60 protein-coding genes, 2 pseudogenes, 2 riboswitches and 1 other annotated feature (1 of these 65 running past the window's edge) are annotated in these 57,671 nt (G+C 34.5%); of the genes and pseudogenes, 16 read left to right on the forward strand and 46 right to left on the reverse strand.

The features are described 5' to 3' along the window. Positions 1-137 precede the first annotated feature (137 nt). A complete protein-coding gene (locus tag ACFQZ1_RS15145; RefSeq protein ID WP_377883010.1) occupies positions 138-869 on the reverse strand; it encodes a hypothetical protein in 732 nt (243 codons plus the stop codon). Positions 870-2,489: 1,620 nt separating this feature from the next. Between ACFQZ1_RS15145 and ACFQZ1_RS15150 the strand changes: the two genes are divergently transcribed. Continuing rightward, a complete protein-coding gene (locus tag ACFQZ1_RS15150; protein WP_377883012.1) occupies positions 2,490-2,630 on the forward strand; it encodes a DUF4021 domain-containing protein in 141 nt (46 codons plus the stop codon). Positions 2,631-2,905: 275 nt separating this feature from the next. Here the strand turns inward: ACFQZ1_RS15150 and ACFQZ1_RS15155 are convergent, their stop codons facing one another. From ACFQZ1_RS15155 to ACFQZ1_RS15215, 13 genes and pseudogenes are all read right to left on the reverse strand, one after another. Beyond that, positions 2,906-3,154 carry a hypothetical protein gene (locus ACFQZ1_RS15155; protein WP_377883013.1) on the reverse strand — a complete coding sequence of 83 codons (249 nt, stop codon included), beginning with the start codon at positions 3,152-3,154 and terminating at the stop codon, positions 2,906-2,908. A gap of 285 nt (positions 3,155-3,439) precedes the next feature. After that, positions 3,440-3,705 (reverse strand): annotated as a pseudogene (locus ACFQZ1_RS15160) (2-methylcitrate dehydratase); the annotation flags it as partial. Between the two features lie 154 nt (positions 3,706-3,859). Beyond that, positions 3,860-4,108, reverse strand: coding sequence for a DUF1064 domain-containing protein (locus tag ACFQZ1_RS15165; protein ID WP_377883014.1), 249 nt, complete (start codon positions 4,106-4,108; stop codon positions 3,860-3,862). Between the two features lie 234 nt (positions 4,109-4,342). Beyond that, positions 4,343-4,561: a hypothetical protein gene (locus ACFQZ1_RS15170; RefSeq protein WP_377883015.1), complete on the reverse strand. Its 219-nt coding sequence runs from the start codon at positions 4,559-4,561 to the stop codon at positions 4,343-4,345. A gap of 399 nt (positions 4,562-4,960) precedes the next feature. Continuing rightward, positions 4,961-5,503, reverse strand: coding sequence for a signal peptidase I (gene lepB, locus ACFQZ1_RS15175; protein ID WP_377883016.1), 543 nt, complete (start codon positions 5,501-5,503; stop codon positions 4,961-4,963). A 13-nt stretch (positions 5,504-5,516) separates the two neighbouring features. Further along, on the reverse strand, positions 5,517-6,164 hold the full coding sequence (locus ACFQZ1_RS15180; RefSeq protein WP_377883017.1) for a copper homeostasis protein CutC: 648 nt from the start codon (positions 6,162-6,164) through the stop codon (positions 5,517-5,519). Positions 6,165-6,224: 60 nt separating this feature from the next. Further along, positions 6,225-7,379 (reverse strand): acyl-CoA dehydrogenase family protein, encoded by a 1,155-nt coding sequence (locus tag ACFQZ1_RS15185; protein WP_377883018.1) that lies wholly within the window; start codon positions 7,377-7,379, stop codon positions 6,225-6,227. Positions 7,380-7,610: 231 nt separating this feature from the next. Next, a complete protein-coding gene (locus tag ACFQZ1_RS15190; RefSeq protein ID WP_377883019.1) occupies positions 7,611-8,237 on the reverse strand; it encodes a YdcF family protein in 627 nt (208 codons plus the stop codon). Positions 8,238-8,716: 479 nt separating this feature from the next. Next, positions 8,717-9,940, reverse strand: a complete 1,224-nt coding sequence (locus tag ACFQZ1_RS15195) for an MFS transporter (RefSeq protein ID WP_377883020.1) — start codon at positions 9,938-9,940, stop codon at positions 8,717-8,719. A 395-nt stretch (positions 9,941-10,335) separates the two neighbouring features. Further along, positions 10,336-10,473 (reverse strand): annotated as a pseudogene (locus ACFQZ1_RS15200) (tyrosine-type recombinase/integrase); the annotation flags it as partial. Positions 10,474-10,650: 177 nt separating this feature from the next. Further along, positions 10,651-11,148: a GNAT family N-acetyltransferase gene (locus ACFQZ1_RS15205; RefSeq protein WP_377883021.1), complete on the reverse strand. Its 498-nt coding sequence runs from the start codon at positions 11,146-11,148 to the stop codon at positions 10,651-10,653. 10 nt (positions 11,149-11,158) lie between these two features. Then, positions 11,159-11,743: a GNAT family N-acetyltransferase gene (locus tag ACFQZ1_RS15210; protein WP_377883023.1), complete on the reverse strand. Its 585-nt coding sequence runs from the start codon at positions 11,741-11,743 to the stop codon at positions 11,159-11,161. Positions 11,744-11,848: 105 nt separating this feature from the next. Further along, positions 11,849-13,054, reverse strand: a complete 1,206-nt coding sequence (locus ACFQZ1_RS15215) for a M20 family metallopeptidase (RefSeq protein ID WP_377883024.1) — start codon at positions 13,052-13,054, stop codon at positions 11,849-11,851. Positions 13,055-13,147: 93 nt separating this feature from the next. Further along, positions 13,148-13,252: riboswitch (SAM riboswitch) on the reverse strand. 204 nt (positions 13,253-13,456) lie between these two features. On the opposite strand from ACFQZ1_RS15215, the gene ACFQZ1_RS15220 reads away from it, so the two are divergent. Both ACFQZ1_RS15220 and ACFQZ1_RS15225 read left to right on the forward strand, forming a co-directional pair. Beyond that, entirely contained in the window at positions 13,457-13,813 is a 357-nt protein-coding gene (locus tag ACFQZ1_RS15220) for a DUF3914 domain-containing protein (protein ID WP_377883025.1), read from the forward strand. A gap of 954 nt (positions 13,814-14,767) precedes the next feature. Next, positions 14,768-14,971 carry a hypothetical protein gene (locus ACFQZ1_RS15225; protein ID WP_377883026.1) on the forward strand — a complete coding sequence of 68 codons (204 nt, stop codon included), beginning with the start codon at positions 14,768-14,770 and terminating at the stop codon, positions 14,969-14,971. A gap of 211 nt (positions 14,972-15,182) precedes the next feature. Here ACFQZ1_RS15225 and ACFQZ1_RS15230 read toward each other — a convergent pair whose 3' ends face one another. Both ACFQZ1_RS15230 and ACFQZ1_RS15235 read right to left on the reverse strand, forming a co-directional pair. After that, positions 15,183-15,359: a hypothetical protein gene (locus ACFQZ1_RS15230; protein WP_377883027.1), complete on the reverse strand. Its 177-nt coding sequence runs from the start codon at positions 15,357-15,359 to the stop codon at positions 15,183-15,185. Between the two features lie 317 nt (positions 15,360-15,676). Beyond that, positions 15,677-17,998 (reverse strand): AAA domain-containing protein, encoded by a 2,322-nt coding sequence (locus tag ACFQZ1_RS15235; RefSeq protein ID WP_377883028.1) that lies wholly within the window; start codon positions 17,996-17,998, stop codon positions 15,677-15,679. A gap of 139 nt (positions 17,999-18,137) precedes the next feature. Here ACFQZ1_RS15235 and ACFQZ1_RS15240 point away from each other — a divergent pair, with 139 nt between their 5' ends. Continuing rightward, the gene (locus ACFQZ1_RS15240) at positions 18,138-18,599 is read left to right on the forward strand and encodes a GNAT family N-acetyltransferase (protein ID WP_377883029.1); all 462 of its coding nucleotides are present in this window, start codon (positions 18,138-18,140) and stop codon (positions 18,597-18,599) included. Between the two features lie 229 nt (positions 18,600-18,828). On the opposite strand, the gene ACFQZ1_RS15245 is transcribed toward ACFQZ1_RS15240, so the two are convergent. From ACFQZ1_RS15245 to phaZ, 10 genes are all read right to left on the reverse strand, one after another. Further along, positions 18,829-20,208, reverse strand: coding sequence for a sensor histidine kinase (locus ACFQZ1_RS15245; protein WP_377883030.1), 1,380 nt, complete (start codon positions 20,206-20,208; stop codon positions 18,829-18,831). 1 nt (position 20,209) lies between these two features. Then, the gene (locus ACFQZ1_RS15250; RefSeq protein ID WP_098310774.1) at positions 20,210-20,881 is read right to left on the reverse strand and encodes a response regulator transcription factor; all 672 of its coding nucleotides are present in this window, start codon (positions 20,879-20,881) and stop codon (positions 20,210-20,212) included. Positions 20,882-20,978: 97 nt separating this feature from the next. After that, on the reverse strand, positions 20,979-22,226 hold the full coding sequence (locus ACFQZ1_RS15255) for a DUF1015 domain-containing protein (RefSeq protein ID WP_377883031.1): 1,248 nt from the start codon (positions 22,224-22,226) through the stop codon (positions 20,979-20,981). A gap of 162 nt (positions 22,227-22,388) precedes the next feature. Beyond that, a complete protein-coding gene (locus tag ACFQZ1_RS15260) occupies positions 22,389-23,561 on the reverse strand; it encodes a phosphoglycerate dehydrogenase (RefSeq protein WP_377883032.1) in 1,173 nt (390 codons plus the stop codon). A gap of 12 nt (positions 23,562-23,573) precedes the next feature. After that, the gene (gene serC, locus ACFQZ1_RS15265; RefSeq protein WP_377883033.1) at positions 23,574-24,656 is read right to left on the reverse strand and encodes a 3-phosphoserine/phosphohydroxythreonine transaminase; all 1,083 of its coding nucleotides are present in this window, start codon (positions 24,654-24,656) and stop codon (positions 23,574-23,576) included. 486 nt (positions 24,657-25,142) lie between these two features. Further along, the gene (locus tag ACFQZ1_RS15270; RefSeq protein WP_377883034.1) at positions 25,143-25,334 is read right to left on the reverse strand and encodes a DUF378 domain-containing protein; all 192 of its coding nucleotides are present in this window, start codon (positions 25,332-25,334) and stop codon (positions 25,143-25,145) included. A gap of 137 nt (positions 25,335-25,471) precedes the next feature. Beyond that, on the reverse strand, positions 25,472-25,672 hold the full coding sequence (locus ACFQZ1_RS15275; RefSeq protein ID WP_377883035.1) for an NETI motif-containing protein: 201 nt from the start codon (positions 25,670-25,672) through the stop codon (positions 25,472-25,474). Between the two features lie 4 nt (positions 25,673-25,676). Continuing rightward, positions 25,677-26,852 carry an MFS transporter gene (locus tag ACFQZ1_RS15280; protein ID WP_377883036.1) on the reverse strand — a complete coding sequence of 392 codons (1,176 nt, stop codon included), beginning with the start codon at positions 26,850-26,852 and terminating at the stop codon, positions 25,677-25,679. 110 nt (positions 26,853-26,962) lie between these two features. Continuing rightward, the gene (locus ACFQZ1_RS15285; RefSeq protein WP_377883037.1) at positions 26,963-27,133 is read right to left on the reverse strand and encodes a hypothetical protein; all 171 of its coding nucleotides are present in this window, start codon (positions 27,131-27,133) and stop codon (positions 26,963-26,965) included. A gap of 86 nt (positions 27,134-27,219) precedes the next feature. Further along, complete coding sequence (phaZ, locus tag ACFQZ1_RS15290) at positions 27,220-28,116, reverse strand: intracellular short-chain-length polyhydroxyalkanoate depolymerase (RefSeq protein ID WP_377883038.1); 897 nt, start codon at positions 28,114-28,116, stop codon at positions 27,220-27,222. 198 nt (positions 28,117-28,314) lie between these two features. On the opposite strand from phaZ, the gene ACFQZ1_RS15295 reads away from it, so the two are divergent. From ACFQZ1_RS15295 to ACFQZ1_RS15305, 3 genes are all read left to right on the forward strand, one after another. After that, entirely contained in the window at positions 28,315-28,731 is a 417-nt protein-coding gene (locus tag ACFQZ1_RS15295) for a MarR family winged helix-turn-helix transcriptional regulator (protein ID WP_377883039.1), read from the forward strand. Positions 28,732-28,748: 17 nt separating this feature from the next. After that, positions 28,749-29,948: an MFS transporter gene (locus ACFQZ1_RS15300; RefSeq protein ID WP_377883040.1), complete on the forward strand. Its 1,200-nt coding sequence runs from the start codon at positions 28,749-28,751 to the stop codon at positions 29,946-29,948. A 93-nt stretch (positions 29,949-30,041) separates the two neighbouring features. Next, complete coding sequence (locus ACFQZ1_RS15305; protein ID WP_377883041.1) at positions 30,042-31,298, forward strand: serine hydrolase domain-containing protein; 1,257 nt, start codon at positions 30,042-30,044, stop codon at positions 31,296-31,298. 34 nt (positions 31,299-31,332) lie between these two features. Here the strand turns inward: ACFQZ1_RS15305 and ACFQZ1_RS15310 are convergent, their stop codons facing one another. From ACFQZ1_RS15310 to ACFQZ1_RS15320, 3 genes are all read right to left on the reverse strand, one after another. Beyond that, the gene (locus ACFQZ1_RS15310) at positions 31,333-31,701 is read right to left on the reverse strand and encodes a group-specific protein (RefSeq protein WP_377883042.1); all 369 of its coding nucleotides are present in this window, start codon (positions 31,699-31,701) and stop codon (positions 31,333-31,335) included. Next, the gene (locus tag ACFQZ1_RS15315) at positions 31,698-32,273 is read right to left on the reverse strand and encodes an NAD(P)H-dependent oxidoreductase (RefSeq protein ID WP_377883044.1); all 576 of its coding nucleotides are present in this window, start codon (positions 32,271-32,273) and stop codon (positions 31,698-31,700) included. The genes ACFQZ1_RS15310 and ACFQZ1_RS15315 overlap by 4 nt, the downstream gene beginning before the upstream one ends. Positions 32,274-32,565: 292 nt before the next feature. Then, on the reverse strand, positions 32,566-32,865 hold the full coding sequence (locus tag ACFQZ1_RS15320) for a hypothetical protein (RefSeq protein ID WP_377883045.1): 300 nt from the start codon (positions 32,863-32,865) through the stop codon (positions 32,566-32,568). Between the two features lie 68 nt (positions 32,866-32,933). After that, positions 32,934-33,032: riboswitch (SAM riboswitch) on the reverse strand. 147 nt (positions 33,033-33,179) lie between these two features. On the opposite strand from ACFQZ1_RS15320, the gene ACFQZ1_RS15325 reads away from it, so the two are divergent. After that, a complete protein-coding gene (locus ACFQZ1_RS15325) occupies positions 33,180-33,371 on the forward strand; it encodes a hypothetical protein (protein ID WP_377883046.1) in 192 nt (63 codons plus the stop codon). A gap of 204 nt (positions 33,372-33,575) precedes the next feature. Here ACFQZ1_RS15325 and ACFQZ1_RS15330 read toward each other — a convergent pair whose 3' ends face one another. The 7 genes from ACFQZ1_RS15330 to rraA form a co-directional block, all read right to left on the reverse strand. Then, complete coding sequence (locus ACFQZ1_RS15330) at positions 33,576-34,028, reverse strand: AraC family transcriptional regulator (protein WP_377883048.1); 453 nt, start codon at positions 34,026-34,028, stop codon at positions 33,576-33,578. Between the two features lie 348 nt (positions 34,029-34,376). After that, on the reverse strand, positions 34,377-35,063 hold the full coding sequence (locus ACFQZ1_RS15335; protein WP_377883049.1) for an ECF transporter S component: 687 nt from the start codon (positions 35,061-35,063) through the stop codon (positions 34,377-34,379). Further along, a complete protein-coding gene (locus ACFQZ1_RS15340) occupies positions 35,039-36,691 on the reverse strand; it encodes an ABC transporter ATP-binding protein (RefSeq protein ID WP_377883050.1) in 1,653 nt (550 codons plus the stop codon). The genes ACFQZ1_RS15335 and ACFQZ1_RS15340 overlap by 25 nt, the downstream gene beginning before the upstream one ends. Beyond that, entirely contained in the window at positions 36,670-37,548 is an 879-nt protein-coding gene (locus tag ACFQZ1_RS15345; RefSeq protein WP_377883052.1) for an energy-coupling factor transporter transmembrane component T, read from the reverse strand. The genes ACFQZ1_RS15340 and ACFQZ1_RS15345 overlap by 22 nt, the downstream gene beginning before the upstream one ends. A 6-nt stretch (positions 37,549-37,554) precedes the next feature. Continuing rightward, complete coding sequence (locus tag ACFQZ1_RS15350; protein ID WP_377883053.1) at positions 37,555-38,334, reverse strand: DUF4430 domain-containing protein; 780 nt, start codon at positions 38,332-38,334, stop codon at positions 37,555-37,557. 55 nt (positions 38,335-38,389) lie between these two features. After that, positions 38,390-40,072: a DUF4430 domain-containing protein gene (locus tag ACFQZ1_RS15355; protein ID WP_377883054.1), complete on the reverse strand. Its 1,683-nt coding sequence runs from the start codon at positions 40,070-40,072 to the stop codon at positions 38,390-38,392. A gap of 464 nt (positions 40,073-40,536) precedes the next feature. Continuing rightward, positions 40,537-41,022, reverse strand: coding sequence for a ribonuclease E activity regulator RraA (gene rraA / locus ACFQZ1_RS15360; protein ID WP_377883055.1), 486 nt, complete (start codon positions 41,020-41,022; stop codon positions 40,537-40,539). A 121-nt stretch (positions 41,023-41,143) separates the two neighbouring features. On the opposite strand from rraA, the gene ybaK reads away from it, so the two are divergent. Together ybaK and ACFQZ1_RS15370 are read left to right on the forward strand one after the other, a co-directional pair. Further along, positions 41,144-41,617 carry a Cys-tRNA(Pro) deacylase gene (ybaK, locus tag ACFQZ1_RS15365; protein ID WP_377883056.1) on the forward strand — a complete coding sequence of 158 codons (474 nt, stop codon included), beginning with the start codon at positions 41,144-41,146 and terminating at the stop codon, positions 41,615-41,617. A gap of 276 nt (positions 41,618-41,893) precedes the next feature. After that, positions 41,894-43,192, forward strand: a complete 1,299-nt coding sequence (locus ACFQZ1_RS15370) for a histidine--tRNA ligase (protein ID WP_377883057.1) — start codon at positions 41,894-41,896, stop codon at positions 43,190-43,192. 230 nt (positions 43,193-43,422) lie between these two features. Here the strand turns inward: ACFQZ1_RS15370 and ACFQZ1_RS15375 are convergent, their stop codons facing one another. From ACFQZ1_RS15375 to ACFQZ1_RS15410, 8 genes are all read right to left on the reverse strand, one after another. After that, entirely contained in the window at positions 43,423-44,031 is a 609-nt protein-coding gene (locus ACFQZ1_RS15375) for a hypothetical protein (protein ID WP_377883058.1), read from the reverse strand. Positions 44,032-44,125: 94 nt separating this feature from the next. Further along, positions 44,126-44,884, reverse strand: a complete 759-nt coding sequence (locus ACFQZ1_RS15380; protein WP_377883059.1) for an SDR family oxidoreductase — start codon at positions 44,882-44,884, stop codon at positions 44,126-44,128. Positions 44,885-44,941: 57 nt separating this feature from the next. Then, the gene (locus ACFQZ1_RS15385) at positions 44,942-46,597 is read right to left on the reverse strand and encodes a putative ABC transporter permease subunit (RefSeq protein ID WP_377883060.1); all 1,656 of its coding nucleotides are present in this window, start codon (positions 46,595-46,597) and stop codon (positions 44,942-44,944) included. Continuing rightward, positions 46,590-47,315: an ABC transporter ATP-binding protein gene (locus tag ACFQZ1_RS15390; protein ID WP_377883269.1), complete on the reverse strand. Its 726-nt coding sequence runs from the start codon at positions 47,313-47,315 to the stop codon at positions 46,590-46,592. The genes ACFQZ1_RS15385 and ACFQZ1_RS15390 overlap by 8 nt, the downstream gene beginning before the upstream one ends. A 186-nt stretch (positions 47,316-47,501) precedes the next feature. Next, positions 47,502-47,696: a hypothetical protein gene (locus ACFQZ1_RS15395; protein ID WP_377883061.1), complete on the reverse strand. Its 195-nt coding sequence runs from the start codon at positions 47,694-47,696 to the stop codon at positions 47,502-47,504. Positions 47,697-47,920: 224 nt separating this feature from the next. Continuing rightward, positions 47,921-48,016: a hypothetical protein gene (locus ACFQZ1_RS15400; RefSeq protein WP_377883062.1), complete on the reverse strand. Its 96-nt coding sequence runs from the start codon at positions 48,014-48,016 to the stop codon at positions 47,921-47,923. Positions 48,017-48,021: 5 nt separating this feature from the next. Beyond that, a complete protein-coding gene (locus ACFQZ1_RS15405; RefSeq protein WP_377883063.1) occupies positions 48,022-48,861 on the reverse strand; it encodes a hypothetical protein in 840 nt (279 codons plus the stop codon). A 130-nt stretch (positions 48,862-48,991) separates the two neighbouring features. Then, entirely contained in the window at positions 48,992-49,744 is a 753-nt protein-coding gene (locus ACFQZ1_RS15410; RefSeq protein WP_377883064.1) for a GNAT family N-acetyltransferase, read from the reverse strand. A gap of 367 nt (positions 49,745-50,111) precedes the next feature. Between ACFQZ1_RS15410 and ACFQZ1_RS15415 the strand changes: the two genes are divergently transcribed. The 3 genes from ACFQZ1_RS15415 to ACFQZ1_RS15425 are packed head-to-tail and all read left to right on the forward strand — an operon-like array spanning position 50,112 to position 52,237. Then, the gene (locus ACFQZ1_RS15415) at positions 50,112-50,951 is read left to right on the forward strand and encodes a DUF2785 domain-containing protein (RefSeq protein WP_377883065.1); all 840 of its coding nucleotides are present in this window, start codon (positions 50,112-50,114) and stop codon (positions 50,949-50,951) included. A 16-nt stretch (positions 50,952-50,967) separates the two neighbouring features. Beyond that, the gene (locus ACFQZ1_RS15420) at positions 50,968-51,735 is read left to right on the forward strand and encodes a GNAT family N-acetyltransferase (RefSeq protein ID WP_377883066.1); all 768 of its coding nucleotides are present in this window, start codon (positions 50,968-50,970) and stop codon (positions 51,733-51,735) included. 25 nt (positions 51,736-51,760) lie between these two features. Further along, positions 51,761-52,237, forward strand: coding sequence for an NUDIX hydrolase (locus ACFQZ1_RS15425; protein ID WP_377883067.1), 477 nt, complete (start codon positions 51,761-51,763; stop codon positions 52,235-52,237). A gap of 50 nt (positions 52,238-52,287) precedes the next feature. On the opposite strand, the gene iscB is transcribed toward ACFQZ1_RS15425, so the two are convergent. Then, entirely contained in the window at positions 52,288-53,535 is a 1,248-nt protein-coding gene (gene iscB / locus ACFQZ1_RS15430) for an RNA-guided endonuclease IscB (RefSeq protein WP_377883068.1), read from the reverse strand. A 436-nt stretch (positions 53,536-53,971) separates the two neighbouring features. Here iscB and ACFQZ1_RS15435 point away from each other — a divergent pair, with 436 nt between their 5' ends. Further along, positions 53,972-54,439 carry a GNAT family N-acetyltransferase gene (locus ACFQZ1_RS15435; RefSeq protein ID WP_377883069.1) on the forward strand — a complete coding sequence of 156 codons (468 nt, stop codon included), beginning with the start codon at positions 53,972-53,974 and terminating at the stop codon, positions 54,437-54,439. Between the two features lie 206 nt (positions 54,440-54,645). Here ACFQZ1_RS15435 and ACFQZ1_RS15440 read toward each other — a convergent pair whose 3' ends face one another. Further along, on the reverse strand, positions 54,646-55,632 hold the full coding sequence (locus ACFQZ1_RS15440; RefSeq protein ID WP_377883071.1) for a tryptophan--tRNA ligase: 987 nt from the start codon (positions 55,630-55,632) through the stop codon (positions 54,646-54,648). A gap of 41 nt (positions 55,633-55,673) precedes the next feature. Next, positions 55,674-55,886, reverse strand: a binding site (T-box leader). Between the two features lie 140 nt (positions 55,887-56,026). On the opposite strand from ACFQZ1_RS15440, the gene ACFQZ1_RS15445 reads away from it, so the two are divergent. Together ACFQZ1_RS15445 and ACFQZ1_RS15450 are read left to right on the forward strand one after the other, a co-directional pair. Continuing rightward, positions 56,027-57,181, forward strand: a complete 1,155-nt coding sequence (locus ACFQZ1_RS15445) for a 1-deoxy-D-xylulose-5-phosphate reductoisomerase (RefSeq protein ID WP_377883073.1) — start codon at positions 56,027-56,029, stop codon at positions 57,179-57,181. A 63-nt stretch (positions 57,182-57,244) separates the two neighbouring features. After that, positions 57,245-57,671, forward strand: partial view of a GNAT family N-acetyltransferase gene (locus tag ACFQZ1_RS15450; protein WP_377883075.1) — the 5' portion only. Its footprint extends 23 nt past the window's final position; the window shows 427 of its 450 coding nt (coding positions 1-427); its start codon is at positions 57,245-57,247; its stop codon lies off the right edge, out of view.

The following is a 57,671-nucleotide window of genomic DNA, read 5'->3' on the forward strand; positions in this document are numbered from 1 at the left end:
TTTTCCTAACGTATTTTCAAGTAATCCCAAGTGCAGTTGCTATTAATCGAATCGTATTTAGCCATTTACTATACCTCATCCCTTGCGCGAAACGCTTATATAAAATATAAAAGCACCCCAACAATAAGGGTGCAAATTTACTGTTCATTTTGTATAAAAGCGGTATATTGGATGTCATGATTAAGAATTATTGCTTTCTTATCTCCAACTAAAGAATGCATTCTTTTTTTTCCTAATTCAGATTGATAAAATTTTATTTTTTCCCCTGCTAATGTTTCATAAACTGCTTGAATTTTTTTAACAACAGGTCGATACTGATGCTCTTTATTTAATTTATCAGAACATAATGGAATAAGAATTTCTTCGTGTTTTTCAAAAAAATCAATCCACACTTTTATGGTATCAGTTTCTTCAAAGTTCTTATTGTTTCCAACAATTATTTTAAATTCACAGTTTATTATAACGTCTGGTCCGCCATACCGTAAAACTGAATAATAAGTAGTTTCGTGATTAGTTCCAAGTAATCTAGTGTAACCAGGTGTTAGAGCGATGCGACTCTTATTTTTTCTATAAAACTTATTTTCTGAAAAATTAGCAACAACAGTAGCTGCTGATAAAAAAGAGCGTTGACTTAACTTAAACTTTTGTCTTTCATTCATTAATTGAGAACTTGAAATAATTAATGCGACTATACCTCCAATAATTCCCCCAGTGTAACCTCCAAAAAAACACACCCATGAACTTTCATCGCCAATAGTCAAGTTCCCTGTAGGAATATTGAGAACTAATCCTATAATAATTGGAGTAATTACTACAATTGCTAAAATAATAATAATTTTTTTCCAATTAGATTTTATAAACTCTTTCAAAGAACTCCACACCTTCCATCTACTAATCTCACCAAAAGGGAAAAATATCCTCTTATTTAAATATTTTTTTAATAATTACATAAGTTTCCCATACGGAAGTAGAAATAAGCACAAATGATATAACTGAATACATGTACAATATAACGTTTTGTTCATCTGACAAATATGGAAACAAATAAACAACTTGTAAAAACACTAATAAAAATAACATATTACACAAATATACTAGATAAGTATCCTTATTATTCTTTAATTGCGTCTTTGTTTGAAACGCAATAGCGACTAATCCTACAATTAGACTCATTCCTTGCTTGGTTAATTCTTCACTTAATTTTTAAATTATTCTGGATGTTTTAGGGCGGTTTTAGATACCATGAACCAAGTATCAACTGCTAAAAATGCAAAAAGTATTTAAAATACTTTTATTAATATATTTCTTAATTTTTCAAAAAATGTTACCAAACAAATTACCCTATTTCTTAACTATACACAGCCTTATATTCTAACATATAGATTTATTTATATCATTAGATAGTTTTTACCTCACGCCTCCTACGAATTCACATCTCATATAAGCCCAATAAGAAGCATAAGCTTGGAGTGCTTTTAACTCCTTTCCCCTTCTCCCTGCGCAAACAAAGTGTATGATAACCTATTTAAAAGCGTCACTGTATGGAAACCGCGGGTATATCATTGATAAGGGCAGGATGTTTCTCCCAGGGCCCTAAGAAAAGCTTAATACTCATCCCACTTTCAAAAACCTCCGAAAATGTCCGCCCCCCATTTTGGCCCTGTTTTTGTCGGAAATAAAAAATGCCCTGCTATACAGCAGAGTCAAAGCGAAAAAAGATGGCGAGCACCCTCATCATTTTCAATCTATATACACAGAGCAAAACGCTAAAATTCAATTTTCTATCGTACATTTTCAAATAATCTCCAACGCATTTGCAATTAATCGAATCGCAGTTCTCTTTTATCATAAAAGTCATCACGTTTTATCATCAGTTCGTTTTATACATATGTTTTCTTCACTTTCTTATCGCCTAGGTACTTTATCTCAATAATCACATGTTGATTTTCATCTAAAGAGTTCTGCAATGCCCATTCAATTTTTAAAAATTTAATTTCATGAATTGGATTATCTTTCATTTTTGGAAAAAGAGCAGCGTATCCTGTTGTATTCCGTTCCTATCTATTTTGCATCCGAACTCGTAGTACTTTGTGTTTTTCAATTCCTTTACTACTAACCTACACCTCTCTCTTTCAGCGATGTCTTTGAAGAATGACATTTGTTCCATACGATACACTTTCCTTCCTGCATACTATTTCACCATCTGCGTATACTACAAACAGGCTATCCCATAGCCATGGATATTCTTGAATCCTCTCTTCAAAAGAGCAGTTAGCTTTTGCTAATTGCTTCTTTGCTTTACCAACATTTTCATAGATGCATTTTTCGGGAAATTTGATATATTACAAATAAGCCTTCGTATGGCTGTTATACCATCTCCCTAGCTAGTCGAAGTTAGGGAGTTTTGACTCTTTTACAAAATGAAATTTTTATTCTACCTTGAATGTTTACCTCTCTTTTAGACATCCTAAAAATAGGAGGTGACATATATGAGTAACTCTAAAAAAGATAAAAGTGATGTAAAATATAATAATGTACTAAGTCTTGATTTAGATGAACAGGAAATGAATGGATTATATGGAATGCCTGAAACTGATACTGAAGACAAAGAAAACCGTAAAAAAAAGTAACTCACAAAATATCTAATACATATCAGATATCACATAAAGGGCACTTTATAATGTGCTCTTTTTGATTTTAAAAAATTAATAACAAATAGCGTTTTTGTTTAAATTTATTTATTTAAAAAATGTTTTTAATCCTTGTATCAATAAAACTTCTATCACTATCCATCTAAATAATGCATAATATTTCACAATCTGCACATACTACATACAGGCTACCCCTAGAAATCACAGCTTGTAGGCCTACTTTCCCTCTCCAAGGGATGAGCAGCTAGCTTTTGCTATCTGCTCTTTTCATGTTTTACTACGTCCGCACCGTTTAGAAAATTCGTTAATGATAATCTGCAGTCTTCACACATTTCGAAATCCGCAATTGTAATTTTGTCATCATAATCATTCATACCATTCATTCTGCGTTGAATTGCTACCATGATACTTTTTACACGTTCTCTAAACTTAATTTCAAATGTGATCTTACACATTTCTTTAGGATTAATAGGTGCTTTACATTTATCACAGCATTTAGCCATTCCTCCCCCCTCCCAATCGGGCATATTTACCAATATTTTTCTATAAAATTCATGTTATGGTAATTAGGTCTAGTACGTTATCACTTGACAAAATACCTTTAGAGGCCCATCGATAAGCGGAATTTCTTTTGTATAAAATGAAATCTTCGTTAGATACCTATCATTTCTGTTACTAATCTCTTCTCAAATAAGGATTTTGCTTGGTTTATACTTATAAAAGACTCTTCACTAAAAAGTTTTCACTATTAAGCAAACAAAAGTTTAGATAAATTTCCCAAGTAATGGTTTCACTTCATGCACAACACCCTTAGCATCTACTTCATATTCCGTAACAGCTTTATTTGCTTTCGCGTTCAAAGTAACGTTAAAATTTACTGTTAACCATTCAAGAGAAACAAACAATTTTGCATCGATCATTTCGGAAAAAGCATCTAATTTACCGTTAAGCGTTGTATTTGTAACTTCCAAAACGATTTCTTTCTTACCATCCAGCTTTATGTTGATTTTTTCAAAGTTGATTTAAATTCGCTATATGATCCGCTCCCTTTAATTTGCCTATTTTTGTTTTTTCTCTTCACGCTTCAATTTCTTATACTCTTCCAACTCGATAAAACCACCGTATTTCTTCACATATTTCAAAAGAATGAGTTGTAAATGTAGGTCGAACAGCTTCATCTTCACTTTGAAGGTTTCAGTTTCCATACCTTAAATATCGACGACTTCTACATCTCCATTTGGCAAATAGATTATGAAGTCTGCTTTATATGTAATCGCTAGAAATCTTTTGCCGTTCTTCGTAAATACTGATTGCAATTTAAAAGACGGTTGTATTTCAAAGCTTAAAATTTCACCTGCAGCCTGGCGACCCTTTAACCTTTTATAATAGTCAGCCTCGGCTTTCGAGTCGAATACATAGCCATCCAGTTCAACTTTTTTATTTCTATACTTGTTCATTATTTTTCTTTTACTTCACTAATTAGTAAAGTAATTTCATAAACACCATTTTCTACATAGCTCATGTATCTCCACTCCTTGAATATTTTTTCAAACTCGCGAATTGCTGTATAAGACTTTTCATTTTACACATAATACTTTTGAACCTATTTACCAATACGAGGCATTGAATTATTGGCAAAATTCCTTTCTTTTATAAGGACAGCGGATAATACTGCCTGTCCTTATTTTTACTCATATCGCATACACCCCTTTCTGATACTCCTTCACAACTCTGCCGTTCTCATCAAAGTAAGCAATCTCCCAATGCGGATGAACGTTGTACTTGTTTGAATCTCCATCAAACACAACATATAAATTCGTCTTCCAGTTTCCAACGATGGTACCCACTTTCCCGATAATTTCAACCCTCATCCCAAGATAAGCAAACTCAATTTTTCTCCGTTTGCACATTTTCCGGAACAGCTTCTCATTTCCGAATAAGGCGGTAACATCAACTATCCCCAGGCTCTTGCACTGTACGAACTTTATAAACTCTGCATAAGTTATATCCCAAAAATAGTGAGATAATTGACGATAATATTCATATTTCGCTCTTTCCTCTGCGATGACTTTCTCGTACTTACAATCTTCAAAAGGCATGGATAACTGGAATTTGCATAGGATTTGAGGCGTTAATCGAGCTACCCCCTCTTTTCCGCTTCATTGAGAATGGTATCTATCAACAATTTAAAGATGCAGTAAAAACATTCGCAAAAAGCATATTTGGATAAGCAAGTTTGCAAAATGTTTGCAAATACAAATAAAAAAGCAATCAAACTCTAAATGAGTTTAATTGCTTTTTTCAAACTATTATAATGCTCTAGCATGTTGCAATGGCCAAAATACTAATGAGCCTTTTCCAACAATTTGTTTTTCAGAAACAAAACCAAATGCTCGGCTATCCTTAGATACTTGTCGATTATCTCCCAATACAAATACATAGCCTTCAGGAACTGTTTTCTTTCCAGTTATCTCTTCTAACGTAAAATCAGGAGTTAACTGCCCTCCAGAAAGTTGCTTTTTATATTCATCTAAATAGGGTTCAGCAACTGCCTTACCATTTACATATAAAACATCATTTTTATACTCAATTGTGTCTCCAGGTAAACCAATCACTCGTTTTACTAAATCATGTCCTTCATTTCCGTGAAAAACAATTATATTAAAACGATCTACCCCCTGTAGACTATATCCAATTTTATTCACAACCATTTTCTCATTATTTTTAAGCGTTGGCATCATAGATTCCCCTTGTACAAGCGACGGTGTAAATAAAAATGCACGACAAACAATTGCAATAATCAAAGCTAGAGCTATACTTTTAACCCATGACATAATCTCACTCTTTTTCATCTAGATATCTCCTTTAACAACTAATCAGTTTTACAATTTCTCGTATATTTTGAACGACAATTTCACCAAAGCACGATTTTCCTTCTCTCGCTGCTGTACCAACATGAACTTGTGTAATTCCCGTATCGTGTAGCAATTGCTGCACATTTTCATTCGTCACACCACTACCAACAACGATTTGTATTTGTCCAGCACTTGCTTGATTCATACTGTGTAAAACAGCAATGTTATCTTCTATTCTTCCTTTTCCACCAGATGTTAAAATATGTGTAATCTTATCAAACTTCCGCAATATTTTTACGCCTTCTACCAAATCAGTCAATTCATCAACTACTTCTAACAACTTCCCTAACTTTTCTTCATCAATTTTATTATTTTCATTCAAAACACCTAAGACAACACCAGTTGCTCCAAGTTGCTTTGCGATGCGGATATCCTCTTTCATTAACTCAATTTCCTCTTTAGAATATACGAAAGATTTTGCATGTGGACGAATCATTACATGTACAGGAATGGTAACGGCTTCTATTACATTTTTTATTAACGCATAACTTGGTGTAAGTCCGCCTTCTGTAAACGCTGTAATTAACTCAATCCGTTCCCCTCCACCACGTTCAATCCGTTTCGCATCTTCTAAGCATGTTGCGATGACCTCTAACATATATTTTCTCCTTTTCATACATCACTTGTCTTTATTATATACGAAAAGGAAAAACAATGCCTATTTTTCAGTGTCAAAATCTTGCAATGCATGCTGCGCTAATAGTGAAATTGTCGCATCATCCATAGGAGGATTATGAAGTCCAGCACGTACATGTAAGTAATAGCGATGTAACGGGTTTTTCTCAGATAAACTTCTAGCCCCAACAATACGCATGGCCTTATCTACAATCGAAATTGCCGTATTTGTCACAGTATACTTCACCGCAGCCATTTCTGCTTGCAAGCTTTGTTTACTTTCTTCTTCATATTGCTTTGCGACACTATATAAGAAAGAACGGGCTTGCATCATTTCTAATTCCATTTCTCCTATTAATCTTTGGACATTTGGCAGTGTTGCTATAGGTGCTTGCAAACTATTCGGTTGATACGTTACTGCAAATTGTAAGGCATACCGATGTGCAGCTTGTGCAATACCAAGATAACAAACTGGAATATGCAGCAGCCAGCCTCTTCTCTTTGGCACCCTACGCGGAGAAATCATTTCTACAAAGTACTTATGAGGAACCGCTACTTGTTCTAAAATTAGATCATGACTTGCTGTACCACGCATTGCTACACTATCCCATGTTTCTTCAATTAAAACACCTTCAGTACTACGAGGTACAAGAAATTCTCCTACTTCTTCTTTCCCTTCTATAGATGCTGAAACGAGAAAGTAATCTAGAACCGGCGCCATTGTTGTAAATGTTTTTCTACCAGAAATAATCCAAGTATCTCCCTTTTGGATAGCTGTTGTTTCTGGTTTTCCTCCTCGTGTAGGACTACCTGTATTTCGTTCCGTTGCTGCTCGATTGACAAGTGCCCCGTCTTTCACTTTTTCACAAAGCCAAGAAAACATTTTCTTATCCCATGAGCGATTTTCCGAAAGCTCATGCATTATTCCAAGATGCCATCCCATACATAATGCAGTTGCACCATCCCCCCGTGCAATATATTCTTGAAATAGTAAAAGATCGTACAAGGATATGCCTAAACCACCCTCGTCCTCTGGAACTGTCCATGTTGTATACCCAATTCTCTTTAAATCCTCTATATTTTTAAATGGAAATGAATACAACTCATCTAATTGTTGTTCTCTCTTTGAAAATAGAGAAATATATGGTTGTAATTTATTTAATCGCTCCCGTTGCTCTCTCGTTCTTACAAACTCCATTTCATCAGCCCTCTCTATTTCATGCTAAAATTATATGCATTCTGTTCTCTTTAGCTACTTTAGTTATCTCACCTTAATGTACTGTAAAGACCCTACTGATGGATGTTTCGTTATATACATTCTTTTTCTTAAACATATTAATCTACATTTCAATTGTTACACTATTCCGATTAAAAAACAATGTTTTAAACATAAAAAAGATTTCCTAAAAACATTAGGAAATCTTCCATTTTAATCACCTTTAAAAAAACGAACAGGCAAAGATGCAACATAACCAAGATAAGAACATAACTCTTTAAAAAAGAATGGTAACTCTGTGTCTAGACTACGATAAGCAGACGTTGGAGTTGGTGAAGAATATGCATCCATACCGAGATGCTTTGCAATTTCCATCGCTCGTTTCATATGAAGCGGATCGCTTACAATTGTATACGTTTGTAAACCATGTTCTTTTCCAATTTGCAGAGCATTTTTTAAATTCTCTTCTGTATAACGTGATTCCGTTTCAATTAAAATATCTTCCTCTTTTACATTATGCTTTAATGCATATATTTTCGAAGTACGCGCTTCTTCTAATTCCGCTTCAAATTTCGTACCACCTGTAAAAATAATTTTTTTAACGTGCCCATTCTTATAAAGAGAAATGGCATGATTAATTCTCTCGCGAAGTACTGGAGACGGTTTTCCATTCCACGACGCGGCTCCTAATACAATCGCAGCATCCGTATCAACTTGATCTGTCTTAGAACGATAATGCCAAATATCATACGCCGCATAGCTCACAAATACAATAATTGAACCAAGTATAAATAAGAGTGCCTGTACCACCCTTATTTTTATACTTCCTTTTTTCTTCATAAAATTACAGCCTCCGTATTTCCTACATACTTTATATAAAATTCGTTTAATCGAATGTTCGTTCAATTTATTATTTGAATTAATTTGAAAGAAGATGTTTTTCCTCATAGCAGTTCTATAAAAGGATTTTCAATAAAAAAGAGGTTTTTATATTTCACACTAACACTCGTGGCTTATTTATAAAAATAACAACTTATATTTCTCTCAAATTCTCACACTTCTATATTGTAGCGAATTTTTTTAAAGAATGGAACGCTGAAACAAAAGTATATAAAATACGTAATCATTTTGTAAGAAAAAATGCCTTCTAATACGTTTATTAAGACCTAAATCGTAAAAAATCATAAAAAATAAGGGGTGATACATATTATACATGAATAATATGTATCATCCCTTTTACTTTTTGTTTCATAATCGCGCCCTTTAATTGAATAAGGAAGAAATGAAAAGGATCTTAGTAATTACAAATTGAGTGGTTATTAAGTTCCATCACAATTTTTTTCAATAATATTTTTAACGAACAAATGCTTGCTTTTAAATACGATTACACTAGCCAATGACAGTAATAGACCTGAGATAATGAAAACAATTCTAATGCCCCAAAAATCAGCTAATAACCCCATAATTAAAGAACCCACACCAAAAATTCCTGTTCCAATCGCACCTAATGATGTGTATACGGTTGACAACTGGTCTTTTGAAACACTGGTTTGTATAACAGTTTGCTGAGGAATGTTTTTTATTTGCCCAAAGAGCCCCACGCAGAGGGAAAAAAATAATGCGATAATTGGAATACCATTTATACTGAACAATATTGTAACTAAGAACCCTGCAAATGAACCTACAAAAATAAAAGTTCCTAATTTCTTCTCAATAAACGAAGAATATTTAATACAATAAATACTTCCTAAAATTAACCCTAAAAAGAAAGCACCATTGATAAAGCCCCACCATTTTTCGTCAACATGTAAAGCATTGCTGACAAATACATATAAAATAGCTGCAATCCATACCGTTCCTGCAAATGTTTCGATTAATTCTATCCATGCAATCCTTCTTAAAACTGGAGTATTGGATAAAGTTATCCACCCCTCTTTAATCTGCTCTAATTTCCCTTTGGACTCAATTGGTTTATGACTTACACTTTCTATAAAACATAACAAAATACTTGCTATTACAAATAAACATCCAACTAACCAGATAAGTTGTTGTGAACTTAAAATTAATAAAAGTAAGCTACCAACAAACCATATAACGGCTTGAATAATTTGAGTAACTGTTTCAGCAATCCCATTAGCTTTCATTAATTTTTTTGGTTGCACATAATATGGAATCAATGTCTGTCTTATTGGGTTTGCACAGCCGTCAAGAAAAGCAATCAATCCTATCATCAAAAACAACAAATAATAATTAGATGTTGTTATTTCAATCATCAGAACCCCTAAAATAACAAGCAAAATTGTTTTTCCTATTTGCGTACCAGTCATTAACCATTTTAAATTAACTTTTCCGATCAAAAGAGGTGTCAACAGACTGGAAACAAACATAGATGAAGTAATCGTAAATGGAACAAAGGATGATGCGGTTGCAGAACCTGTTAAAACAAAAATCGTACTAATAACACTTACTATATATAAAACGTCGCCTATATTTGCAAGCGACTGCCCTAACAATAATAAAGAAAAATTTCTATTGAACTTCATATTACATCCCCCATTTAGTTCAATATCTTTTTTGGTCAAAATGGGGTAATTTTAAATTGGACTGTTCATCATTATTTACTCCTTCCTTTTAACAGATAAATCTGGGGGATTATTGACTTATCTAAATTTTTTCACTCATCTACATAAAGTTTTATATAAATTGTTCGGAGACCTTAAATAATCGTTACTTTTTTTCCTTGTAATATATTGCTTCTTTACTTCAACAAAAAAGGCATAACTCTTTCTTGAGTTTATGTACCCTTTTAGTCATATATGAATTTTTAAAAATTGATAAAGAAAGGAATTTATCCAATTTTCTTTTAAGGTGTTGTTCTATAATATGGCTTGATTGTTGAACATGCAGGAAACAGAATGCCATTAGATTTTTTTATAAACCTCTGCGTATTGCTACTCTTTCCTGTTACATCTAAATATTTCAAATACTTCATCACAGGAATTACAGGTATTCCTCTTTCATTTTGAAGCATGTACCTTTTCTTACTACCATCAAGTAATACTTCCTGTGCTTTCACAATATCCGCCACCTTAAAATAGGATCATAAAATAAACATATTAAACTAGAAATTATAAGTATAGTTTAATATTCTAATATGTATAAAAAAAGAGGATATTAGCTCTTATATTGAACTAACTATCCTCTTATAATCATAGTACAGTTAAATATGTTAGAAGGCATTTCTCTTGAACTATTATTTCAAAATCCAATATTTCATATGATCTTCCTGTAATACACAACAAAAACCTGATTTCTCTAACACTCTTGCAGAGGCAATGTTACTTGTTAAACATTCCGCTTTAATCGTCGTTACATTTTGCTGGTTTAATAACCATTGTACAAGGCCTTTTGTCATTTCTGTAGCATAGCCTTTTCCTTGGTAATCTGTGACAATACTATATCCAATTTCAACGATCCCATTTACATCTGGGCCACCTTTACAGCCCATATCACCAATAATTGTCTGATCTTCTTTATGTATAATAAGACCACTCCATTGACTATTATCTGGTTTTTCACGTAATCGCTCTGCTTGCCACGGTAAGATTTCTGCATAATCAGGCATTGGCCATTGATTAGCAACTTGGTAAGGTATTATTTTCGAAAGTTCCTCAGTTCCTTTTATTGTAGCTTCTACTAGTTCTAGTGTGAAAGAAATCATTTTTAAACGTTCTGTTTCTATGTACGGCATCTTTTTCCTCCTACTTACATTTTGCACTCATTAATTTATTTTCTAATTGTTCTTTTACACTTGGCCAATCTTCTGAAATAATACTATACACAATAGCATCTCTCACATATCCATTTGGAAGTAGTCGTTCATTTCGAAGTATCCCTTCTTTTACTGCACCTAATCTTTCAATAGCGCGCTGTGCCTTTTCATTCCGAGCATCTGTTTTAATTTGCACACGTATCATGCCTAGCTCTTCAAATGCATATCGAAGCATCATATATTTACACTCTGTGTTTACACTTGTTCTTTGCACGCTTGGACTATACCAAGTATGTCCGAGTTCTGTTGTTTTGTGTTTCTTTGATATGTTGTATAACCGTGTCGTTCCCACAATCTCATTAGTCGTTTGATCAATCACAATAAACGGAAGGTCAACTCCCCTTTTATACTTTTCTACTGACTCTTCAACTAATCTTTCCATATCTTCCAAACAATCCATTTTTGTTATTAAATATGTCCAAATGTCTGGATGTTTTTCAATAATAGAATACAATGAACTTGAATCATTTATAGATAATAATTGCAATCTTGCCTGATCATATACAATCTCCACAGGACATTCCTCATTTCTTTCTGTCTCAACTATATAATAATACTAATTTTGTTAATTTTCAAAATAATAATCCTCAGACATTTTTCGTCTGAGGATACCTTTTCTTTATTCTCCTTGCTTTTTCCCATTCTCAAACTCTTGTTTAATGTTTTCTAACAATGTTTCCTCCGTAATTAAATGATAAGCAGTTAGTGCTAACGCCTTTGCTCCAATGATTAATGCTTCATCTCCTCTTGCAGAGCGTGCTGCTTCTCGAAATGCATCTGTATGTGCAACTAAATCGTCACGTCCAATTTTAATGTAAGGATGAATTGTCGGAATGACTTGGCTAACATTTCCTGCATCGGTAGAACCAATGCCTACCCGTTCATCACGATGAACCCCTTCTCCTAAGCTTTCTAGTTCTTCGGCAACTATCGCATTAAAAGATTGATTAATTACTAAATTATCAATCTCATTTTGAAATTGTTCAATCTTTACTGTTGTACCAGTGGCAAGAGCTGCCCCCTGTGCAATATTACGTATCTTTTCTGTAATTTCGGTGCAGCGTTTTCTCGTTTTTGCTCGAATAAAGAAACGAGCTGATGCATAATCCGGGATAATATTGGGCGCTTTTCCTCCATCTGTAATAATCCCATGAATACGCACGTCTGTAGGTAATTGTTGACGAAGTGCATTAATACTATTAAACAATTGAATAACAGCATCTAATGCATTAATTCCTGCTTCTGGAGATGCAGCAGCATGAGCTGGCTTGCCGTAAAAATGAAAATCTAGTGGATCCAATGCAAGGGATGGACTAGTTGTTGCTGTTTTACCGCTTGGATGAATCATAAGAGCTGCATCAATTTCTTTAAATAAACCTGCTTTTACATAGCTTCCTTTTGCACTTCCATTTGGTCCTCCTTCTTCTGCTGGTGTACCAAACACAACAACTTCTCCGCCAATCTCTTCAATAACTTCTGACAATGCAATTGCAGCTGCTGTACTAATTACCCCAATTAAATTATGTCCGCAAGCATGACCTAGGCCTGGAAGTGCATCATATTCTGCTAAAAAAGCGATTGAAGGTCCTTTTTTTCCAGAACTTTTTCTTGCAATAAAACCAGTTTCATGTCCAGCGATATGATGCTGAAGCTGAAAACCAGCACTTCCTAGCAATAAACTAAGCGTTTTTGATGCAAAGAACTCCTGATTCCCTATCTCTGGATTATCATGAATAGCATGACTCGTTTTCACATAAATCTCTTTTTTCTCCTCAATACTTTGTACAATTTTATTCCGATGTGTAGTAATTTGTAAAACTCCCATTTTTCATTCCCCTTTCAATATGTTAAATAAAAAAACCTCTTTCTAAAAGATAGAAAGAGGCCTTAAAGTATACACAATAAATCTATGCCATCTTTCTTATCTTTCAAGCCTTGCACTTGCTGGAATTGGCACAGTATTCATAATGAATCCGCTGCCGAGGCTTCAAAGGGCCAGTCCCTCCACCTCTCATGATAAGAAATTATTAGTATTCATATTGGATTATATTGAATTTTCTTAATTCTAATTTTATTACAAATAAAACAGTTAATGCAAGAAATTTTTTAATACTTGATATTTTTTTGAAATACGATAAATAATCAAGGATATATATCAGCGACATTTTATTCAAAAAAATTAAAATTATTTTATTTTTATATATAATTATTAAAGGAAGGTGTAAAAATGAGAATTGGACTGACTATAAATACAATGTATCAACCTGAAAAAACAAATCATTCAACCGTTGTGGAAAATGATAAAAATAATCTCTCTACTAATAAAGTTAAAGACAACAAACAAGATGATTTTATTAAATTTGATATTCGATTATCTGATAAAGAAACAAAAAAACCTAACCATAAGTTTACTGAAGTAGATTTATGGAAGATGTTAAAAGACAAAGGTGTGCCATCATGGATTATTTTAGAGATTCTAAAAAAATTCCATTTAGAAAAAGACAAGGAACCTAATAATGCTACAATCAACTCTTCTAATACATCTGAATCTGTAAATGAAACTAGATTAAATGAAGTAATATAACTTAAACGCTATCTTAAATATATGGGTTTAAGTTACATCATTTAGAATGACAAAAGGAATCCTTATGGGTTCCTTTTCTCTATGCATCAATCTCATCTTGTGTGATTCCTATATAAAGTTTCGTCACTTCCTGGGAAGCATAATTAAAGATTGTCATTTGATACACCACATCTTTTGTCCTCTTATCTTCGTTTGTTTCACAGTCGCAAGTCCATCGATTCGTCAACTTCCTCAGCTGTATGTACACAATATAGCAATAACAATCCATATATGGTGAAGTATGTTAGCCATGCCATACGATCACTCCTTATCATTTACTATCTCTTCAGTTAATTCATATGTACTATTAGTTTAACTATCATGTTTAAATGAAGATATTCATTTTCCTTACATATGCCTTACAATGTTGTAATGCCCAATCATATCCAAATGTCCATTTTGCTATATTCACGTTTACTATATAATTTTTACAAAACAAAAAAGAAGAGCGCCAGTTTCCGCAAGCACTCTTCTTTGGGATTTGGATTACGATATTCCTTTTAACGAAAGTTAAGAGGTACAAGCAGTATATGCTTGTCCTTTTCGAAATGTGAAAGATAGCTGCATCTACCTATTCCACCACCAATGAACTCACATCTCGTATAAGCTCAACAAGAAGCATAAGCTTGGAGTGCTTTTAACTCCTTCCCCCTCATCAGCATCCTGCGTAAACAAGTGCATGATGAGCTATTTCTGTACGGAAACCGCGGGTACATCATTGATAAGGGATAGATGCTTCTCCCAGGACTTGCTTGCCCTAAGAAAAGCTTAATATCGATTCTGTTTTGAAAAATCCCCGAAAATGTCCCCAAAAATATCCCCCATTTTGTCCCTGTTTCTGTGGAGGTATTTAGATAAACCAATTATCATTGTATTATAAAGATAAAAAAATAATTAATAGAAGGGTAACAAAACATGTCACTAAATTTCGAACCGTTTCATCCAATTATAAACAACATGGCTATGAAACTTGCAATTATATTATTTGTCCCACTATTTATAAGATTACTTGTTAAAATCATCCTTATGAAAGTGATAAATGAAGCAATTGCTGGTAGAATAGCGGCAATTGTTATGTTGTTTTGTATGTATCAGACATTTAAATTAGTAGTAGGATAGAATGACATTTGTTCCATACGATATGCTTCTCCTCCTGTATAACATTTCTCCATCTGCACATACTACAAACAGGCTACCCTATGTACTTGCATCTTGTAGGCCTACTTTCCCTCTCCAAGGGTGAGCAGTTAGCTTTTGCTAGCTGCTCTTATTCTGTTTTCACCACATCCGTACCATTTAAAAATTCTATTAATGATGCTCTACAACTTTCTCATATTTCAACATTGCTAGTTGCAATCATGCCATCATAATCATTCATACCGTTCATTCTGCGTTGAATTGCTACCACGATGCTTTTCACACGTTCTCTAAACTTAATTTCAAATGTGACCTTACACATTTTTTTAGGATTAATAGGTGCTTTGCATCTATCACAGCATTTAGCCATCCCCTTCCCAATTGGACGCATTTACCAATATTATTTCTATAAAATTCATGTTATGGTAATTTAGTCTAGTAAATCGTTACTTGACAAAATACCTTTAGAAGCCCCGTTGATAAGCGGGGTTTCCTTGACATTAAGGGGATATTCTCATGTTATGCCTGGTATGCAAGAAGATGCAGTAAAAACATTCGCAAAAAGCATATTTGGATAAGCAAGATTGCCAAATGTTTGCAAATATAAATAAAAAGGCTAAAAAACCTTATAAATACAAAGTTTTTAGCCTTCATTATGTTTTATTACATATAAAAGTCAAGAAAATTCTATATTTTTATATCTAAAAACCCTTTTAGTACTCCAATTGTTTGTGGAGCTTGTAGTCTCACTGTAATATATGGAAATTCCGGACTACCATCAAATATCATATGAGACGTTAAAGGGGCACCTACCCACATTATTTCATCATCAATGATAACAAATGGCATTACTTTGTTTTGGTGACGTGCTTGTACGTTTTTTATTGGAATTGCACCTTCTGTATATATGATAACAGATGCTTCTGCACGTACTAACGCTTGCCAAATCCTCTTATCCATACGGCTTGAATTCGGTATTGATACAATAATTTTCTTTTTTGCTGAAATAATATCTTTTAATAATATTTTCGTTTCTTCAGCGTTTGTTTGTACAAACCAGCGCAATCTCTTTGTGATTTTCCGCTCTAGAAACGTTCTTGATGTTGTACGATCATATACATTTCCTTGCTTTTGTATGTGCTGTGTTAAATGAGATAAAGCTTGTTTTCGCGAAAGGTTTTGCTTCATATATTGACAATCTGATAACTGAATAAACTTCCCTTTTGCTCTTGTTACTGCAACATTAACAAGTCGATGGTTTTTTTGATCAAAAAACAGCACACCTGGGCGTTCTTGCGGATAACTATCAACTGTATCGAATAAAATCATATCACGTTCAGATCCTTGAAATTTATGAACGGTCGCTGCTAGCACAGGTGTATTTTTGAACTTTGTTTTTTGAAGAAATTCCCGGATACATGTTGATAAAAAACGGGCCTGAGCACGATATGGTGTAACGATACCAATTGACGGTATCCCATCCATCAAACCAATTAACATAAGTTGCATCGCTAATAGACCTGAAAAAATATTATAACGTGAGCTAGAGGCAACATCTTTTAATGAATAAGCTCCGATATTACTTGTATCTAGTAAAACTGCTGCCTCCCTCATGAAAGGCTGTAAGTTTGCAATATCGTTACGAGATGTGACTGATGAATGGTCGAACACTTCATTTTTATAAATAAATTCATTTGTAAAACTTGAAATATGCGGATGCATACGACGCTGCTCTTGTAGCATATATAAATTCGGGTGCTTTTTTTGCTCATTTACCGCTTCTACTATACCCGCATGATAAAACATATCTTCTTTTAACCATTTATTCACAAGTTCATGATTTGATAAAGCAATTGGTGGCAATTGTAGAAAGTCTCCGCAAACGACAATCCGTTTTCCTAAAGAAGCTGCTAATGCAATTTGCGGAACATACGCCATACTTACTTCATCCACGACTACAAGGTCAAACGTTCTTTCGTAAACAAGCGAATCGATTGCACATTTCGATAATGTCGCCCCAATGACTTTTGCATTTTCAATATACTCTTTTTCAACTTCTTTCACTTTTGCTTTTTGCTTTCGAAGTTCCCCTTCTATTTCCTGCATTCTTTTCTTTTCAGAAGAAGTTGCTTTGTAAGAAAGGATTTTTTGTCTTAATTCTTGTCTTAATTCTTCTAGATACAGCCGTTCTTCTTCCCATTCTGTATTTGTTGATTCAACTAATCGCGTGGTAAGTAACGTTTCATGATCGCGAATTTGTTCATTTTGACTAAAACCATAGCGAATAACATCTCCTGGTACCCATTTTTCTTTTTTCTCAATTTGCTTTGTTACTTCGCTCATTAATACATCAACTGCTGCATTACTATGAGCTAATACAAGAACAGATTTTCCACTTTGATAATGAGCTGCAATAATTCGTGATAAATTGTATGATTTTCCTGTTCCTGGCGGTCCCCAAATGTACGTTGTTGCATTATAAAAAGCGCGATATGCAAGTTCATTTTTCACTTTTTTCATTTTTACAATATGCTTTGGCTCACTATCACCCTGTAGTAACCGTTTTACGCGTTGACGTCTTTGTTTATCTTTTCTTACCTCTTTTAAACGCTCTTGCAACTGTTCTAATAGTTGCCACGGTTCACTATATAACGCCGCTTCTTGTATATGTTGCTGCATATAACAATTGAGTTTTACTTCTATGTCTAGTCCTTGAACAGATAATACTTCTCCAGTTGCTTCCTCACCGTCAAATTCAATTCGAATTGGAGTTCCATCCGGTAAACTTACTTCAGAAATAAGCTGGAATACATATACACTACTTTCATAGTCTGTATATAAAAAACGTCCATTTATAATTGATAGTTTATTTCCACCAATTGTTTTCCAATGTTTAATTTCATATGCTAACGCTTGATGCCACTCTTTCATCGTCTCTGTTAATGAAGGAGTTTGCGTAGATGTAATCGTAATCATGTTTATGTCTCCTTCCTCTACCTTAAAAAACATACTTTCTCACTATACCACAAATCATAGCTTATCCCTATTGCTGTTTCATTAGCAGCTTTATCTCGTAACTTTAAATAAGATATAATAAAAAGAACTACTAGAAATCCTCAAAATCTATCTTAATAAAAAAGGTGATATTATGAGAATTAGTGAAACAAATAATTATGAAATAATTGCAAAACTAAATGAACCTGTACAAAACTTACATGCATCATTATATCCTGAACATTTTCACCCTTATCGCTACGATGCTGTAAAAGACTTTTTTCAAAATATGATTGATAGTCCTAGTTTTATTTTTTTACTGTTAGAAGAGTCTAATCAATCTGTTGGATATGCATGGTTAGAGCTTAAGAGTTATCCAGGCAATGCTTTCAAAAAAACATATACATCTATATACATACATCAAATTAGTGTCCTAGAAACCTATAGAAATAAAGGCTATGGCACACAATTACTAGATTACATTTACAAAATTGCAAAAAACAAAAACATAAACATGATAGAACTTGATTATTGGCTGGCTAATACTACTGCTAAACAATTTTACGCAAAAAATGGATTTGAATTATATCGTGAATTCGTTTATAAAAAAATATGATATTAGGATTTCTTATATCCTCTGTATCTAGAACTAACAATACATAATATTTTTATCCAAATACCCTTATCAAAATTCATTATTTTCATTACACGTGGATATATACAAAAATAAAAAAGGAGCACAATTTGCTCCTTTTTTTATTGTTAACTAAGTGTATATGCTAATTGGTACACTAGTTATTATTTATATCTTCAAATCGAAATCATTACATAGCTTGCAGAATCTTTTACGCTTTTGGAAGCTGAATTGTAAACGTGGTACCTTCTCCTTTTATACTATGCACAGTAATAGTGCCTTCATGAAGATCAACAATTTTTTTCACAATCGAAAGGCCTAACCCACTTCCTTCAATTGTTCTATTTCGCGCTTCATCAGCTTTGTAGAACCGCTCAAAAATCTTTTCTATCTCCTCTTCACTCATACCTAGCCCTGTGTCAGAGATAGTAAAATGCAATTCCGTTTCTTTCTCTTCCCCGTAAAACGAAATGGTCCCGCCACTTTCTGTGAATTTAATGCTATTCGTCAATAAATTTGTCCACACTTGATGGAGCAAATTTTCATCTCCATACACTTGTATACTTGGAACATCCAATTCAATCGCGACATCTTTTTCACGCCATTGCCACTCTAACATAAAAATAACATCTCTTATTTGCTTTCCCGCATCAAACATTTTCTTATCTAAAACTTGTTCTTCTTTATCTAGGGATGCAAGCGTTAATAATTGTTTACACAAACTAGACATACGTCTACTTTCAGATTCAATAATTTTCAAATAACGCTTACGTTCTAATTCACTCATATCATTTGTTTGTAACGTCTTCGAAAACCCTTGAATTGACGCAAGAGGTGATTGAAATTCATGCGAAACGTTTGAAACAAACTCTTGCCGCATTCGATCTAAATCCTTTAAACTTTTTGCCATTTTACGAAAGCTGACAGCCAGTGTTCCAATTTCATCTTTTCGATATTCCGGCAGGGCTATTTCATACTCTCCATTTGCAATTTTCTTCGTTGCACCCGTAAAAAGTTGAATAGGACGTACAATAAACCGAGCTGCAATTGCAATACAAATAATACTTAATCCAACAGTTAAGCATATTAATACAGCAAAGAAAATGCGCATTTCTCCAAATTGCTGTTGAATATCAGGACGAATAAAAAGCGCATAATTTTTCCCATCATGTTGAATCGGAATCCCAATACTATTTAAAAGCTCATTATCAAAAAAACCTGTTATAAATAACCGTGCAGGGTATGTTGAAATACCATTGTATGTGTGTCCTTTTAATACATTATCTATTGTTTCTTCACTCACATTAATTTTTCGAAATGCATTCCCATATCGCTTTCCTTGTTTTTGATCATTTACAACATAAATTTCAAAACCAAGCTTAGAAATAGATTGTAAATACTCCTCTCGACTTTTTTCATCGGACTTTTCATATAAATGTTTAACTTCTTGAGCATATTTTAAAATCTTTTCACTGTTATATGGTTTCAAATAAATATGATAATACACATTCGATAATAAAAAACCAATCATACTACTAGCTAACATAATAACGATAGAAATCATAACAAATCGTGAATATAATGATCGCATTTTATTTCAACTCCAATTTATATCCAAGACCACGCACCGTCTTAATTTGAAAATCATCTGTTCGTTTAGAAAAGCGATCCCGCAAGCGCTTAATATGTACATCTACTGTGCGTTCATCTCCCGCAAAATCAACTCCCCATACAAGTTCAATCAATTCTTCTCGAGAAAAAATTCGTCCTGGATAACTGGCAAGCTGCGATAATAATTCAAATTCTTTTAGTGGTAATAAAATAGTTTGTTCTTGACAACGTACTTCATAGCTTTTCCGATCGATTGTCGTTCCATGTAATTGAATAATATCTGCATTTAACATTTGATAACGCCGTAACAATGCTTTCATTCGAAATAATACTTCCGCAGGTTCAAACGGTTTGACAATATAATCATCCGTTCCAACAGAAAAGCCCTTTTCCTTATCTATTAACTGATCTTTTGCCGTTAACATAATAACTGGTATATCATAATATTTTCTAATTTCTTCACAAAGTGTGTAACCATCCATATGCGGCATCATAATATCAACAATCGCCAAATGAATTGTTTCTTTCTCTAATATAGACTGTGCTACTTTTCCATCTTCAGCCTCCCACACTGTATAGCCTTCTTTTTGAAGGTGATAACGGAGAAGTTCTCTTATATGTAAATCATCATCAGCTAACAAAATATGTATCATATATCTCAAACCCTTTCCTTCAGCTCAGTACGACTATACATTATAAGATAGGTGTAAAATTTGCAAGAAAAAAAGAGAAAGCAATCTGCCTCCTCTTCTATTCTAACGAATGAATAAATAAACCACTGCGAAGCTTCGGTTCAAACCACGTTGATTTTGGCGGCATAACTTCTCCCGCATCCGCAATATCCAGTAAATCTTCCATTGTTGTTGGATACATAGAAAAAGCAACAGTCCACCCTTCCTCATCAACCATTCTTTCTAGCTCTTTCAGTCCGCGTATTCCTCCTACAAAATCAATTCTGTCATTTGTACGAGGATCATCAATATTTAAAATCGCATGTAACAACTGTTCTTGTAAAATGGATACATCTAATCTTTTTACAACATCATATACATCAAACATATTTGCTTTTGCAGTCAACTTATACCATACCTTATCCAAATACATCCCAAATGTATGACGCTCTTCTGGTTTATATGGTGCTACTTTTGCTTTTTCTACATAAAAAGCTTGAGATATTTCTTGTAAAAATTGTTCTTCTGATAGCCCATTTAAATCCTTTACAATGCGATTATAATCCCAAATCGATAATTCATCTTTTGGGAAAAGTACAGATAAAAAGTAATTAAATTCTTCTTTACCTGTATAATTAGAGCATGCCTCGCGGCGCATCATTCCAACTTTTACAGCAGATGCTGAACGATGATGACCATCAGCAATATATAAAGAAGGTATTTCCTCAAACTGTTCTATTAATGTAGTAATGACTCTTGCTTCATGAATAATCCACGCTTTATGTCTAATTGCATCATCCGCTGTAAATTCATAAACCGGGCTATGCGTCGCTTTCCAATTCGCAATTACATTCCCAATTTCACTTTTCCCGCGATATGTTACAAAGATGGGGCCTGTATGAGCATTACATACGTCAACATGACGAATACGATCTTTTTCTTTTTCAGGTCTTGTCTTCTCATGTTTCTTAATGGTGTCGTTTATATATTCATCAATTGATGTACAAACAACAAGTCCAGTTTGAGAACGCCCACTCATTGTCAGCTCATAAATGTAAAAACATGATTTCTCTTCTTGTAAAAGCACACCTGTTTCGACCATATGTTGTAAATTGCTTTTTGCTTTCTCATACACAGCGTTATCATAAGGTGAAATAGATGAATTTAAGTCAATTTCAGCCTTATCAATATGCAAAAATGAATAAGGGTTATCTTTTGCAATTTCTCTTGCTTCATTACTATTGAGTACATCATATGGAAGAGCAGCCACTTCTTTTACGCGCTCTTGTACAGGACGAATTGCCCGAAATGGTTTAATTGTTACCAATGAAATCTCTCCTTTATCCCGCTATTCGTGGTCAGTAAGACCCCCACCTCATAATTCAAGAGAAACGAGGAAGATAGGTGGAAGATAATTGCCCGTAAAAGCCCGATTTGTTGGGCTTTCTAGCAGTGGGGGATGAAGCCCCCCACTGCTAGAAGCTACACTTTATACAATCATCCGAACTGCTACGACACCTGCAATGTTTCTAATTGTTGCCACAACATCTTCTTTAATAAACTCATCTATACCATTATCAATATCAATCATTGTATATGCAAAAGAGCCTTTACTACGGTTGATCATATCAGCAATATTAATATGATGATCTGCCAAACATGCTGTAATTTGACCCACCATGTTCGGAATATTTTGATGCGCAACTGTAATCCGTTTCTTTCCAATGTAAGGCAGTTCTACATTGGGATAATTAACCGAATTACGAATATTTCCAGTTTCTAAAAAGTTTCGCAGCTGCCGAGATGCCATAACCGCACAATTTTCTTCTGACTCAGAAGTAGATGCTCCGAGATGCGGCGTTGCAATAACATTTTTCATTTGTAGCACACGTTCATTAGGAAAATCTGTTATATAATGCTGCACAATACCCGCCTCAAGTGCTTGCTCTAACGCGGTTTCATCAACAAGCTCTCCACGAGAAAAGTTTAAAATACGAACTCCCTTTTTCATTACTTGAAGTGCAGATTCATTAATTATGCCTCGCGTTTGTTCGACTAATGGAACGTGCAAAGTAATATAGTCGCATGTTGCAAAAATTTCATCTAAACTGAATGCTCGCTGCACTTGTCTGGATAACCGCCAAGCCGTTTCAACAGAAACATATGGATCATAACCAACAACATCCATCCCTAAAGAAAGGGCATCATTTGCAACAAGAGCTCCAATTGCTCCTAGTCCAATAATGCCAAGTCGCTTTCCTGCAATTTCTGAACCAACATATTGTTTTTTTCCTTTCTCGACAAGCTGCGGTACCTCTTCCCCTTGCAAGTCTTTTGTCCATACAACCCCATCTACAATATTACGAGATGACATAATTAAACTCGCAAGTACAAGTTCTTTTACCGCATTCGCGTTAGCCCCTGGTGTATTAAAAACAACAATGCCTTTCTCTGTACAGCGTTCAACTGGTATGTTATTTACACCTGCTCCCGCTCTGGCAATGGCCTTTAACTGCTCTGAAAACTCTTCATGATGCAATGAATAGCTTCGCAGCAAAATACCATCAGGCTGCTCAATTGTTTCTCCTACTCTATATGTATCTGTTGAAAAAGTAGAAATTCCTCTTTCAGCAATTTGATTTAACGTTTTAATATGAAACATTTCTTCATCCCCTTATTTGTGTTTCTTTTCAAATATATGCATAAAATCCACAAGCGCTTGTATGCCTTCTATTGGCATTGCGTTATAAATACTAGCACGCATGCCGCCAACAGAACGATGCCCTTTTAATGTTTCAAAACCAAGCTTTTTTGCTTCTCGTATAAACAATGCATCCCATTCATTTGAAGATGTTGTAAATGGAATATTCATTAAAGATCGATACGTAGCATTTACTGGTGAAGTGAATAAACTGGATTCATCTAAAAAGTTGTATAAAATTGCTGCTTTTTCATGATTTCTTTTCTCTATTGCCTGAACGCCGCCTTGCGCTTTCAGCCATTGTAAAACCAACTTTGTTACATAAATGCTAAAGGATGGTGGCGTATTATAAAGTGAATTATGTTTACTGTAAGTTTCATAGTTTAACATAGTCGGACAAGAAGAATTTGCAGAGCCAATTAAATCTTTGCGAACGATAACAACCGTTAACCCTGCAGGTCCTAAGTTTTTCTGTGCTCCGGCATAAATAAGGCCGAATTTTGTTATATCATACTCTTCAGATAAAATATTTGAAGACATATCAGCAACGAGTGGAGTTTCTCCTGTTTCGGGAATGTTGACATAACGTGTGCCCTCAATTGTATTATTCGTTGTAATATGCACATAATCTATTTCACGAGAGAAAAGTGTGCTATCTATTTCTGGAATGGATGTAAATCGATCATTTTCTGAAGAAGCAATAACAGAAACCGTTCCAATTTTTTCTGCTTCTTGAATCGCCTTTTTTGACCAAGAACCTGTATGTACATATGCTGCGTGCTTATATCGGTGCATTAAATTTAGTGGAATCATGGAGAATTGTAATGATGCGCCCCCTTGTATAAAAAGCACTTCATAATTTTCAGGGATATTCATTAATTCACAAAGTAAGTCTTTCGTTTCGTCTACAACGTCCTGAAATGCTGTAGATCTATGACTCATTTCCATTATAGACATACCTGTTTCATGATAGTTTAATAATTCTTTTTGTACTTGCTCTAAAACGGGTATTGGAAGTATAGATGGTCCAGCTGAAAAATTGTATACTCGATGCATCTCATTCTCCTCTTTCCTATATTTTTATAAGTTTTTAAACTTTCTGAATTATAACTTATATAAATTACTTGGTCAAACCGTTTTTCTTATTTTATTCTAAGACGTATTGGAACCGTTCTCACAAGTAATTTGTCAAAAAGTGAAACTTCCATTTGGGGTTGTTTCTTCATCCCTCATTGTTAGGGAACTCGTTCAATTATTAGATCTACTCTCCCTTACTTATCTTCAAATTTTTGCACTAGAACCTTCATTAATTTATAATTAACACTACAGAATCTTACCAATAAGTACACTGTTTTACAAAAGATTTTTAAATATCAGAAAAGTCATTTTTGAACAAAAATTTCAAGATAATTGTAATGAATCTCTAAATCTTTGACATACTGCTGTGCTAGCCCTATCTTCTAAATATTGAGGCAAGTAAATCAAAATACAAAAAGTGTTAAGCACGTCTGCTTAACACTTTAAATAATAATTGTATAATTGCTAATTACTTGCAAAAAAGCGGTCGTAGATTTGATACAGTGCAGAAAGACCAATAAGCCAATAAATCGTGTCAACAAGTGCTGGCATAGAACCAAAAAGTTTTTCTACTAGATTAAAATCTAACGCCACAAATAACCAGTTTAAACCGCCAATAATCACCAGAATTGCTGTAAGGTAAGACAAAAATTTCATTATGATTGCCCCCTCGGTGAAAAATGGTGAAAGGCCTTTCGCTATATTATATGTGGTATATTCTTAAATTTGCACATTTTTTCTAAAAACATTTCTAAACATTAAAACAAAAATAGAAACTCCTTCGCAAGACCTCTTTATTTTACCTTTCCTTCAAATATTATTTTTCGTCCACACGGCTCTACAACAATTTCCCCCTCTCTTTTCACCTCATGAAAAATAGGCTCTTCCATTCGACGAGAAGGTGTATATCCTTCCTTTTCCATTCTTTCTAGACACTGCGCAATTGTTTCATCTGGTAATACTTCAAATTTTTTCTTTTTTAATTGTTTTGTCATTCTTTTACCTACTTTCTACTTTCCTCACGACTGATTGAATTCTCATATATGTCATATAAATAATCGATATAACTGCCATGACGATCATAACAGCAAGAAAGAAGCTTGTATACTGTATTTTCTCTATAAACAGTCCACCTAATACAGGACCCGAAATACTTCCGATACTAAAGGCAATTCCGCACAAAATGTTCCCTGCTGGCAGTAAGTGCTTTGGTAATAAATCTGTCATATAACCGAGCCCAAGTGAAAAGCATGATCCAATGACCATACCCCCAATTAACATAAACACAAATACAAATACATAATATTCATCAAATACGGCTGCTAACAGAAAAATCAATGTACTAATGCTAAACGACCATGTTAAAATACGCTCCCTTCCATACCGATCGCTAAGCATACCAAGTGGAATTTGTGTAATAATTCCACCAATAGAAAACGCTGGCAATAAAAGTGAAATTTGTTCAACTGACCAACCTTTCCGCATTACATATACAGGCAAGTTACTATTAAGCATCGCTTCCAATGCTCCATAAGCTAATGGTGCAAGCAGTGCAATCCAGCCAATCATTAACACTTGTTTATAGCGCTGTAAAGAAGATTCACTTTCTTGATTCACTTCTCCTTGATCCGGAAATGTATTTTGCGTCGGAATCAGTAATAACCAGCCTATTAAACAAAGAACTGTTGATACAATAAATGGGGTTGCAATACCATATTGTACTGTACTTGCTAGATACGGACCGATTGCAAAACCGATACCGAAAAATGCTCCATAAATGGAAACTTGTTTTCCTACTTTATGCGGGCTTGCAGTCGTTGTAATCCATGTTTGCGTCCCAACATGAAGCATGTGATCTCCTACTCCAACTAAAAAACGAAGAACAAACCACACCCAAAAAGAAAATGTTTGTGTAAATAAAAATAGTGCTCCAACAACAAGAAAGCCTCCAATGACAATAAGAGGCTTCATCCCAAATTTTTGCATCGGTTTCTCAAGCCAAGGTGAAATAACAAGAATACCAATATATAATGCCGAAGCATGAATGCCATTAAAGCTTGAACTAATCCCTTGCTTTTCAAAAATCATTGCAATTGCTGGCAACAACATCCCTTGTGAAAGTCCAGATATTGCAACAATTCCAATCATAACCCAAAATGTATACCTTCTTCCCATTTTATTACGCTCCCTCTTTGAACTCACATCCTTTATTATAGCTGTTTTATCCATAAATCGTATACTCTCAATTTTCACAAAATAAAGCTAGAAGTCTAAACTTCTAGCTTTCATCCTTCCCCTATTTGAACTTTTACATATGGCTGCACAACTACACCTTGCACTGGATGTGAATAGGAATAAATCACATAATATTTCGTTCCATATACTGGAGGAGATATTTGGAAATATAATTTCTGAATATCTGTATCAGTTCCGTTTAACAAAGGATACGTACACACATCTCCATAACTCTTCCCCTTTTAGAAACAATAACGCTACAGTATATGTTATTTGTTTACAAAAGGAAGTAGATGGGAATCATTTACTACTTTTTCAAAAATGCAATCGTTTTATTTATAAACACTTCTAAACAATCGATAAATGGAGAATGTCCACAATCCTCTAGTACGACTAATTTTGCATTTGGCAGATGCTTTGCCAGCTCTTCACCAACTGCTTTGGGAACAACATAATCACGATCACCTTGGAGAACTAATGTTGGCGTTTGAATACGATTCACATTCCCGTTTCCAGCTACAACTCCGTTATGTTCATCTGATATATTGAATGTTACAAGCGCGTAATTTACATCAACAAAATTACGCTGTGTTAACATATCATCAAGATATTTTTCATACCGCTCTGGATCAGGTTGATGCTTGGTGTAGATAAGCAAATTCCATATAGTGCGATAATATTGCTTATTCATTTGTTTTAAAGCTTCCACAACAGGTGCAATTTGAACAGGATCTTGAGAAATTTCCTCCTTTGTTTTCAATAAACTTGAAACTATAGGCTGTCCGTTTATATCTTTCTTAAAAATCGGATATCCTTTCATCCCTACAGATTCAACTAGTATGAGCTTTTTCACATCCATTGGATAAGAAGCTGCAAACTGCATAGCAACTCCCCCACCCATTGACCACCCTACTAATGAAAAATTCTTCAATTGTAATTCATTCACGAACAACTTTACATCTTGCGCAAAATCGTTTAATGAGTCTACAGGCTGATGATAAGTTGAGAAACCAAAACCACGTAAATCTAGGGCATAAATATGATAAGAATCTTGTAACTGTTCTATAACTAAATCCCAATGCTGCGAAGACGTCATATTCCCGTGAATAAGCACTAATATTTCTGTTCCACTTCCCGCTTCTTGATAGGCAATTGTTTCTCCATTTGATAATACTACTGACTTCATAATTGCAGGTTTAATCATTCTCTTTCCCCCTCAAAATTGTCAATAATACACAATTTAAAAAGACTGAAAATTCTATCTAAATGATACCATACAGAATATATGTTCTCAACCTAAAATTAACTTCCTTTTAATATACGCAGGACACGTAGACTACTAGACAATTCAGAAAAAAAAAGATATAGTTAGCCAGGTAACTAATTGGGAAGGAAGAAATATATGGACGAAAAACAACATTTTTTTCACGTCGTTAGTCAAACTTCTCGGAAATTTTCGAAAAAGTTTAATGAACGTGTTTCTCCAACTGGTTTATACAGTGCACAGTGGGCAGTGATTTTCAAGTTACATCAAACCGGATCTTGCACACAAACGGAATTGTGTCACTATTTAAACGTTGAATCTCCAACAATGACTCGTACTTTAACACGTATGGAATCGATAGGTTGGATTCTTAGAAAAGAAGGTACGGATCGACGTGAGAAACTCATTTCTTTATCAGAAACAGCAATAGCAATGATTCCAACGTGGCAAGAAGAGGTAGACTCATTTGAGGAAAAAGCACTGCAAGATATTAACGATGAAGAACTTCTTCGTGCTTTTGACGTACTACAAAAAGTAATTCGTAATCTTGATTAGAAATTGGAGGGATGACTATGGAAAGTCAAAGACTTTGGACGAAAGACTTCATCGGAACATGTTTGAGTAGTCTATTTCTCTTTTTAACATTTTATATGCTCATGACAACCTTACCTATATATGTCATCGACGGACTAAAAGGAAAACCTGGAGAAATAGGTCTAGTTGCAACAGTGTTTCTAATTTCTTCTGTACTCTGCCGACCATTTACAGGTAAATGGCTTGATGATTTAGGAAGAAAGAAAATTTTATTTATCTCTCTCTCACTCTTTTTAGCTGCAACGGTGATGTATTTCGGTGCGCAAAGCTTATTTTTACTGCTTACTCTTCGCTTCTTCCATGGCATCGGATTTGGAATGGCAACGACGACTACTGGTACAATTGTAACAGATGTAGCACCAGACCATCGACGCGGTGAAGCGCTCGGCTATTATGGGGTATTTATGAGTTTACCAATGGTTATTGGTCCTTTTTTAGGATTAACTATCATTTCTAAATTCTCATTTACAGTTTTATTTATCGTTTGTTCTATATTTTCTATACTTGCTTTTCTATGCGGACTATTAGTAAACATTCCTGAAGAAAAAACAACTGTGAAAAAAGAAACGAAACGTATGCAGTGGAAAGATTTAATCGAGCCTTCAACAATTCCAATTGCTGTCACAGGCTGCGTACTTTCCTTTGCCTATAGCGGTATCCTTTCATTTATTCCGATTTATGCAAAGGAACTTGGCATGGCCGATATCGCAAGTTATTTCTTTGTCGTATATGCAATTGTAGTCGTTATTTCTCGTCCATTTTCAGGTAAAATATTTGATCGATTCGGAGAAAATGTTCTCATTTATCCCTCTATTATGATATTCATGATTGGAATGTTCACTTTAAGTCAGGCGCAAACGCCATTTTGGTTACTTGCTGCTGGTGTACTTATCGGATTTGGATACGGAACCTTGATTCCAAGCTTCCAAACGATTGCGGTTAGTGTCGCACCGCACCATCGACGCGGATCTGCAACAGCTACTTATTTCTCATTTTTTGATACAGGTATAGGTATTGGATCTTTCGTACTAGGTATTATCGCAGCACATTCAAGCTATCATAATATGTATTTTATTTCTTCTATTATCGTTGCATTTACATTACTTATTTATTATTTCCTTCACGGACGAAAACAAAAGTTCAAAAAGCAAACAACACAAACAAAATTATCTGCTTAATGATATAAGAGAGAGTAAACTTCTATGTTTACTCTCTTTTTTTTGCTCATCAAGAAACTTTTACATTATAATGAAAGCATAAGGAGGCTTGTTATGAAATTTAAAAAATACCCTCTTATTTTAATCGTTTTTATATTTTTATTTATATTAACTGGTATGAGTTATACGTTATTCAAACAAAATAAAGGGGTTTCCTCAAAACAAACCGTAACGAAAAAAAACTGGTTACAAGACCCATATCTTCGTTGGTCTTATTCACATATGCGAGAATTTGCTTTAACAAAAGTTGTCGCTAAAAATCCAAATTATGTATCTTCCCTTCCGTATAACCTGGAAAATTTAGATAATTTACATATCACAGGTGAAAATAATGATAATACGACCGTTCTTCAATTATTAGAAAAATACAAAACAGATGCTTTCATTGTCCTGCATGATGATAAAATTGTATATGAACGATATTTTCATGGATATAAACCAAATGAACCACATGGTATGGCTTCGTTAGCAAAAGTATTTACAGGGTTTCTCATTAGCACACTTATTGAAGAAGGAAAGCTACAACCCAATATAACTGCAGAAACTTACGTAAAGGAATTACAAGGAACACCATTTGGAAAAGCAACAATTCAACAACTACTAGATATGCAAGTTTCAGTAGAATACCCAACTCATGGCTTTAAACAAGCTGGCTTAGCCAATCAAGATGCACAATTATATTTAGCGAGTAATCTTCTTCCTCGCGGCAAAAACTATGATGGCCCGTTAAAAATTTATGACATGTTACTAGAAGCAAAAGAAACCGCTGCTCCGGGAGAGAAATTTTCATATGATAACGGTTCCGCCGAAACGCTAGGATGGGTGATCCGTACAGTGACAGGAAAATCCCTCGCAGAACTTGTAAGTGAACGTTTTTGGTCACAAATTGGAGCAGAAGAGAATGCTTATTATGTTGTTGATGATACAGAAGTGGAACAAGCCAGTGCAGGATTAAATGCGACCGCTCGAGACATGGCAAGGTTCGGAAAAATGATTTTGGACAATGGAGTATATGATGGAAAACAAATTATTTCTTCTTCTATCATCGAAGAAATTAAGCATGTAAAAAAATATGAACTTCCAGTTCGAGATGGTGAAGAATATTCTTACCATAATCAATGGTGGATCCCACACAACGTAAATGGTGCATTCGAAGTACTTGGCAGTTATGGACAACGCTTATATATCGATCCAACTACAAATATGGTTATCGTTCACTTTTCATCAAATGCTAATCATAATCGAGAGATACAATCCCTATATGGAGATATGTATTTACAAATTGCGAAGTACTTACAGAAAAAATTTTAGAATTAGGCTTATTTTTATTACGAAAAGAACTGTCTTATGGCAGTTCTTTCTCTATAATCTTAATTACATTTTTCCATTGTTCTTCTGAAAAACATAAAGGTTTTAACTGAAATACCATCGAACACACATCTTCTATATAGCGGACATTTATTCGTAAAAATTCCCATCTGAGCATCTTAGGTATATACAAATCTGCAACCTGTTTATTTTGTTCTACTAAAATGTCTACTTCTCTCTCACAAATGCCCCTTATAAGATAATCTACCCGCACTTCTTGTTTGACTTTAGAAAATTGTTGGCTATACTCCTTTAACCTAAATAAACAAGAAAGATAAGAATAAAACAAATCATCTTCTCTTTTACATATACTCATAATTTTATAAATTCGTTCCCTATTCTTCATAATCTTGTTGCCTTCTCATATATCTTTTGCAGCCATTTCTCTCTTTTTTCTTGTTTACTGTTTTTTACAGATTGAAATACAGAACGCCTTATATTGCGTATCCCACAAAAGTACAATATTCCTTTCTTCATCACAATCCATTCCGCTGATCGGTATAAAAGAGCAGCGTACCATAAAGGAGAATCTAGCGTATAAATTACCCATGCTTGTTTTCCTGTAAGTAATCCTTTAGGCATTATCCCTTCATATTTGTAAGCAAAGCCTGAAACAAATACTCGGTCAATAAATCCCTTTAATATCGCCGGCATACTCCACCACCAAACTGGATAAATAAGAATGAAGTGATCTGCCTCTGTTACAAGTTTCCTATATTTCTCCGTTTCTTCCTCATGCACTAAATCTCTTCTCTTTTTTGTCTCATTAAAGGTTAGAACAGGATTAAATTGTTCCTTATACAAATCAAGAACAGTTACAGAGTGATTTGTTTTTTGCAATTCTTGTTCCACATATTTCAAAATAGCAGCGTTGAAACTAGACGGGTTTGGATGCGCGTATACAATCAATATGTTCATTGTAAGCAACACCTTTCCTTTAATTTCCTTTTGACTTTTAATGGATTCACATGCTATTCTAATACATGTCAGAGGGCAAGCCCCTTTGACAAAAACAATGACACCTATTCGGCAATGGTGTCTTTTTTATTTGTTAGCCGAGAACGCCCATCTTTCGGGGCACATTTAATTTTTGAACACTACACACTCAGCACCATTTCCTTGTAAAAAGACTGCATAGTACAGTCTTTTTATCTACATACCTCAAAAATAAGAGAATTTTCAAATAAATTATAACATAAAAAAAGAGAGATCAGCTCCCTCTTTTCTCTTTTACTATGTAGTAAATCCCCTTATCATCTATATATTGATGCGGCTCTGCTAAAGTAATTTTCCCATCCAGTTTTAACTCATCAAGTAACCGTAATAAATAAAATTGCTGAAGCATCTTTTTCGCAAATTTCCCTTTATGTTCAGAAGCAATATACTCTTGAATATCCAATAACGTAATCGGCGCTTCTTGTTCTTCCATATATTCGTAAATTGCACTTCGCAATGTAATATATTTCTCGATTGTCACAGCTATGTCCACTCCTTTCTTCTCGTTGTCCATCTTTCATTATCGGTTTTTTTGCAATAAAAAAACCTCTTCGATAAGAAGAAGCGGAACATATCTCTTCCTTCTTATCTTTCAGAACAAAACTGTTCTGCTGGAATTAGCACCTGCATTGCGGTTGCTGGGTTTCATCGGGCCAGTCCCTCCACCTCTCTGGATAAGAAAATATTCACTTTATCTCTTACTATAATCAATATAACTAAAAAAGTCAATTCTCATAAGAATTGTAAGGATTTATTTTTTTAGAAAACTATTATATTTTACTTCTCCTTGCTCATACTACAAATGTATAGACCAAAGGAGGTGCAATCATGAAAAAAAATGCACGCGGTCATGTTCAAGATTCTTGCCAAGCTTTACATGAAGCAAAAAACTGTTTACAAAACGCCTTGCAAACAGTAGAGAAATCAGATAATCGTCAACGTGTTGAACAATCTTTACAAGCTGTTCAACATGCGCTGCAACAATGCGATAGTACAGCGGAAATTTTATCTCAGGAATGACATAAAGTAAAACTTCCATCAGTGGTGATTTTTCTTCCTCTACCACTGATGGTATGAATTAAATTCTAATGCCTAAATAGTTAATTAGAAATGCATTTTGCTTACAAATAAAGTCTGTTAAAGAATATTGTTAATATATGATACCTGTCCAAATTCTTGGTATAGCCATTATAAGCTCGAACGAGTAAAAATGTACTAATTAAATTATAATGGTTTTACAGGTACACATATTTCGCAATTATCATTGTTAATCATATCAACAGTATATCTTTCTAAAATCGGTTTGTTGTCAATTTGATATCCACTGTTTTGTAAAGCTGGAAAAATTTCAATCCATGCTTTTTGAATATCTTCCGCTGTATGTTTGATTTTACAAACAACATATTTTCCACCAGTAAGTTCACTTTCGCAAATTGAATCATCTATTTGATAATCCTTTGAAATGACAATACAAGCATCATATCTACAGTTTTCTGGAAGTGTTGTTTCAGGGTTATCTTGTGGGATTCCGAGTATTATTGCCGATTTAATAAGATTTTTCTCCTTAGCCCATTTTTTTAACTTTTCCATTGCTTGAATGTTGGAAGAGCCATATGGACCAACTTGTCGCACATATGCAATGCGATATTTTGGAAGAGTTTCGACTTTAATATTCATAGTCTCTTTTTCCTTTCTCTATTAATATTTATTACATTTCGAATACTATCACGCTTTAAAAATATAATCATTTGTTTTTTTAAAATTTACAATTTTCTTGTTAAACAAATGTGGACATATGTTTAACAAGAAGAGGAAACCCATAAGGATTGAGTTTCCTTTAATTTTATTGAATTATCAGCATTAAAATTTAACAGAGCCTATAAATAAAAAAGACACCTCGTACATCATGTAAGAAGTGTCTCAAAAGGCAAACGAATATGTAAGTCGCGATCCTACTGTATATATTTATGTCTTAGAAGAAGAACTTATTCCCTACTTACTTGAGAAAAAATAGGTTACATTTCCTCATTCCAATATACCGTACTTCTTCTTAAAGCGTGCCAATATTTTAATCCAAGATGTGCTAAACACCCAAAGAAAAAATACATTGGAAAGTGCATGTGCAAGATCAAAATAAAAACTTGTAATATATGCCTTTATAAAAGTATCCCATGTTAGTTCTTTCAAAAAGCCAATAAGAAACCATAAATTCATAGTCCAATTAAAAGCAAATCCTGCTATAAATCCAAAGAGAGCTCTTCCCCATAATGTTTTCATCATCCACGTATGTCGCAGTAGTCCTGCTGAAAAACCCATCATACCCCAGCAAAACATTTGCCACGGGGTCCAAGGTCCTTGTCCCAAGAATATATTGGAAACTAATGCAGCTGTTGCACCGATAAGAAAACCCGTCTCACTACCAAATACAATTGCTGATACAATAATAACAAACGAAGTTGGTTGTACACTTGGAATGATAGAAAATGGAACGCGACTAATCGCAGCGATTGCCGCTAGGACAGCTACAAGTACAATTTCACGCGAAACAAAAGCTTTTTTCTCAAAACGCATATAAAACGGCAGCATAATCACAATTAAAAAGAAGAGACCGCACCATATATAATATTGATCCGTCACAAAAGACGTAAATAAAAGTGTAATAATCAACACTAAAAAAACGACTACAACTATACCAGCATATCTTTTGGACACGCCTCAAACACATCCTCCCATGTTAAAGCATACGGCAGTTGTTTACGAATAAAACGATTAACAGATGTTGTATAAAAAAAGTTCTCACTAAAAAAGTGTGCCGGTGTGTCTTCCATAATAATTTTCCCATCAAATAACATGATACAGTTATCCACATATTTTGCTGCAAATTCAATATCATGCGTTGCCATCACAATCGTTGTTCCTTCTCTTTGTAATTGCTGAAACAACTCTCCAAGCTCTTCTTTCTTTCCTGGATCTAGTCCCTTTGTCGGTTCATCTAATAATAGTAGATTCGGCTTTGATAATAGCACTGTACAAAGAGCAATTAATTGCTGTTCTCCGCCGCTACAATCATGCGGATGGCGATTACGAATATGCATGATTGAAAACTTCCGAAGCATTTCTTCTACTTTTTCATTCGCTTCTCTTTTATATAATTCTTGCGCACGGCTAAAAAGCTCGTCCCAAACAGTATCATGTGTAAAATGGTAGTAAGGGTGCTGCGATACATAACCGATTTTTTTAAAGCGCTCTTTTACTTCTGTTTTATGGATCAACTTACCTTCCCAGATTACTTTTCCTCTGCGACATTTTTGCAGACCTGCTAAAAGCGTTAATAACGTTGATTTCCCAGTACCATTTTTCCCAACAAGCGCTGTCCATTGTCCCTGTTTAACCGTCAGCATCAAATCCCGCAAAATGAACGCTCCATGTTTTTCATATTGAAATGAAACATGTTTTGCCTGTAGTAGTACATCCCTTTTTTCTATATGCTGCGATGGTCTGTCATACGAAAACTCATTTAAAATAGGATGTAGTTGTTTCTGTGCATCACGCACTGTAAATGGAATGTGTTCAGCCTTCCATTCTAAAAATAAACGTGGAATTTGCGGAATATATGGGCGAAACTCTTCTACTTTCCACATTTCTAGAATTACTTCACTTGGATTTCCATCATAAACAATTGTACCTTCATCCATAAAAACTATACGATCAGCCAGAGGAACCACTTCATCTAGACGATGTTCACTCATAATAATTGTAATTCCTAATTCTTCATGAATTCGTTTCAATAGTCCTAAAAAATCTTTTGCTGCAATTGGATCTAGCTGTGCTGTTGGTTCATCTAATAGCAACAATTTAGGTTGTAAAACGAGTACCGCAGCTAAATTAACAAGCTGCTTTTGCCCTCCAGATAACGTATGTACAGATTGATGCAACATATCTTGAAAACCTAAAAAACTAATTAATTCAGCAATTCTTTTTTGAATGATAGTTGTTTCATAACCGACATTCTCAAGGGAAAATGCAAGTTCTTGAATAACTGTATCCATCACAAGCTGATTCTCTGGGTTTTGAAATACCATACCGATTTCTTGAGCCGATAATAAATCTGGTATAGTATGTAAAAATTCCCCATTATAATATATACTGCCTTCCCTTATTCCAATCGGGAGAAGTTCTTTTTTTAAGTGTTTTAATAACGTCGTCTTACCGCAACCAGAACGTCCTGCTAACACGACAAATTCTCCATGAGAAACAGATAAAGACACATTACATAGGGCTGTAGACTCCTCGTCTATATATGTAAACGACAAATCTTTTATTTCTGCATGCGCCACCATAACCACTCCCTTCCTTCTACTACAATTGGTAGACTAATATACATAAGAAATAGAATAAAGAAAATTAGATTATTTTGTTGCAAAAGGAGTGAGTCTACTTTTGGATAAATTAGTAAAACACCATATCCCATACTTATTCCGAAAAGGCAACATACAAATAAAATCACTAACAAAGTAAGGACAAACCAATCTCTATGTTCCATACGGTATCGAATATATGTACTTCGTTTTGTCACTCCAAATCCGCGTGCTTGCATAGAATCAGCAGTTTGCAGGGCCTCTTCCAATGAACAAACTAAAAACACTTGCAAAAGCTTCATGCCGTTCTGTGCCCTTTCTTTCAGGGAACCCGCATCCACTTGAACTCCTTTTGTCTTTTGCACAAGTGTAATATGAGTGAGACGTCTCATAAATAAAGGTACGAAACGAACTGTAATCATTGTAAGCAATGCTACTTTCGGAGAAATACGGGAAAATAAATATAAAAACTTATGACTCGATATCATTCCATTATAAGAAGTAAACGCAAACATAATACCAACCAACGATAAGGCCATTGTGCATCCATATGTTACAGCTTCTAATGTAATTGGATTATAACCAATATAAAATAAAATCGTACTGCCTCGATGTGTTAATAACGGATTAGCTATCGTAATAATAAAAGCGAAAAAAAGTGTACTAGGCAACATTTTTCTCAATTTTTCTCCATTACCTTGCATAATATTTAATATAAGGATCATACAAATTGCACCAATTAAAAAAACAGGGTGAAGACATACCATACATAGTATAATCACCCCTACATAATACAGAAAATTGACAAGTGGATGCATAGAAGAAAACGCTAGTTTCATTGATCTTTACCGATTTTCTTTCCTATAATCTAACGTATAAAACCATTCAATTTTGTCCCCTTGTTTCACTTCATATCTACCTGCACCCATATTAGAAACAACACCATTTACACTATATTTCCAACCACTTCCGCTACCTTTATCTTTCTCATATAAATTATTAATCCCTTGAACATATACACCATTCCCTGAACCAGTATATTCCATTTGAATTCCCTTTTGCTTCATTGTACGAGCTAATACTTTAAAAACAGTATCTCCCTCTTGAAGTTCTACTTCCGTTCCCCCTAAGATCGTACTTTGATCATCACGTACGGATATCGTAACCGTCTTTACCTCTGGTTTTGGTTTTGGTTCCGGTTTTGGTTCCGGTTTTGGCTCTGGAGCAGGTTGTACAGATGAAGGTGTACCTTCAGAACGGCCCTGTGCAGACTGTTGGTTTTCAGCTGGTTGTTGTACATTTTCCTGCTTCGTTGTTTCTTTCGGCTCATTTACAACTTTGGATTTTTCTTGGGATTGTGCTTTTTGCTCTTGATTTTGTGATTGTTCTGCGTTTTGTTTTTGCTCTTGATTCTGTTCGATAGATTTTGAATCTACAGCTTTTTCTTCTTGTGATTTCTGTTCTTGTTTCTGTTCTTCTGAAGATTGCTGTTCCTGTTTCTTTTCAACTTTTTGCTCTGTTTGTTTTGCGGCTGTCTTTTTATCTGTCTTTACCTCATTTTGACTACACCCAGCGATAAGACTAAATGAGAAAACAAACAACACAAGCCATTTCAACATTTTCATCATTTCTCACACCTTTCGTAATAAAATTAGGAGCAAATATTTGCTCCTAATTTTGTCAAGCTGCTTTTCTTCTCCATAATACATATGCAGCGCCAATGCACAGTACACCAAATGCAGCTGGCATAGCAGTATTTACCCTAGACATACCTGTTTCTGGTAAACTATGTTTTTCTACTTTCGCTTCCTTTTCTTCACCTTGATCTTCTGCAGCTACAATTGACTGATTATCCACTTGGTTTTCAGGTTCCTTTGTTACAGATTGTTCATCACCAGTTGGTTGTTTCGGCTCTTCCGTTGCGTTATCCCCTTCATTGGTTGGTGTTGAAGGTTTTGTCCAATCGAAAATAGAACCTTTTCCATTTAAATAGTTCTTATACTGAACAAGCGCTAACATCGCTTGCTCAGTTGCCATACTATCTTCTTCAGTATCAGTTGGTAACCATTTAAATCCACCATTCTCTAATTGATAAGATAGTAAATTTTGAACCGCATTATGATTATTTTTTGTATATGTAGTACTTGTTGGATCTATGCCAGCTGCTGCAAATCCAAGAACTACTTCCGCTACACTGTTGGCATTTTCTACACCACCCGATGTAAATCCACCTTTACCTGTCTGTGTACTCGCTAAATGTTGCTTCGCTTTATCTAATGCTTGCTTTACTTCCACTTGATCTTGATATGGTGCTAACGCTGGGAAAACCATGCCAGTTACATCCACATCACTTGGTTCCTCTAATTTCCCCATATACGCCCAGCCGCCATCTGTATGCTGTGATTTTAAAATTGCGCTTACTAATGTATCGCGGTTCCATTTCGCGTCAGCTGGCACATCATATTTTTTTGTATCTAATGCAAGTAAACTAAAAGTATATCCTGTAATAGAATCTATTTTCTCAGAGTTATATAATTTTGAAATTAAGTTTTGACTAGCAATATTTGTTGGGTCGCCTTCTACCGCTGAAACTGCTAAAATTGTACGTGCTAACTCAGTGGAAGAAAAGCTGTTTTCCTTCTCTTTAATACGATCTGCTAATGATTGTAAATAGTTTGATTTCATCTCTTTGGAAACTTCTTGACCTGATTGAGCTAAACCAATCACTACCCAGTCACTATCTACACCATCTTTTATCATCTTTTGTGCAGTTTTTACAATTGCTTCATCAACTTGCTTTGTTAGATCACCCTTTGTAGGTTCTTGCGGTTTTGTTGTATCAGGTTTGTCTGTACCTGGTTTTTCTGTGCCTGGTTTTTCTGTGCCTGGTTTTTCTGTATCAGGTTGTTTCTTACAGGTACCAAGTTCATCTAACACTTGCTGCAAAGTTTGTTGACTCATATTGTTCCAGTCTGAAACAAAACGATAAGCCACAACATCTCCAGCTTCTAGCTTATAGCTATCTGCCCCAACCATAGGTGATTTGTTATTCACTTCATAAGACCAACCGCTCTTTTCACCAGCCATTAATCCATCTATACCTTTTACGTATACACCATAATTCGTGTTTTCTGCAGTTATTTTACTGCCCATTTCTTTTTGCAATAAACTATAGGCCGTGTCCCCATCTTGAATTGTAACTTCTTTTGGACATAGCATAATTCCTTTTTGTGAATCCCCAACAATTGCTAATGTTACTGTTTTACCTTCAGCAAAGACAATATGTACGGTATTTGCAAATGACGAGAAAACTAATGCAATCGTCATGAATGACATGAATAACCATTTTTTCATGTTTTCCATACTATTTATTCCTCCCCTTTCCTAAAAATCTCATAAAAAAATACCCACAAAGGGCGCGCATAAACTCTCTTCAAACAAGGGTTCACTAGATGCACAGCACCTCTATTTCAGTAGGTTGTTGCATTTGCATAGGTTAGGTACCCAGCTTATGAAACAATAACTTTTTGCATCCTTCGATGAAAAATGTAAAAAGTCTTCTCATTTACAGTAGCGAAATAACATAGAAATTCCGCCAAAATCCCTCTTTTTACATAGTGAAATACTATGGCCCTATATAATTCACAATATTACAAAATTCTGTACTATTTTACTATTTTTATATTTTTTTGTCTATCATTTCTCATATTTGCTTTTTAAGAATACTAATATTCTTGTAACTCTCTTTTTAAAGCCTTATATTGATGTACATTTGTATCTGAAAATATTTCTATCATTATTTACATTCAAATTTCCTTTTCTTCACATCATGACTCATGATGAATCGCTTTTTTACATACAATCACACCATCTTCATCAACATAGACATAATCTCCTGGAATCCAAGAAACTCCCCCAAAGGAAACAGGAATATTCGTCTCTCCTTTCCCTTCTTTCACACTACGCTTTGGCATCGTTGCAATCGCTAAAATACCAAGTTCCGTTTTAGTAAGTTCTACACAATCACGAACACAGCCATATATAATAATCCCTGCTAAATTTCGTTCCTTTGCAATATTAGCTAAATTATCACCAAGTAGTGCACAATTTGTTGAGCCTTCTCCGTCTACAACTAATACTGTACCCTCAGGCAACGTTTCTAGCGCTTGTTTTACAAGTACATTATCATCTTTTACTTTCACTGTTGCAATTTTTCCGTGAAACTGCTTTTTCTTTCCGTATGATTGAAACAGAGGCTTACATACTTGCACTTCAGTTTCATATGCATCATAAAGATCAGTTGTTCTCCACATCTTTTTCCCTCATTTCTTTTCAAAATATATGTTACATATTCTTGTCCTTTCTCATTTCCCCTGTCTTATTTTGCAAAATTTTGTATACTAAAAATAAGAAACGAAAAAGGAAGTGTGGAATATGAGTAGTAAAACAAACGCTTGTCGTTTATTAGATAAGCATAAAACTTCATATACAATACATGAATATGAGTGGGATGAGGAAAACTTAGATGCAAAACATGTTGCTAAGCAAGTTGATTTACAATTAGAACAAGTCTTCAAAACTCTCGTCCTTCGCGGAGATAAAACCGGAATAATTATGGCTTGTATACCTTCGCATAAAGAGCTCAATTTAAAGGCATTAGCGTCTGCAAGTAAAAATAAAAAAGTAGAGATGGTTCCAATGAAGGAAATACTAGGATTAACAGGATACATACGTGGCGGTGTTTCACCACTTGGCGTGAAAAAAAATTACCCGCTCTTTATTGACGAATCTGCTGCAAATTTAAGCCCAATAAGCATTAGCGCTGGGAAAAGAGGATTACAAATCTTTATTGACGGTACAGATTTTATTAAAATAAGCAATGGTACACTTGCATCTATTACTTCTTGAAAAAGTTGTCTCTTGAACGGCCAAAACAGCGAGATGAAAATTGTTTGATAATTCAAACTTAATTTGGTATGATATAAAAAAACTTAAGGAGAGATTGCTTATGTTAAAACGTAATACTTCTTTCCAACTTCATCATCATACATAACGCCTTGTATCCGAAGAATTTTTTCTTCGTGGGTACAGGGCTATTCCTGTTCTACCCACGAAGCGATTATAAAGCTATGTGGGTATTTTTATACCTACATAGCTTTTTTTATTTCAAAAGGAGGAATAAACATGAATCTACAAAATGTAAAAGGAACAAAAGACTATTTACCAGAAGAGCAAGTACTGCGTAATACAATTAAACGAACTTGTGAAGAAACATTTGAAGCTTACGGCTGTAAACCATTAGAAACTCCGATTTTGAATATGTACGATTTAATGGCTTATAAATATGGAGGAGGTGCTGAAATTTTAAAAGAGATGTATACCCTTCGTGATCAAGGTAATCGTGAACTTGCACTGCGTTATGATTTAACAATTCCTTTCGCAAAAGTTGTAGCGATGAATCCAGAAATTCGCCTTCCGTTTAAACGTTATGAAATTGGAAAAGTATTTCGTAATGGCCCAATTAAACAAGGAAGATTTCGAGAGTTTGTACAGTGCGATGTAGATATTGTTGGAGTTGAATCCGTTATAGCAGAAGCAGAATTAATGGTAATGGCTCTCGACATATTCAACAAGTTAAACCTAGACGTAACTATTCAATATAACAACCGCAAGCTATTAACAGGAATACTGCAAACTATACAGATACCCGAATCACAAATACAAGATGTTATTTTATCTGTAGATAAACTTGAGAAAATCGGTATTGAAGGTGTAAAAAATGATTTAATACATCGAGGGATACAAAGCGAAACTATTGATATATTATGTGAAACATTGGAAACATGTATGTCTATGCAGCGCTCTGAGTTTGATAAGGCATTCTCTAATCCACTTGTAAAGGAAGGAGTTACTGAACTCCAAGAACTTAAACAATACTTAATTGCACTTGGAATTGAATCTAATACAGTATTTTCTCCTTTTCTCGCAAGAGGTCTCACAATGTATACAGGAACGATTTATGAAATCTTTTTAACAGATGGTAGTATTACCTCTAGCATTGGAAGCGGTGGTCGCTATGATAATATTATCGGTGCATTTCGAGGCGATAATAAATCTTATCCAACAGTTGGCATTTCATTTGGTTTAGACGTCATTTATACTGCTCTTTTACAAAAAGAACTTGCATCCCCTTCTGTCGATGTCTTTATCATTCCACTTGGAACACAAGCAGAATGTTTAAAAATTGCACACACATTGCGAACAAATGAGAATTTAAAGATAGAACTTGAACTCACAGATCGTAAACTAAAACGAGCTCTTAACTATGCAAACAAAGAAAATATTCCATATGTACTTATTATTGGTGAAAACGAAATAAATAGAAATGTAGCTGTTTTACGAAATATGAAGAAAGGAACTGAACAAACTATTCCGCTAACTTGTATTGAAACTGGAACTTTAAAACAATTTTTATCCCGTTAACGGGTAGTTCTAGAGAACAAGCGTGAGGTGAAAAGCTCCTCTCACTGCCTGTTCTCTAGAACTAATCCCGTATCTACTTCAACTTTATACTCCATTAAAGATAGTATTATATATTTATTTCAACGAATCTTACCTTAAAATAAAAGAAGACACGCACACACCTGCTACGTTTCTCCTTTTATTACATAGGTTATATATAAGAGAAGACTTATTTTTGTCTTCATTTTTTATTAAAGCTTATTCAAAAATTGATTTAAATCCTGCTTTGTTTTCGACGTTAACGTCTTTAGCTTTTTTAAATCTTGCTTTTGTTTTCCCATTTCAACAATTAGTGGGTATAAATTTAATTCGATTGTTTTATAATCAGATGCATGTTTTGCTTCAACTTCTTTCTCAACTACATCCCATTTATCAGTAAGCTGCTTTCCGAGTTTATTTACAGTTTCTTGTTTCGGATTTGCTTTCAATTGCTTGTCCACTTCTTCTATTAGTTGTACAACTTCTTTTACTCCGCTTTTCATACTAGCATTTTGCTTTGCATTTGTTGATGTTGTTTCTTTTGTTCCATTTTTCTCATTTTTCGCTTGTTCTGTATTCGTTGATTTCGCTTCTGTTTTCTCATTTGCAGATTGTTCTTTACTTGTTGTTTTCTCTTCTTTCTCTCCATTTTTACTCGCATTTGTTTGTTCTGCGCTTGTTGGTTTCGCCTCTTCTTGGACGTTTGTTTGTTCTTTTTTACTTTGATTTGCTTGGTCTTTTTCTGTTGAGGTACCGCAAGCTGTAATAGAGAGCATCGTTCCAATCGCCAGTGAAGCAATCGATATTTTTTTCAAATTCATAATAAGCCTCCTAATATTACAATTTCACCTCCCCAATAGTTTTCTATATACTTCCAAAAATCCCTTTTTGTTATTTATTAAAAATAGAAGTTTCTCAATGAAATCCTCCTGTTGAATGTATAATCTGCCCCGTCACCCACGCTGCTTCTTCACTTGCTAAAAAAGCAATCAACTGCGCTGCGTCCATTGGCTCTCCAACTCTTCCTGTTGGAAATCTTGTTCCAAGATGTTGTTTTATTTCTTCATTCATCCATCCTGTATTCGTTGGTCCTGGATTAACGGCATTTACTGTAATCCCCTTTTTCATAGCAGCAGGTGCAACTGAAGCCGTAAATGTTTCAATGGCCCCCTTTGTTACGGCATATGCAAGCTCATCTGGCATCGGTCCCAATGATTGTCCAGACGTAAGGTTAATAATTCTCCCGCCTTTTTCTTTTGTAAAATGCTTTATAAATAGTGTACTTAACAGAAGAGGTGCTCTTATGTTCACTGTATAATGAGAATCTAACTCCTTTACATCGATTGTCTCATAGTCTGTATTTGTAGAGTATGCCGCATTATTCACTAAAATTGTTGGTTCTCCGAGACGGTCTGATACCATATATAATAGGCGATTTGGCGCATAAGACTGTGCCAAATTAATCTCCGCCATATCACAACGCACCCCAAAGTTTTCAACTTCTTCTTTTAATACAAACGGTTCATCTCTCTTCATTCCCCAAGGCATCGCCTTATCATAGCGAGGCCAATAAGTAAAAAAGATATCTATTCCTTTCCGAGCTAATTCTTTGCAAACAGCTGCCCCAATACCATTTAACCGCGTTGCACCTGTGACAATTGCAATTTTCCTCATAGCAATTTCTCTCCCTTATATAATAAATCCTCTGTATAGTAACAGAGGATTTACGATTTATTTAATATTTGCTAGAATGCGTTCAGCACCAAGTTGTAAACTACGAGACACAATAACATTTACAATAGTAAAAACAACTAGGATACTTAAAAACATACCCCACATTCCAATTCCTAATAAGAAAAATAACGCACATACTCCGCCTACAGTAAGACCAACTAATAATATATTAACAAGAAAATTCCAAAGCGTAGTATAACGACCTTTAAACATTTTTTGTTCGGTATCCCAATGAATATCTGCTGTTTGCGCATCCCAGCGTGTACCAATTAAATTAATCAACCATAACCCGTTTGCGCAAAGCAAGAACCAAAGTAAGATAAATACTGGTGAAACACCACCTACAATGAAAAGTACAAGGCCAAAGATAGCTAAAATGGCGATATTAATGAGCCAAGCTGTAAATACTTTCGCAAAGAAAATGCCCTCTGCCTTAACTGGTAAATAACGATTAATAAACCAAGTACGACCTTCTCTCGAAAAAGATGTTGTCGCAATCACATTGGATCCCATTAAAAACATACCTGCACAAAAAGCAAGACCAAGCGCAAGACCTACTGTTTCACTATCTTTTATAAATTTATTTAACCAAGCTAAATTACCGTCTTGCACAAAAATAATAAAAAATAACATAATTGGCATCACGAAAGTTTGCACAATACAATTAATGAAAAACTGTGGTGTGCGAATCAAAATACGAAACTCTTTTTTCACATATGCTTTCCAATGTGAATTTTGTACAGTAGCTTTATTAAAATTCTCAGAAGAAATCACTTCTTTTTTTGCAGTACTATTAGAAAGTCCAATAACTCCTTTTAAATATGTACGCTCTGCAACATAGAAAAACAATACATAAAACGCAAATGAAATCGCAGCGAAAAGAAGTAAATATAAAATCCCTTTCCATGAAGTACTTTCTGTTAACGCTATTGCCCCAAAATATGTTGTCGGAAAATAGTTTGTCATTTCTACTAGAAATGAAGATTGATTATTTGCGAAATAGTCTGCTGCCGTTTGTCCAGAAACAGCGCTTCTATTTTTCCATTGCATAAATACATTAATGCCCACAACCAACAATAAAGTAAATAAACCCATTAGCATATTACTTCGATCTTTATTTTTTGCGATATTTGTATAACGCATAATAATTGTCATAAGAAGTGAAGCAAGAACTAACGGAATAATCGGGAAAAATAAATAAACGATTAAAACATAAATATAATATGTAATAAAGGCACCACTTTGTAATCCATAGACAATGAAAATAGGAAATAAAACAAACGAAGCCATCACATATTGTGTAATTAAAACAGTAATAAACTTTGCAGTAATAATGTGGGCTGGCTGAAGTGGTAGTGGTAACAACATTTCAACGTCATCGCTATAATAAAACACCGTTAAAATTGTCGTAATACTGAACAAAAACACCCATATACTTCCAATCGCTAATCCCATGCCAATCAGTAAGTTTTCCTGACCAAATTGTTTTAATCCGCCATACACGCTATATGCAAGTGGACCTATGAATAAAAATCCAACACACAAAAGACCAAAGAATGAAAGCAAATATACAACACGCTTCTTTTTATCAGTTAACATATCAGCATAGTTCATTTTTAATAATACTTTTGTTAACATCCAAATTTTATTCATTTTCCGTCATCTCCAAGAACATTTTTTCAAGAGATTCATTAGATTCAAAATGCTCTCGTATTTCTGCTAAATTCCCTTGAAATTGAAGTGTTCCTTTATTAATAATCGCAACTTGATCACATAATTTTTCAGCAACTTCTAACACATGCGTTGAAAAGAACACCGTTTTCCCTTTATCAGCATGTTCACGCATCATTTGCTTTAATATAAATGCCGACTTTGGATCCAAACCTGTCATTGGTTCATCTAATATCCATACATCTGGATCATGCAAAAGAACTCCGATAATAATAATTTTTTGGCGCATCCCGTGTGAATAACTTTGAATTTGATCGGACAATGCTTCGTACAAACTAAAACGTTCCGCTAGTGTTCGAATCTTTTCCTGACGCACCTCTTTCGGAACATCGTACATATCCGCCATAAAATTTAAATATTCAATCCCTTTTAAGCGTAAAAACATATCTGGACTGTCAGGAACATATCCAAATAACTTTTTCGTTTCAAGCGGCTCTTTCGTAATGTCTTTTCCATTCACAGAAATCGTCCCTCTATCAAGAGAGTGAATACCTGTTATCATCTTAATTGTCGTTGATTTCCCTGCACCATTTGGGCCTAAAAAACCAAATATCTTTCCACTCGGCACTGTTAAATTCAAATCTTTTACCGCAAATTTACTACCATTATAACTCTTTGATACATTAATAATTTCAATCATCAATATCCAGCCCTTCTCTTATTTTCCAATAATTTCATTCTAATTATATCATAATACGTTTTTGTATTTTATAACTTTTTAGAATTGTCAAATACAGAAAAATCTCTTCCTCTTTATCTCACATTAATGAACAGTAAGACCCCCACTGCTGGAAGTCTCACTTTATTTCTACTATCCTATGTTTCCTTATCCATAAAAATATATATACAACGCTATCCCAACTACTAAAACAATCCCTAAAAGAAGATAAATGATTGAAAGTCTTGTAATATTTCCTTTTGTTGAAGTTCCATAATTTTCGTCCTCACTTTTCCCAACCATTACCGTCCCCGTAACTGTCACTGCCACTATAATTAATACTCCTAATATCCATCCTAGCATTTCTTCATTTCCTCCCTTCATTATAAATTTTACGGTACTTATTCTATTAACAATGTGGATATATTTGTAATTATTCCAACAATTTTCAATCCAATCGTAAAATGAAGAAAATAAAAAATAGAGATTCTAAAAAGCAATCTTATGACTCTTTAAAATCTCTATCTTCTATTTTATTTTCTTTTAACAATAAATCGTGTAAAGCGTCTAACTGTTCTTCCGTATATTCAATCTTTTTTTTCAGCATATTGCTCCACAGAACCATATACATTGTTAATTTCATCAACTGCTGCTTGTAAATATTCCACTCTAAGCTCAAACATCGCACTTAAAAAGAAAAGATTTCTTGTATATTTGTAAAGGACGTGCACGGCGCCCCTCGAAAGACATAGGCAATTTGCTCATCCCCGAAATCTTGATATACAACTGTACCTCTTTGGGGATGCGCATAATATTCACAGTTCCCTATCTTTTTCGGGGAACTATAGTTTCTGATCCATGAGGATACAGGAAGATAACTATAATTCGCATGTCTACATGCCCATAGCGCATATAACTGCTCTTTTGTATCCCAGTATATATACTGTGTTTCATGATTACCAAAACCAACAGACTCTAGCTCCCATGAATGTGATACTAGAAGCGGTAATGATACAAAGTCTTTTTCTTGTGGAGAGGACCATATAGAACAACGATTAATTTCTCCCATGCCATCTTCTTTATGAATTTGAAAGCTCAAACGATGAAAGGGTAATTTTATTTGTTGTTTTGCTGCCTCTAATTCAAATGGTTGTAATCCATATAAAAATTCCTCCATCTGATGTTGTTCTATAACTCCATCATCAATAGAAATTTCAATTTGCATTTTCCACTTAGAAGTGACGTAACTATCGTTCCCTTTATAATTTATACCACGCCAATATGTTAGTGTGTTATATCGAAAACACTCGCCCTGTCCCTGATACAAACAACTATCAGGAAAAGTCGGTTCCATAATATCCAGAAAAAACTGTTTCACACGAAACATTCCTGTAGGTGCTATCACCTGAAACCAAAGCGTTTCCCACCCTTTTCCCTCCTGGCGTTGTGATATGTGTTCCACATGCCAACCTGGAAGTAAAAATTCAGGATATAACGGAATTATTCTTTTAAATGTTTGTTTTAACATACAATTCCCCCTCGATTTATCCCATAAAAGCCCGATTCGATTGAGCGGGTTTTCCATGAGTGGGAGATGAAGCTTCTCCGCTCATGGAAGTTTCACTTTATTTCTTTAATACTTCGAAGGGGATCTTTATTTATCCTTTTCTAATCACTCTTGTATATTTCTCAATGTTTCCTAACTGTATACAATTGTTGTTAGAAAACACCCGTTTCATGGCATCGTTCATCTCATCAGTGCTACCAATATAATAAGAAGCACCTATTTCTTTTAAAATGTACAATGCTTTTTCATGCAGCATTGTACCATATCGTTTACCGCGCATATTCGGAACAATACCAAGGTAAAACAATCGTCCTTCTTCTATCGTACCTGGCTCTATATGTGGAAGAATAACTCCTACTGGATCTTCTTCTTGAAAGGCAACTAAACAATGTTCGTTCCATCTGCCGCCAATTTCTGTTTGAAAAGCATATAATAATTGATCTATAGATAACGTTTCTTTCGTATTTAAAGAATACTGCATACATTCCAGCCAAATTGTTTTAAATATGTCTTCTCCTACTTCATCTATTGTTTTCAGCGTAAACGGAACTTCCATATCTGTAACATCAGATAAATCTTTCAGCACCATAACACAACTTTTTTGATGCTGAAATTGTAAACACTGAAACACCTCTTCATAATGTGTATAATTTGGACTTTTTGATGAAATAACGAAATGTAAATGTAAAACCCCTTTATCCATTGCTTTTTCAATCCAATATTGTACAACCTCTGTGACTTGTTCCTTTGTATAGGAAACTGTATTATTTTCTTCAATTGTAATATAGTGTGGTTCTCCTACTAATACTTTAAAATCTCGTTCCATATTAACCAATTGATTCATTCTATAACCTCTTTCTGTAAAATTTTTAAAATAACATATTTTCAATTGCATGAGCAGGAGTTTTTATGAATATGTAGAATATTAGACATTTAATGTTTATAACATAAAAATTCCATTAATAAAAAGTTTCTTCACCCTTCATCAATGATTAACCTTAACAATTAGACTTTTATAAAGTGAAACTTCTATCAGTAGTTTTTTCATCCCCGACTAATGGAAAGCCCACTCAGTCGGGCACAAACCAGCAGTTATCTTCCATCTATCTTCCTCGTCTCTTTTTAATCTTGAGGTGGGAGCTTACTGTCCGTTAATGCGGGATAGACACTAGAGTGTCTTATCGGTAAAGCTATAACGAGGGGGAGCACCATTGAATACCATTATGCTGCAGCAATTACTAGAAACCATTCAGAAAAACGGATATTTACTACCTCAAAATATAGATTTAAATCAATTAAGCTTACATATGCTAGATCATATCGGAACATTAGACGGCAACTTACGTGATCAACTGATTTACTCTACATTTTCTCATCTCATTTCACGTGATTATTTTCATGAGGCTCAGTTAGAAAAATTACTGATGCTAACTTTAGAAGAAAAATATTTATATTATGGCATCACTTCTGATAACACAAATAGTGTGTTTACACGTTCTTTTACAACATTATTAATTGCATTAATATTATGCGCAGATAATAAAACAAACTTTTTAACACAAGAAACTATTATTACCGTAAAAGAAAAATTAGTAGACTATATGAACCAGGAAATTGATTTACGAGGGTACGTACAACCTTACGGGTGGGCACATAGCATCGCTCATGCATCAGATGCTTTCGATGCCCTTATTCATAATCAAAAATTATCGTCACAATATTATGACGAACTAACACACTGCCTTTTAAATAAAATATTCGTTTATTCCATTGTATATCATTTTGATGAGGATGAGCGTATTATTACCCCTCTTCTTTCTATGATATCTCTCGGTTTCTCGCAAAAGCAGCTATTCGATATAATTCGCGTCAAACTAAACTTGCTGCCACTATTTAAATCGAGACTCCCAATCAATGAATATTGCAATTTATGTTCAAATGTAAAAACTTTCTTGCGTAGTTTATATTTTAGAACAGTAAATAATCTTCAATTTACTTATATAACATCACAAGCTGAGGTGATGTTAAAAGAACTACCAACATTTTATTAAAATACGGAGGAAAACAATGGATATCCAAGCAATACAAAATGCAATTGAAGCACACCATTGGGATTATCCTGCTAAATTAATTCCAAATGAAGTTGAATTTATTCATACAATGGATCTTATTATGATTAAAAATAAAAGTATTCCTAGTATTCAAGCTAATAAAGTTGTTCGTTTTGCATCGCAGCAGCCACTAGAAACAGCATTGGACTTATTTCAAAGTATACCATTCTCTTGGTGGGTACCTGCGCAGCAAAAAGAACTAATTAGGGCATTAACAAAGCAAAATTTTGTATGTATCGATGAATATGTTGGAGTAGCTTTACAATTATCAAACTTTCATATTCTAGGTTTACCACAATTGTACCACTTCATCGATGTGAAAACAGACGAAGACATTGCAAAGCTTGTTGATGTAAGCATTAAGATTTGGGACTATCCTCCCTCCGCAAGAGTCAATCTTATTCAGCAGAGAAAATCATATATCGAAGCTAGCGATGAAACTAGTGGTTATATCATTTGCTATGACGGAAATACTGCTGTTGGCTATGCAAACTATAGATACAGTCATGATGGATCTGTAGTTTATTTAAATGGTTCCGGCGTATTACCTACTTATCGCAAGAAAGGGATTTATAAGCATTTAGTTTATAAACGGTTACAAGATGCAAAGGAAAAAGGCATTATTTTAGCAACATGTCAGGCAAGATCAGGTCATTCTGCTCCAATTTTAGAAAAGTTAGGATTTACTACATACGAAACATACTTACAATTTGCGCGTATGTAATATAAACAAAGGAAAAGGTGTATATATGGGATATGTCGAAGAAATGCGCAGCTTAGTTGGAAATCGTCCACTCATTTTAATCGGTTCACATGTGATTATATTAAACGAAAACAATGAAGTACTCCTTCAGCTTCGCAGTGATTTCGATTGTTGGGGCATAATTGGTGGTGCACTTGAATGCGGTGAAACGCTAGAAGAAGCCGCTAAACGAGAAGTTTATGAAGAAACAGGTTTACTTGTTAAGCATTTAGAACTATTTCAAAATTTTTCCGGGAAAGAATTCTTCAATGTTTACCCAAATGGAGATCAAGTATATGGAGTTCTGGCTACATATATTTGTCGTGATTTTGAAGGAACATTACGTATCGATCACGATGAATCAAAAGATTTGCGATTCTTCCCTATTCATAATCTTCCTACAAATTTAGGATCATTACATAAATTAATTTTAGACACTTTTTTAACATATTTCCGAAAGAAGTCCCCATCTTCAAGCGCGTAACGGGCAAGAGCCCAGCGGTAAGGTGGGGATGAATTTCGGTTAGGCATAGCCTAACTGATTTGTAAGAACTGCCAATTGTTCGTATGGTGTATACATTCCATATCTGACATCTTCACTTGCTTATAGGATTTAGAAGGATTTTGTATATATTGTCCGTTTATATCTTGTACGTATACCATTTCCCCTGTAAATCCTGTCACAAATCCTACTTGTCCAAATACCTTTACTTTATCACCTAAATAGATTCCATCTATATGTGGTGTATTTTTCTTGTTCCGTTTTGTACTTGTATTCTTTGTTTTTCTTCCTTTTCTTGCAGTTGCTTCATGCAAGGAGCGTTTTTTCTTTCTAAATTGCTTAATCCGAAACTCACCGCTTTGATCATATTCTTGTATTTGTGTTGGGTGGGTAATCGCAATCGCGTCATTTACATGTGTTTTTGATAAACCTAATTCTTTGCGCTTCGGTGTGGTGTAACTGCCGTATGTAATGTCACAATCTAAACGATTCATGATTTGTAACCGCAATATATTCATAAAAGCGGTCTCTTTATATTGTTTTGATTTTTTGAAACTGTGTTTGATTTTCCCTTGATGAAATTTTTGATGGCATTCATCGTGCACTGTTACTAGATTATCTGCCATATCTGAACCGCCATTGCATCGTTCAATAATATGATGTGTATGCAAAATACCACCTTGCTTCTTACAAATTTGACAGGTGTAATTGTCTCTTGCAAATACATAATATCTCGTATTCCAAAAGCCAAAGGTATCCCCTTGTTGGTATTCTGTTCCTTGTATATCGGGATTTTTTAGCTTTTGTGCATCAAATTTTCCTACTTCGACAATCACTTTTGGAGATGGCAATAACGAGCAAAATGTTTCAATCCAATGAATTTGGTTATCCACTCTACTTTGAATCGATGGTGGCAACCATCCTTCTTTCTTTTTCCGATTGAGAAAACGTGCTTTTCGATATCTTGTTTTTCGTTGTCTTCTACCTCTGCGTAATGTAGCTCTTAGTGTAAGATTTTCTTTGACGTCCTGACGTAATTCAATGGTTCCTTTTGCTAGCACTTTGTCTTCAGTGGTAATCGCAATGCCGATATGCTTTGCTCCGCTGTCAACACCGATTGTAACGGGTTGTACTGTTTCACCAGTGGCATATAGGAGTTGGATGGTAAAGGGTGTGTACGTCACAATTTTCGCTTTTCCTTGTTTGAGAAGAAGCCGTGCCTTGTGATGACTGCAAGGCATGAGCGGTTCTCCTCTTAAATTCTTGACAAATACACGCATGTTTTGTCCCTCCTAAGAGTTTGTTTCCCTTCGCCAATGTTTGTAGGTGTTGGCAACTTCTCGTGCAAGAAGGCTTGTGGTTGACCGTTCCTTCCCAATCAGAACTGTTACAGAGCCACCATAGAGCCAAGAACTAGGGAATCATTCTTGGGTATGCAACCTACGAACGGAGTCCACGAAAGACCGAGGCTAGACAACCAGGGCTTTTTACAAGCCCCCACTTCAAAACGTGTTAGCGTTTAAGTGGTGGGTAGTTGACTAAGTATATAAATGAAAGATGTTCCGTTTAAAAAATGTTTTAGACCAGTGAATAAGGGATATTTCGTTATTTTTGATTTTCGATAATCATGCGTTATGTAAATCTACATCATTTTCATGAGATTTAAATGATACCGAATCCCCAAAAATCAAATGTAAAAACTGGAGGTTATCACTCATGTCTCAAGTAAGTCTCAAAAAAATAACTTCTGAAAATTGGCGAGAGGCTCTTGGACTTTCTGTAAATATTGAGCAACAAGAATTTGTTGCTTCAATTACACCTCCAGTTGCTATAGCTCTTGCCAAAGCATACATTAGACCAGACGATAGAATTATCGAACCTTATGGGATCTACAATCAGCAGAAAATGGTAGGTTTCTTTAATCTACATTATACAATTGATAGTAAAGAAGACTTTTGGCTATTTCATTTTTTCATCGATAAAAGATATCAAAGAAAGGGATTAGGGTCTGCTGCGCTAGAAGTGTTGATTAAGCATATCAAAGATACGCATCCTTCTTGCCATCTCATTCGTTTAACTGTACATCCTAAGAATGATGCAGGTAAGAAATTCTACACAGCATTTGGATTTACTGATGATCATATTCTTACATACGGCGAGCTGACATATTCCTTGTACATTTAGAAAATTTTCAATCCAGCATGACTACTACTGGTAACATTGATTATGTGAATGAAAAGTTTCTTCAGATCTTCTGAATGAACTTTTAAAGGTTTTACGATACATTGATTTCATTTTAACAAAAGGTGCTTTCATGTATGGAAAACACCTTTTCAGTCTACAACTAGTTTTTAATAAAACAAAAGGAACTACATCTTTTCCTTTTCACATTAACACCCAATTCGTTTTTTTATTTCCGCTAAATTCTTCTTAGCAATTTCTCTTGCACGCTCCGCTCCTTTTTCCATTGCTTCTTGAAGCAAATGCGGTTCATTCATATACATTTCATATTTCTTTCTTGGCTCCTCTAACTCGCGATTGATAACTCGGAGTAACTCTTTTTTCACATCCCCCCAGCCGATGCCAGTTGCATATTGTTCTTTCATTAATGTAACTTCCTCTACTGTGGCAAACTCTTTATATAACATAAATAACGTCTCAAGTTCCTTCGGTTCACTCGGTAAAGATGAATCCGTTTTAATCTTGAAAATAAGTTTTTTCAACTTTTCTGGTTCTTCAAATAATGGAATAACATTTCCATAGCTCTTACTCATTTTTCGGCCATCGAGGCCTGGTACAATTGCTCCTTCTTCTTGAATGATATACTCTGGCAATACAAAGATTTCACAGAATGCGTTATTAAAGTACGAGGCGATATCTCTTGCAATTTCTACATGCTGAATTTGATCTTTTCCAACTGGGACATAGTTTGATTGAAATAATAAAATATCGGCAGCCATTAAAATTGGATACGTATATAACCCCATGTTTACACCAGTATCTACATCTACCCCTGCTTCTATATTTTGATCAACCTTTGCTTTATAAGCATGTGCTCGGTTCATTAAACCTTTTGGAGTAAGACAAGCCAAAATCCAGTATAATTCTAGAATTTCCGGTACATCTGATTGACGATAAAAAATTACATGTTCATCTAAGCCTAATGATAACCACGTCGCTGCTACTTCCTTCGTATACTCACGAAACTTCATTGGATCTTGCACTGCATTTAATGCATGATAATCAGCAATAAAATATAATGCCTCTCCTTCTCTTTGTTTAGAAAGCTGTAAAGCTGGTTTAATTGCTCCAATATAATTTCCAAGATGCGGATGTCCAGTTGGCTTAATCCCTGTTAACATAATATTTTTATCCATAACTATCGCTCCTTTATTACACAAAAAAGTCCCTCAATCCTAAAAAGGACGAGGGACTCCCGCGGTACCACCTTTATTAGCTACAATTACATAGCTCTCTTTACGATTCGAATAACGTCGAAACAACCGTCATAGCCTACTTAGTTCAGCATGAAGCTCCAGAGCCCATTCCATATTTTCGCTTACTGATTTCCACCAACCATCAGCTCTCTGTAAAGCTCCAAATATGTACTCTTCTCTATCGTCGCTTTTTCTTTTAAATTTTCCTTATTATACCACAACCTACTTTTAGACAAAAGGGAATTTTCTGTCTTATTTTGCAGGAATTTTCCTTTTTTTATCTAATTAAATACAAGTTTACGAAAAAGTTTCATACAGCTATGGAGGATTTATTATGGTAAAATATATTTCAATTTTGGGGTCAACTGGCTCTATTGGGACATCAGCACTAGATGTAGTCGCAGCTCACCCAGAACACTTTCAAATTATTGGGTTAACTGCAAATAAAAATATTGATATGCTCGAACAACAAATACAAACATTTCAGCCGCGTATTGTAAGTGTGAGTACGAAAGAATTAGCACATACACTGCGTTCACGAATTTCTGTTCAAACAAAAGTTGTATATGGAGAAGAAGGATTAATTGAGGTTGCTGCGCATCCTGATAGTAATCTTGTCTTAACTTCTGTCGTTGGTGTAGCAGGACTACTTCCAACAATCGAAGCACTAAAAGCAAAAAAAGACATTGCAATCGCTAATAAAGAAACGTTAGTTGCAGCTGGACACATTGTTACAGAATTAGCAAAAGAAAATCATTGTCGTCTTATCCCGGTAGATAGTGAACATTCAGCTATTTTTCAATGCCTAAATGGCGAAAATAATAAAGAGATTGAAAAATTAATTGTAACAGCTTCTGGCGGTGCATTTAGAGATAAAACACGCGAAAAAATGGCACTGCTCAAAGCGAAAGATGCACTAAAACATCCAAACTGGCTAATGGGAGCAAAATTAACAATTGACTCTGCAACATTACTAAATAAAGGCTTTGAAGTAATGGAAGCACGTTGGTTATTTGATGTTCCTTACGAAAAGATCGATGTTATGATTCATAAAGAAAGCATTATTCACTCTCTTGTAGAATTTGTGGATGGTTCTATTATGGCTCAGCTTGGAGCACCTGATATGCGTATGCCTATTCAATATGCATTCCACTATCCATCGCGTTTAGCATCTTCCTTCAAAAAGTTAAATTTATTAGAAGTTGGCAGCTTGCATTTTGAAAGACCTGATCTAGAGAAATTCCCTTGTCTCCACTACGCTTACGAGGCTGGGAAAGTTGGTGGTACAAAACCAGCTGTACTAAATGCTGCGAATGAAATTGCAAATGCTTTATATTTACAAGACAAGATTTCATTTTTTGATATTGAAAAAACAATCTATTCTACATTAGAAGCTCACCATAATATTGCTAATCCTTCATTAGAAGAGGTATTAGCAGCTGATCACTGGGCACGTCAATATGCCAATAAATTACTTGTAAAAAATTAGAACTAGTTATTCGAAAGAGTGAGAATCCTATATTCTCACTCTTTTCATAAAGGGGGCCTCCACTTGATTCGAAAATTATCTCCTTCTTCTATTGAAGAAGCTGCAGAAATTTTAGAAGTTCAAATTTCTGCATATAAAATTGAAGCACAGTATATTCAAAATAATTCAATCCCTAGATTGTATGACACTATTTTTGATATCCAAAATTGTAATGAAGTCTTTTATGGATACTTCATTGATGATACTTTAGCTGGGTTTATTTCATTTCTATACGAGGATGATGTTGTTGATATTCATCGCCTCGTTGTTTCACCTACATATTTTCATAGAGGAATTGCAACAGCACTATTGCAACATCTATTTCAACTACATGAAGAAACAACACCTTATATTGTACAAACTGGTAAGAAAAATACACCTGCCATTGCTTTATATAAGAAACATAATTTTATAGAAACAAAAGAAATTACATTACCAGATGGTCTCGTTC

Source organism: Bacillus sp. CGMCC 1.60114 (assembly GCF_042676365.1).
GTDB classification, from domain to species: Bacteria; Bacillota; Bacilli; order Bacillales; family Bacillaceae_G; genus Bacillus_A; species Bacillus_A rhizoplanae_A.

Coding starts and splice junctions, on each gene's coding strand:
- ACFQZ1_RS15150 (WP_377883012.1), top strand. CDS start 2,490: ATGAGTAACTCTAAAAAAGATAAAAGTGATGTAAAATATAATAATGTA.
- ACFQZ1_RS15155 (WP_377883013.1), bottom strand. CDS start 3,154: ATGGCTAAATGCTGTGATAAATGTAAAGCACCTATTAATCCTAAAGAA.
- ACFQZ1_RS15165 (WP_377883014.1), bottom strand. CDS start 4,108: ATGAACAAGTATAGAAATAAAAAAGTTGAACTGGATGGCTATGTATTC.
- ACFQZ1_RS15170 (WP_377883015.1), bottom strand. CDS start 4,561: ATGTGCAAACGGAGAAAAATTGAGTTTGCTTATCTTGGGATGAGGGTT.
- lepB (WP_377883016.1), bottom strand. CDS start 5,503: ATGAAAAAGAGTGAGATTATGTCATGGGTTAAAAGTATAGCTCTAGCT.
- ACFQZ1_RS15180 (WP_377883017.1), bottom strand. CDS start 6,164: ATGTTAGAGGTCATCGCAACATGCTTAGAAGATGCGAAACGGATTGAA.
- ACFQZ1_RS15185 (WP_377883018.1), bottom strand. CDS start 7,379: ATGGAGTTTGTAAGAACGAGAGAGCAACGGGAGCGATTAAATAAATTA.
- ACFQZ1_RS15190 (WP_377883019.1), bottom strand. CDS start 8,237: ATGAAGAAAAAAGGAAGTATAAAAATAAGGGTGGTACAGGCACTCTTA.
- ACFQZ1_RS15195 (WP_377883020.1), bottom strand. CDS start 9,940: ATGAAGTTCAATAGAAATTTTTCTTTATTATTGTTAGGGCAGTCGCTT.
- ACFQZ1_RS15205 (WP_377883021.1), bottom strand. CDS start 11,148: ATGCCGTACATAGAAACAGAACGTTTAAAAATGATTTCTTTCACACTA.
- ACFQZ1_RS15215 (WP_377883024.1), bottom strand. CDS start 13,054: ATGGGAGTTTTACAAATTACTACACATCGGAATAAAATTGTACAAAGT.
- ACFQZ1_RS15220 (WP_377883025.1), top strand. CDS start 13,457: ATGAGAATTGGACTGACTATAAATACAATGTATCAACCTGAAAAAACA.
- ACFQZ1_RS15225 (WP_377883026.1), top strand. CDS start 14,768: ATGTCACTAAATTTCGAACCGTTTCATCCAATTATAAACAACATGGCT.
- ACFQZ1_RS15230 (WP_377883027.1), bottom strand. CDS start 15,359: ATGGCTAAATGCTGTGATAGATGCAAAGCACCTATTAATCCTAAAAAA.
- ACFQZ1_RS15235 (WP_377883028.1), bottom strand. CDS start 17,998: ATGTTTTTTAAGGTAGAGGAAGGAGACATAAACATGATTACGATTACA.
- ACFQZ1_RS15240 (WP_377883029.1), top strand. CDS start 18,138: ATGAGAATTAGTGAAACAAATAATTATGAAATAATTGCAAAACTAAAT.
- ACFQZ1_RS15245 (WP_377883030.1), bottom strand. CDS start 20,208: ATGCGATCATTATATTCACGATTTGTTATGATTTCTATCGTTATTATG.
- ACFQZ1_RS15250 (WP_098310774.1), bottom strand. CDS start 20,881: ATGATACATATTTTGTTAGCTGATGATGATTTACATATAAGAGAACTT.
- ACFQZ1_RS15260 (WP_377883032.1), bottom strand. CDS start 23,561: ATGTTTCATATTAAAACGTTAAATCAAATTGCTGAAAGAGGAATTTCT.
- serC (WP_377883033.1), bottom strand. CDS start 24,656: ATGCATCGAGTATACAATTTTTCAGCTGGACCATCTATACTTCCAATA.
- ACFQZ1_RS15270 (WP_377883034.1), bottom strand. CDS start 25,334: ATGAAATTTTTGTCTTACCTTACAGCAATTCTGGTGATTATTGGCGGT.
- ACFQZ1_RS15275 (WP_377883035.1), bottom strand. CDS start 25,672: ATGACAAAACAATTAAAAAAGAAAAAATTTGAAGTATTACCAGATGAA.
- ACFQZ1_RS15280 (WP_377883036.1), bottom strand. CDS start 26,852: ATGGGAAGAAGGTATACATTTTGGGTTATGATTGGAATTGTTGCAATA.
- phaZ (WP_377883038.1), bottom strand. CDS start 28,116: ATGATTAAACCTGCAATTATGAAGTCAGTAGTATTATCAAATGGAGAA.
- ACFQZ1_RS15295 (WP_377883039.1), top strand. CDS start 28,315: ATGGACGAAAAACAACATTTTTTTCACGTCGTTAGTCAAACTTCTCGG.
- ACFQZ1_RS15300 (WP_377883040.1), top strand. CDS start 28,749: ATGGAAAGTCAAAGACTTTGGACGAAAGACTTCATCGGAACATGTTTG.
- ACFQZ1_RS15305 (WP_377883041.1), top strand. CDS start 30,042: ATGAAATTTAAAAAATACCCTCTTATTTTAATCGTTTTTATATTTTTA.
- ACFQZ1_RS15310 (WP_377883042.1), bottom strand. CDS start 31,701: ATGAAGAATAGGGAACGAATTTATAAAATTATGAGTATATGTAAAAGA.
- ACFQZ1_RS15315 (WP_377883044.1), bottom strand. CDS start 32,273: ATGAACATATTGATTGTATACGCGCATCCAAACCCGTCTAGTTTCAAC.
- ACFQZ1_RS15320 (WP_377883045.1), bottom strand. CDS start 32,865: ATGGACAACGAGAAGAAAGGAGTGGACATAGCTGTGACAATCGAGAAA.
- ACFQZ1_RS15325 (WP_377883046.1), top strand. CDS start 33,180: ATGAAAAAAAATGCACGCGGTCATGTTCAAGATTCTTGCCAAGCTTTA.
- ACFQZ1_RS15330 (WP_377883048.1), bottom strand. CDS start 34,028: ATGAATATTAAAGTCGAAACTCTTCCAAAATATCGCATTGCATATGTG.
- ACFQZ1_RS15340 (WP_377883050.1), bottom strand. CDS start 36,691: ATGGTGGCGCATGCAGAAATAAAAGATTTGTCGTTTACATATATAGAC.
- ACFQZ1_RS15345 (WP_377883052.1), bottom strand. CDS start 37,548: ATGAAACTAGCGTTTTCTTCTATGCATCCACTTGTCAATTTTCTGTAT.
- ACFQZ1_RS15350 (WP_377883053.1), bottom strand. CDS start 38,334: ATGAAAATGTTGAAATGGCTTGTGTTGTTTGTTTTCTCATTTAGTCTT.
- ACFQZ1_RS15355 (WP_377883054.1), bottom strand. CDS start 40,072: ATGGAAAACATGAAAAAATGGTTATTCATGTCATTCATGACGATTGCA.
- rraA (WP_377883055.1), bottom strand. CDS start 41,022: ATGTGGAGAACAACTGATCTTTATGATGCATATGAAACTGAAGTGCAA.
- ybaK (WP_377883056.1), top strand. CDS start 41,144: ATGAGTAGTAAAACAAACGCTTGTCGTTTATTAGATAAGCATAAAACT.
- ACFQZ1_RS15370 (WP_377883057.1), top strand. CDS start 41,894: ATGAATCTACAAAATGTAAAAGGAACAAAAGACTATTTACCAGAAGAG.
- ACFQZ1_RS15375 (WP_377883058.1), bottom strand. CDS start 44,031: ATGAATTTGAAAAAAATATCGATTGCTTCACTGGCGATTGGAACGATG.
- ACFQZ1_RS15380 (WP_377883059.1), bottom strand. CDS start 44,884: ATGAGGAAAATTGCAATTGTCACAGGTGCAACGCGGTTAAATGGTATT.
- ACFQZ1_RS15385 (WP_377883060.1), bottom strand. CDS start 46,597: ATGAATAAAATTTGGATGTTAACAAAAGTATTATTAAAAATGAACTAT.
- ACFQZ1_RS15390 (WP_377883269.1), bottom strand. CDS start 47,315: ATGATTGAAATTATTAATGTATCAAAGAGTTATAATGGTAGTAAATTT.
- ACFQZ1_RS15395 (WP_377883061.1), bottom strand. CDS start 47,696: ATGCTAGGATGGATATTAGGAGTATTAATTATAGTGGCAGTGACAGTT.
- ACFQZ1_RS15400 (WP_377883062.1), bottom strand. CDS start 48,016: ATGTTTGAGCTTAGAGTGGAATATTTACAAGCAGCAGTTGATGAAATT.
- ACFQZ1_RS15405 (WP_377883063.1), bottom strand. CDS start 48,861: ATGTTAAAACAAACATTTAAAAGAATAATTCCGTTATATCCTGAATTT.
- ACFQZ1_RS15410 (WP_377883064.1), bottom strand. CDS start 49,744: ATGAATCAATTGGTTAATATGGAACGAGATTTTAAAGTATTAGTAGGA.
- ACFQZ1_RS15420 (WP_377883066.1), top strand. CDS start 50,968: ATGGATATCCAAGCAATACAAAATGCAATTGAAGCACACCATTGGGAT.
- ACFQZ1_RS15425 (WP_377883067.1), top strand. CDS start 51,761: ATGGGATATGTCGAAGAAATGCGCAGCTTAGTTGGAAATCGTCCACTC.
- iscB (WP_377883068.1), bottom strand. CDS start 53,535: ATGCGTGTATTTGTCAAGAATTTAAGAGGAGAACCGCTCATGCCTTGC.
- ACFQZ1_RS15435 (WP_377883069.1), top strand. CDS start 53,972: ATGTCTCAAGTAAGTCTCAAAAAAATAACTTCTGAAAATTGGCGAGAG.
- ACFQZ1_RS15440 (WP_377883071.1), bottom strand. CDS start 55,632: ATGGATAAAAATATTATGTTAACAGGGATTAAGCCAACTGGACATCCG.
- ACFQZ1_RS15445 (WP_377883073.1), top strand. CDS start 56,027: ATGGTAAAATATATTTCAATTTTGGGGTCAACTGGCTCTATTGGGACA.